Origin of the sequence: Xanthomonas sp. LF07-6, assembly GCF_034105445.1 — a bacterium.
GTDB classification, from domain to species: domain Bacteria; phylum Pseudomonadota; class Gammaproteobacteria; order Xanthomonadales; family Xanthomonadaceae; genus Xanthomonas_A; species Xanthomonas_A sontii.
The window spans coordinates 56,029-111,860 of sequence record NZ_JAXGGI010000002.1; the positions used below are offsets into that span (position 1 = coordinate 56,029).

General features: G+C 69.9%; 48 protein-coding genes and 1 tRNA gene (2 of these 49 only partly in view). 26 read left to right on the plus strand and 23 right to left on the minus strand.

The genetic code is table 11. From position 1 onward, the window contains the following. Positions 1 to 223, minus strand: partial view of a GNAT family N-acetyltransferase gene (locus SLW56_RS04785; RefSeq protein WP_017915076.1) — the 5' portion only. 62 nt of this gene lie to the left of the window's left edge; the window shows 223 of its 285 coding nt (coding positions 1–223); it begins with the start codon at positions 221 to 223; the stop codon falls past the left edge of the window. 216 nt (positions 224 to 439) lie between these two features. Here SLW56_RS04785 and SLW56_RS04790 point away from each other — a divergent pair, with 216 nt between their 5' ends. Continuing rightward, a complete protein-coding gene (locus tag SLW56_RS04790) occupies positions 440 to 646 on the plus strand; it encodes a hypothetical protein (RefSeq protein ID WP_017909505.1) in 207 nt (68 codons plus the stop codon). A 153-nt stretch (positions 647 to 799) separates the two neighbouring features. On the opposite strand, the gene SLW56_RS04795 is transcribed toward SLW56_RS04790, so the two are convergent. Beyond that, on the minus strand, positions 800 to 1,435 hold the full coding sequence (locus SLW56_RS04795; protein WP_017912452.1) for a rhomboid family intramembrane serine protease: 636 nt from the start codon (positions 1,433 to 1,435) through the stop codon (positions 800 to 802). Between the two features lie 8 nt (positions 1,436 to 1,443). After that, positions 1,444 to 3,000, minus strand: a complete 1,557-nt coding sequence (locus tag SLW56_RS04800; RefSeq protein WP_320694419.1) for an oligopeptide:H+ symporter — start codon at positions 2,998 to 3,000, stop codon at positions 1,444 to 1,446. A 168-nt stretch (positions 3,001 to 3,168) separates the two neighbouring features. Between SLW56_RS04800 and SLW56_RS04805 the strand changes: the two genes are divergently transcribed. From SLW56_RS04805 to SLW56_RS04815, 3 genes are all read left to right on the plus strand, one after another. Then, positions 3,169 to 4,941: a M14 family metallopeptidase gene (locus SLW56_RS04805; protein ID WP_295926005.1), complete on the plus strand. Its 1,773-nt coding sequence runs from the start codon at positions 3,169 to 3,171 to the stop codon at positions 4,939 to 4,941. A 75-nt stretch (positions 4,942 to 5,016) separates the two neighbouring features. Next, positions 5,017 to 7,266 carry a glycoside hydrolase family 3 C-terminal domain-containing protein gene (locus SLW56_RS04810; protein WP_320694420.1) on the plus strand — a complete coding sequence of 750 codons (2,250 nt, stop codon included), beginning with the start codon at positions 5,017 to 5,019 and terminating at the stop codon, positions 7,264 to 7,266. A gap of 182 nt (positions 7,267 to 7,448) precedes the next feature. Next, the gene (locus SLW56_RS04815; protein ID WP_320694421.1) at positions 7,449 to 8,336 is read left to right on the plus strand and encodes an endonuclease/exonuclease/phosphatase family protein; all 888 of its coding nucleotides are present in this window, start codon (positions 7,449 to 7,451) and stop codon (positions 8,334 to 8,336) included. Positions 8,337 to 8,775: 439 nt separating this feature from the next. Here SLW56_RS04815 and SLW56_RS04820 read toward each other — a convergent pair whose 3' ends face one another. Further along, positions 8,776 to 9,387 (minus strand): superoxide dismutase, encoded by a 612-nt coding sequence (locus SLW56_RS04820; RefSeq protein ID WP_010340242.1) that lies wholly within the window; start codon positions 9,385 to 9,387, stop codon positions 8,776 to 8,778. A gap of 295 nt (positions 9,388 to 9,682) precedes the next feature. Here SLW56_RS04820 and SLW56_RS04825 point away from each other — a divergent pair, with 295 nt between their 5' ends. Continuing rightward, positions 9,683 to 10,153, plus strand: coding sequence for a ribonuclease domain-containing protein (locus tag SLW56_RS04825; RefSeq protein WP_320694422.1), 471 nt, complete (start codon positions 9,683 to 9,685; stop codon positions 10,151 to 10,153). Continuing rightward, positions 10,150 to 10,593 carry a barstar family protein gene (locus SLW56_RS04830; RefSeq protein WP_267101443.1) on the plus strand — a complete coding sequence of 148 codons (444 nt, stop codon included), beginning with the start codon at positions 10,150 to 10,152 and terminating at the stop codon, positions 10,591 to 10,593. The genes SLW56_RS04825 and SLW56_RS04830 overlap by 4 nt, the downstream gene beginning before the upstream one ends. Before the next feature lie 185 nt (positions 10,594 to 10,778). Here SLW56_RS04830 and SLW56_RS04835 read toward each other — a convergent pair whose 3' ends face one another. Further along, a complete protein-coding gene (locus tag SLW56_RS04835; RefSeq protein WP_320694423.1) occupies positions 10,779 to 12,683 on the minus strand; it encodes an ATP-binding cassette domain-containing protein in 1,905 nt (634 codons plus the stop codon). A 135-nt stretch (positions 12,684 to 12,818) separates the two neighbouring features. Here SLW56_RS04835 and dbpA point away from each other — a divergent pair, with 135 nt between their 5' ends. Further along, complete coding sequence (gene dbpA / locus SLW56_RS04840) at positions 12,819 to 14,195, plus strand: ATP-dependent RNA helicase DbpA (protein WP_152237134.1); 1,377 nt, start codon at positions 12,819 to 12,821, stop codon at positions 14,193 to 14,195. Then, positions 14,192 to 14,710: a hypothetical protein gene (locus tag SLW56_RS04845; protein ID WP_320694424.1), complete on the plus strand. Its 519-nt coding sequence runs from the start codon at positions 14,192 to 14,194 to the stop codon at positions 14,708 to 14,710. The genes dbpA and SLW56_RS04845 overlap by 4 nt, the downstream gene beginning before the upstream one ends. A gap of 134 nt (positions 14,711 to 14,844) precedes the next feature. Here SLW56_RS04845 and SLW56_RS04850 read toward each other — a convergent pair whose 3' ends face one another. The 3 genes from SLW56_RS04850 to SLW56_RS04860 all read right to left on the minus strand — a co-directional run bounded on the left by SLW56_RS04850 (position 14,845) and on the right by SLW56_RS04860 (position 19,778). Next, positions 14,845 to 15,402: an adenine phosphoribosyltransferase gene (locus SLW56_RS04850; RefSeq protein WP_320694425.1), complete on the minus strand. Its 558-nt coding sequence runs from the start codon at positions 15,400 to 15,402 to the stop codon at positions 14,845 to 14,847. Positions 15,403 to 15,485: 83 nt separating this feature from the next. Then, positions 15,486 to 18,608 (minus strand): efflux RND transporter permease subunit, encoded by a 3,123-nt coding sequence (locus SLW56_RS04855; RefSeq protein WP_295915822.1) that lies wholly within the window; start codon positions 18,606 to 18,608, stop codon positions 15,486 to 15,488. A 6-nt stretch (positions 18,609 to 18,614) separates the two neighbouring features. After that, complete coding sequence (locus SLW56_RS04860) at positions 18,615 to 19,778, minus strand: efflux RND transporter periplasmic adaptor subunit (protein ID WP_320694426.1); 1,164 nt, start codon at positions 19,776 to 19,778, stop codon at positions 18,615 to 18,617. Between the two features lie 62 nt (positions 19,779 to 19,840). On the opposite strand from SLW56_RS04860, the gene SLW56_RS04865 reads away from it, so the two are divergent. Continuing rightward, positions 19,841 to 20,545 (plus strand): TetR/AcrR family transcriptional regulator, encoded by a 705-nt coding sequence (locus SLW56_RS04865; protein WP_320694427.1) that lies wholly within the window; start codon positions 19,841 to 19,843, stop codon positions 20,543 to 20,545. Between the two features lie 19 nt (positions 20,546 to 20,564). On the opposite strand, the gene SLW56_RS04870 is transcribed toward SLW56_RS04865, so the two are convergent. Then, positions 20,565 to 22,136 (minus strand): protein adenylyltransferase SelO family protein, encoded by a 1,572-nt coding sequence (locus SLW56_RS04870; protein ID WP_320694428.1) that lies wholly within the window; start codon positions 22,134 to 22,136, stop codon positions 20,565 to 20,567. A gap of 403 nt (positions 22,137 to 22,539) precedes the next feature. Here SLW56_RS04870 and SLW56_RS04875 point away from each other — a divergent pair, with 403 nt between their 5' ends. Beyond that, the gene (locus SLW56_RS04875) at positions 22,540 to 23,433 is read left to right on the plus strand and encodes an alpha/beta hydrolase (RefSeq protein ID WP_267111479.1); all 894 of its coding nucleotides are present in this window, start codon (positions 22,540 to 22,542) and stop codon (positions 23,431 to 23,433) included. A 21-nt stretch (positions 23,434 to 23,454) separates the two neighbouring features. Here SLW56_RS04875 and SLW56_RS04880 read toward each other — a convergent pair whose 3' ends face one another. Continuing rightward, positions 23,455 to 24,147, minus strand: coding sequence for a glutathione S-transferase (locus SLW56_RS04880; protein ID WP_017909326.1), 693 nt, complete (start codon positions 24,145 to 24,147; stop codon positions 23,455 to 23,457). 204 nt (positions 24,148 to 24,351) lie between these two features. Continuing rightward, positions 24,352 to 24,561: a cold-shock protein gene (locus tag SLW56_RS04885; protein WP_017909327.1), complete on the minus strand. Its 210-nt coding sequence runs from the start codon at positions 24,559 to 24,561 to the stop codon at positions 24,352 to 24,354. Positions 24,562 to 25,052: 491 nt separating this feature from the next. Here SLW56_RS04885 and SLW56_RS04890 point away from each other — a divergent pair, with 491 nt between their 5' ends. The 3 genes from SLW56_RS04890 to SLW56_RS04900 all read left to right on the plus strand — a co-directional run bounded on the left by SLW56_RS04890 (position 25,053) and on the right by SLW56_RS04900 (position 29,052). Continuing rightward, the gene (locus SLW56_RS04890; protein WP_017909328.1) at positions 25,053 to 25,598 is read left to right on the plus strand and encodes a YaeQ family protein; all 546 of its coding nucleotides are present in this window, start codon (positions 25,053 to 25,055) and stop codon (positions 25,596 to 25,598) included. Then, the gene (locus tag SLW56_RS04895; RefSeq protein ID WP_017909329.1) at positions 25,595 to 26,791 is read left to right on the plus strand and encodes an NAD(P)/FAD-dependent oxidoreductase; all 1,197 of its coding nucleotides are present in this window, start codon (positions 25,595 to 25,597) and stop codon (positions 26,789 to 26,791) included. The genes SLW56_RS04890 and SLW56_RS04895 overlap by 4 nt, the downstream gene beginning before the upstream one ends. Positions 26,792 to 26,979: 188 nt before the next feature. Further along, positions 26,980 to 29,052, plus strand: coding sequence for an EAL domain-containing protein (locus SLW56_RS04900; protein ID WP_267099230.1), 2,073 nt, complete (start codon positions 26,980 to 26,982; stop codon positions 29,050 to 29,052). Positions 29,053 to 29,130: 78 nt separating this feature from the next. Here the strand turns inward: SLW56_RS04900 and htpX are convergent, their stop codons facing one another. Further along, the gene (gene htpX, locus SLW56_RS04905) at positions 29,131 to 30,015 is read right to left on the minus strand and encodes a protease HtpX (RefSeq protein ID WP_017909331.1); all 885 of its coding nucleotides are present in this window, start codon (positions 30,013 to 30,015) and stop codon (positions 29,131 to 29,133) included. 103 nt (positions 30,016 to 30,118) lie between these two features. Between htpX and gluQRS the strand changes: the two genes are divergently transcribed. The 3 genes from gluQRS to phaR all read left to right on the plus strand — a co-directional run bounded on the left by gluQRS (position 30,119) and on the right by phaR (position 32,574). Beyond that, the gene (gluQRS, locus tag SLW56_RS04910; RefSeq protein WP_320694429.1) at positions 30,119 to 31,045 is read left to right on the plus strand and encodes a tRNA glutamyl-Q(34) synthetase GluQRS; all 927 of its coding nucleotides are present in this window, start codon (positions 30,119 to 30,121) and stop codon (positions 31,043 to 31,045) included. A 62-nt stretch (positions 31,046 to 31,107) separates the two neighbouring features. After that, positions 31,108 to 31,848 (plus strand): beta-ketoacyl-ACP reductase, encoded by a 741-nt coding sequence (locus tag SLW56_RS04915; protein ID WP_017909333.1) that lies wholly within the window; start codon positions 31,108 to 31,110, stop codon positions 31,846 to 31,848. 207 nt (positions 31,849 to 32,055) lie between these two features. Next, entirely contained in the window at positions 32,056 to 32,574 is a 519-nt protein-coding gene (gene phaR, locus SLW56_RS04920; protein ID WP_017909334.1) for a polyhydroxyalkanoate synthesis repressor PhaR, read from the plus strand. 181 nt (positions 32,575 to 32,755) lie between these two features. Here phaR and SLW56_RS04925 read toward each other — a convergent pair whose 3' ends face one another. The 6 genes from SLW56_RS04925 to SLW56_RS04950 form a co-directional block, all read right to left on the minus strand. After that, positions 32,756 to 33,736 carry a TraB/GumN family protein gene (locus SLW56_RS04925; protein ID WP_320694430.1) on the minus strand — a complete coding sequence of 327 codons (981 nt, stop codon included), beginning with the start codon at positions 33,734 to 33,736 and terminating at the stop codon, positions 32,756 to 32,758. Positions 33,737 to 33,749: 13 nt separating this feature from the next. After that, a complete protein-coding gene (locus SLW56_RS04930; protein ID WP_320694431.1) occupies positions 33,750 to 34,679 on the minus strand; it encodes a DUF1684 domain-containing protein in 930 nt (309 codons plus the stop codon). Next, positions 34,679 to 36,559, minus strand: a complete 1,881-nt coding sequence (gene mutL / locus SLW56_RS04935; RefSeq protein WP_295932481.1) for a DNA mismatch repair endonuclease MutL — start codon at positions 36,557 to 36,559, stop codon at positions 34,679 to 34,681. Before mutL ends, SLW56_RS04930 begins: the two co-directional genes overlap by 1 nt. Positions 36,560 to 36,693: 134 nt before the next feature. Next, positions 36,694 to 38,274, minus strand: coding sequence for an N-acetylmuramoyl-L-alanine amidase (locus SLW56_RS04940; protein ID WP_320694432.1), 1,581 nt, complete (start codon positions 38,272 to 38,274; stop codon positions 36,694 to 36,696). Positions 38,275 to 38,354: 80 nt separating this feature from the next. Next, positions 38,355 to 38,840, minus strand: a complete 486-nt coding sequence (gene tsaE, locus SLW56_RS04945; RefSeq protein ID WP_320694578.1) for a tRNA (adenosine(37)-N6)-threonylcarbamoyltransferase complex ATPase subunit type 1 TsaE — start codon at positions 38,838 to 38,840, stop codon at positions 38,355 to 38,357. Continuing rightward, the gene (locus tag SLW56_RS04950; protein WP_320694433.1) at positions 38,834 to 40,321 is read right to left on the minus strand and encodes an NAD(P)H-hydrate dehydratase; all 1,488 of its coding nucleotides are present in this window, start codon (positions 40,319 to 40,321) and stop codon (positions 38,834 to 38,836) included. Before SLW56_RS04950 ends, tsaE begins: the two co-directional genes overlap by 7 nt. A 23-nt stretch (positions 40,322 to 40,344) precedes the next feature. Here SLW56_RS04950 and queG point away from each other — a divergent pair, with 23 nt between their 5' ends. The 3 genes from queG to SLW56_RS04965 are packed head-to-tail and all read left to right on the plus strand — an operon-like array spanning position 40,345 to position 43,233. Next, positions 40,345 to 41,451, plus strand: coding sequence for a tRNA epoxyqueuosine(34) reductase QueG (queG, locus tag SLW56_RS04955; RefSeq protein WP_320694434.1), 1,107 nt, complete (start codon positions 40,345 to 40,347; stop codon positions 41,449 to 41,451). A 26-nt stretch (positions 41,452 to 41,477) separates the two neighbouring features. Beyond that, complete coding sequence (xseA, locus tag SLW56_RS04960; protein WP_320694435.1) at positions 41,478 to 42,818, plus strand: exodeoxyribonuclease VII large subunit; 1,341 nt, start codon at positions 41,478 to 41,480, stop codon at positions 42,816 to 42,818. Positions 42,819 to 42,846: 28 nt separating this feature from the next. After that, entirely contained in the window at positions 42,847 to 43,233 is a 387-nt protein-coding gene (locus SLW56_RS04965; protein ID WP_320694436.1) for a hypothetical protein, read from the plus strand. Between the two features lie 265 nt (positions 43,234 to 43,498). Here SLW56_RS04965 and SLW56_RS04970 read toward each other — a convergent pair whose 3' ends face one another. Together SLW56_RS04970 and SLW56_RS04975 are read right to left on the minus strand one after the other, a co-directional pair. Next, the gene (locus SLW56_RS04970) at positions 43,499 to 44,044 is read right to left on the minus strand and encodes a lipocalin family protein (protein WP_320694437.1); all 546 of its coding nucleotides are present in this window, start codon (positions 44,042 to 44,044) and stop codon (positions 43,499 to 43,501) included. 95 nt (positions 44,045 to 44,139) lie between these two features. Next, positions 44,140 to 44,385: a hypothetical protein gene (locus SLW56_RS04975; protein ID WP_152235989.1), complete on the minus strand. Its 246-nt coding sequence runs from the start codon at positions 44,383 to 44,385 to the stop codon at positions 44,140 to 44,142. 240 nt (positions 44,386 to 44,625) lie between these two features. Between SLW56_RS04975 and SLW56_RS04980 the strand changes: the two genes are divergently transcribed. Beyond that, entirely contained in the window at positions 44,626 to 44,748 is a 123-nt protein-coding gene (locus SLW56_RS04980) for a hypothetical protein (RefSeq protein WP_265531488.1), read from the plus strand. Positions 44,749 to 44,753: 5 nt separating this feature from the next. Here the strand turns inward: SLW56_RS04980 and SLW56_RS04985 are convergent. Next, positions 44,754 to 44,829, minus strand: a tRNA-Phe gene (locus tag SLW56_RS04985). Between the two features lie 695 nt (positions 44,830 to 45,524). Between SLW56_RS04985 and SLW56_RS04990 the strand changes: the two genes are divergently transcribed. The 5 genes from SLW56_RS04990 to SLW56_RS05010 all read left to right on the plus strand — a co-directional run bounded on the left by SLW56_RS04990 (position 45,525) and on the right by SLW56_RS05010 (position 50,156). Then, the gene (locus tag SLW56_RS04990; RefSeq protein WP_320694438.1) at positions 45,525 to 46,001 is read left to right on the plus strand and encodes an LEA type 2 family protein; all 477 of its coding nucleotides are present in this window, start codon (positions 45,525 to 45,527) and stop codon (positions 45,999 to 46,001) included. 292 nt (positions 46,002 to 46,293) lie between these two features. Beyond that, positions 46,294 to 46,791 (plus strand): MarR family transcriptional regulator, encoded by a 498-nt coding sequence (locus SLW56_RS04995; protein ID WP_152235988.1) that lies wholly within the window; start codon positions 46,294 to 46,296, stop codon positions 46,789 to 46,791. Continuing rightward, complete coding sequence (locus SLW56_RS05000; protein ID WP_320694439.1) at positions 46,788 to 48,959, plus strand: FUSC family protein; 2,172 nt, start codon at positions 46,788 to 46,790, stop codon at positions 48,957 to 48,959. The genes SLW56_RS04995 and SLW56_RS05000 overlap by 4 nt, the downstream gene beginning before the upstream one ends. After that, the gene (locus SLW56_RS05005; RefSeq protein ID WP_017909051.1) at positions 48,943 to 49,149 is read left to right on the plus strand and encodes a DUF1656 domain-containing protein; all 207 of its coding nucleotides are present in this window, start codon (positions 48,943 to 48,945) and stop codon (positions 49,147 to 49,149) included. Before SLW56_RS05000 ends, SLW56_RS05005 begins: the two co-directional genes overlap by 17 nt. 8 nt (positions 49,150 to 49,157) lie before the next feature. Next, positions 49,158 to 50,156, plus strand: coding sequence for an HlyD family secretion protein (locus tag SLW56_RS05010; protein WP_043092294.1), 999 nt, complete (start codon positions 49,158 to 49,160; stop codon positions 50,154 to 50,156). A 302-nt stretch (positions 50,157 to 50,458) separates the two neighbouring features. Here the strand turns inward: SLW56_RS05010 and SLW56_RS05015 are convergent, their stop codons facing one another. Together SLW56_RS05015 and SLW56_RS05020 are read right to left on the minus strand one after the other, a co-directional pair. After that, a complete protein-coding gene (locus SLW56_RS05015) occupies positions 50,459 to 52,939 on the minus strand; it encodes a S8 family serine peptidase (RefSeq protein ID WP_295915891.1) in 2,481 nt (826 codons plus the stop codon). Between the two features lie 631 nt (positions 52,940 to 53,570). Then, entirely contained in the window at positions 53,571 to 54,974 is a 1,404-nt protein-coding gene (locus tag SLW56_RS05020) for a S8 family serine peptidase (RefSeq protein ID WP_320694440.1), read from the minus strand. A gap of 234 nt (positions 54,975 to 55,208) precedes the next feature. On the opposite strand from SLW56_RS05020, the gene SLW56_RS05025 reads away from it, so the two are divergent. Further along, a protein-coding gene (locus tag SLW56_RS05025; protein ID WP_320694441.1) for a DUF6689 family protein crosses the window boundary here: on the plus strand, positions 55,209 to 55,832 show its 5' portion. 213 nt of this gene lie beyond the right edge of the window; 624 of the gene's 837 nt are visible here — the first part of the coding sequence; it begins with the start codon at positions 55,209 to 55,211; its stop codon lies off the right edge, out of view.

Sequence of the window (55,832 nt, forward strand, 5' to 3'; positions counted from 1 at the left end):
CCGGCACCACCTTCCAGCCTTGTGCCTGCGCATGGTCCAGCGCGGCGGCGACCAGTTGCGCCGCCAGCCCGCGCCCGCCGATCGGGCCAGGCACCCCGGTGTGGGTGATGACCATGCGCCCCTGCTCCAGCACGTAGTCGAGTTCGGCGCGGTGGCCGTCGACCTGCAGGCTGAAGCGGTGCTGCTGCGGATCGTGCGCGATCGGGACGTTCGGTACGGACATGGGAAGTGGAATGTGTCGCGGAGCAGGCAGTGTCCGCTGCGGCTTGCCGCGGCGATGTGAAACACCTGCCCCAGGGCGTCACGCCGCCGACGCGGCGCGTCAGCCGTACGCCGCTCAAGTCGTGCCGCGCGCGGCCGATACCGCCAGGACAGGCCGAAAACCTGGCATGGGAGTTGCACCTCCCATCACGCAGCGATCCAACAGGGAACCACGCGCATGAGCGAGACCGAGAGCAAATACGACCAGGGCGACCACAACGCCTCCTTGCTGGAAGGGCTATTCCAACTGTCGGTCAGCGGCGACCACCAGGGCGGCGAGTTCCAGCAGCTCGACGACGAGGTCTACCAGCGCCTCAAGCGCACCTACGAGAACGCCGCCATCGGCAGCGCCAAGGTGCAGTTGCGCGGGCAGCAGACCCGCTGAACACAGAGGGCGGCCTGACGGACCGCCACCTGCCCCATGCGCGATGCGTGCCCACGACCGCATCGGCGCCACGGCGCATACCCAGCGCAGCGAATGAGAGATGTGCCGATCGCGCGGCGCCGCACGCCCGTGCGGACGCCACCGCGTCGCGGATCAGCCGCGCCCGAAGCGCGGGTTCGCCAGCTCGCCCAAAAAGTGCTGCAGCACCGACGGCTCCATGATCAGCAGGAACATGACGCCGAACGCCGCACCGGCCAGGTGCGCGCTGTGGTTGACGTTGTCGCCGCCGCGGCGGTCCATCCAGATGCTGTAGCCAACATAGAACACGGCATACAGGATCGCCGGGATCGGAATCGGGATGAAGAAGAAGAAGATCCCGGTCCACGGCGCCATCAGGATGAAGGCGAACAGCACCGCCGACACCGCGCCGGAGGCGCCCAGGCTCATGTAGTTGGGGTTCTTCTGGTTCTTCAGGTAGCTGGGCAGGATCGAGACCACCAACGCCGACAGGTAGAACAGCGGATACACCAGCATGTTGCCGGTCAGCCGCTCCATCAGCACCTCGATCGGGCCGCCGAAGAAGTACAGCGTGACCATGTTGAACAGCAGGTGCGGGAAATCGGCATGAATGAAGCCGTAGGTCACCAGCCGGTCGTACTGCTTGTGGCGGTCGATCGCCGGCGGCCACAGGATCAGCCGGTCGAGCAGCCGGCGGTTGTTGAACGCCGCCCACGACACCAGCACGGTGAGGACGATCAGGATCAGATTGACGGGGGTGACGGAGGGCATGCGGGGTCTCAGGCGGGGCGGTAGTGGTCGACCATGCGGTAGCGGCGCGCGTACAGCCCGAACAGCAGTGCGGCGACGAACGCGAAGGCAGCGAAGAAGAACATCAGGAACGCGGTCTCGCTGAGCCCGGTGCTGCCGATGTGCGCGGTGACGCGGTCGTTGCGCACCGCCGCGTTGGACAGCAGCACCCACAGGTTGCCGACCGTGGTGGTGAGGTTCCAGAAACTCATCACCACGCCCTTCATCGACTGCGGCGCCTGGCTGTAGGCGAATTCCAGGCCGGTCGCCGAGACCAGCACTTCGCCGAAGGTCAGCAGCGCGTACGGCAGGATCTGCCAGGCGATGGACAGGGCGTCGCCGCCGTCCATCATCACCTGCAGCGTGCCGACCACGATCCAGGCCAGGCCGCTGAAGGCGATGCCGGCGGTCATCCGCCGCAGCGCGGTCGGCTCGTAGCCGCGGAGGCGCAGCAGCGGATACAGCACCAGGTTGTTGAACGGGATCAGCAGCATCACCAGCGCCGGATTCAGCGCCTGCATCTGCGAGGCGCTGAACCACGCCGGCATCTGCATCTGCTGGCCCTGCAGCACCCAGGTCGAGGCCTTCTGGTCGAACAGCGAGAAGAACGGGGTGACCAGCGCGAACACCACCAGCACCCGTAGCACCGCGCGCACGCCGTCCACCGCCGCATCCGGATGCAGCGCGCGGGCGCGCTCCAGTTGCCACCAGGTGCCGCCGCCGATGCCGGCCAGCAGCAACACCAGCGCCAGGCACAGGCAGATCACCAGGCCCAGGGTCGGCACGAGGGCGAACGTCGCCAGCGCCAGCAGCACCGCCACGCCGGCCAGGGCCAGGCCGGGACGCCCCTGCCCCGGCGCCTGCCGCAGCAGCGCGGTGCGCACCACCTGAGCGAAACCGTGCGGATCCTTGGGCGGCAGCGGCACGCGCACGTAGCGGTGACGCCCGGCCCAGAACACCAGGGTCGCCACCAGCATCAGGATGCCGGGGATGCCGAACGCCCACGCCGGCCCCAGGTTCTTCAGCGCCAGCGGGATCAACAGCGAGGCGAACAGCGAGCCGAAGTTGATGATCCAGTAGAAGGCGTCGAACACAACCTTCGCCAGGTGCTTGTTGCCCTGGTCGAACTGATCGCCCATGAACGAGGCCACTAGCGGCTTGATCCCGCCCGCGCCCAGCGCGATCAGGCCCAGGCCGAGGAAGAAGCCGTTGCGATGGCCCTCGAACAGCGCCAGGCACAGGTGGCCCACACAGTAGATCAGGCTGAACCAGAGGATGGTGCTGTACTTGCCGAAGAAGCGGTCGGCCAGCCAGCCGCCGAGCAGCGGGAAGAAGTACACGCCGATCATGAAGCTGTGCATGATGTGCTTGGCTTCGGCCTCGCGGCCGGGCGCCGTCACTTCCTGCAGCAGTAGCGAGGTGATCAGGAACTGCACCAGGATGTTGCGCATCCCGTAGAAGCTGAAGCGCTCGCAGGCCTCGTTGCCGATGATGTACGGAATCTGCCGCGGCATGCGCGCGGCGGTGCGCTCCTGCGCCGCGCTCATGCGGCGTGTCTCGTGGTGGCTTGGCTGCTCACGGGCCCTCGTCCAGGCAAAATTTTCAGAAGGTTACCCGATCGTTCCGGCGAATCGAACCGCTAGGACACGCCCTAGGTGCTTTCGCAATCGGCGCGCTGCCCGCATCATGGGGGCCTGTCCCGAGACGGTGCCGAGATGATCCGACCCTGGCTGGCCACCCTGTTGCTGCCGATGCTGCTGTGCAGCATGCCGTCGCTGGCCAGTGAGGCGGGCCTGTCCACCGAAGCCGAGCGCAGCGGATTCGCGCGCACCGGCCGCTACGCCGAAACCATCGCGCTGTGCGATGCCTTCGCGCAGCGCTATCCGCAGGCGGTGCGCTGTTTCGACTTCGGCACCACCCCGGAAGGCCGGCCGATGAAGGCGCTGGCGGTGTCCACCTCAGGCGCGCTGGATCCAGCGGCCGCACAGGCGCGCAAGCTGCCGGTGGTGCTGATCCAGGGCGGCATCCACGCCGGCGAGATCGACGGCAAGGACGCCGGCTTCCTGGCGCTGCGCCAACTGCTCGACGGCCAGGCCGCGCGCGGCGCGCTGGACAGGCAGGTGTGGCTGTTCGTGCCGGTGTTCAACGTCGACGGGCACGAGCGCTTCGGCGCCTGGAACCGGCCAAACCAGCGTGGTCCGGAACAGATGGGCTGGCGCACCACCGCGCAGAACCTCAACCTCAACCGCGATTACGTCAAGGCCGACGCGCCGGAGATGCAGGCGATGCTGCGCCTGGTCGAGCAATGGGATCCGCTGCTGTACGTGGACCTGCATGTCACCGACGGCGCGCAGTTCGAGCACGACGTGTCGATCCAGGTGGAACCGCTGCACGCCGGCGATACCGCGCTGCGCGGCGACGGCCTGCGCCTGCGCGACAGCGTGCTGGCCGATCTGAAGCGGCAGGGCTCGCTGCCGCTGCCCTACTACCCCTCCTTCGTGGTCAACGACGACCCCGCCTCCGGCTTCGAGGACGGGGTGCCGACGCCGCGCTTCTCGCATGGCTATTTCCAGCTGCGCAACCGCTTCGGCATGCTGGTGGAAACGCATTCCTGGAAGCACTACCCCGAGCGCGTGCGCATCACCCGCAACACCATCGTCTCGGTGCTGCAGCAGGTGGCGCGGCACGGTGCGCAGTGGCGCGCCGACGCGCTGGCGGCCGACACTCGTGCGCAGGCCCTGGGCGGGAAGACCGTGGCGCTGGACTACCGCACCACCGACGCCTCGCACCTGGTGGATTTCCGCGGCTACGCCTACACGCGCACGCCCTCGCCGGTGTCCGGCGCGCTGATGACCCGCTACGACGAGCGCACCCCACAGATCTGGCGCGTGCCGCTGCGCGACCAGGTCGTGCCCAGCGTGGAAGTCGCCGCGCCGCGCGCCGGCTACCTGGTGCCGGCGGCGCAGGCCGCCCTGGTCGGCGCCAAGCTGCGCCAGCACGGCATCGCCTTCCGCACGCTGGAGCACGACGCCACCCTGCCGGTGCAGACCTTCCGCGCCGACACCGCCAGCTTCGCCGCCCGCTCGTCCGAAGGCCACCAGCGGCTCAGCGTCGCCGGCGCCTGGAAGCCGGAGACCCGCGCCGTCGGCGCCGGCGCGCTGTTCGTGCCGATCGCCCAGCCCAAGGCGCGGCTGTTGATGGCGCTGCTGGAACCGCAGGCGCCGGACTCGCTGCTGCAATGGGGCGAATTCAACAGCGCGTTCGAGCGCGCCGAGTACATGGAAGACTACGTCGCCGAGGACGTGGCGCGGCAGATGCTGGCCAGCGATCCGGCGCTCAAGGCCGAGTTCGAGGACAAGCTCGAACACGACGCGGCCTTCGCCAAGGATCCGCAGGCGCGGCTGGAGTTCTTCTACCGCCGCCACAGTTCCTGGGACGAGCGCTACCGCCTGTACCCGGTCATGCGCAGCGACGAAGCACCGTCCTGACGCGCGGTTCCACCCTCCCCCCGACTCCCCCGATGCGCCTTCCCGTCATCTGCTGAAGAGGCTGTTCGCCCCGATATGAAAACGTTTACAGGATCCCTTTGCCTGACCCTCGCGCTGGCCTCGCCTTCCGTCGCCGCGCCGCCGGCGGCGGCCGTGGGCACGGCGTCCACGCCGAACGCCGCCGCTGCGCAGCGCCCGTGGAACGACCGCAACCTGTCGCCGGACCGGCGCGCCGCGCTGCTGGTGCAGGCGATGACCCCGGACGAGAAGTTCCAGATGCTGCACAGCTACTTCGGCCTGGGCAAGGACGGCGGCCCGAAGCCGGCCGGTGCGCTCGGCTCGGCCGGCTACGTGCCGGCGATCGAACGCCTGGGCATCCCGTCGCAGCAACTGGCCGATGCCGGCCTCGGCGTGACCAATCCCGGCAACATCCGCCCCGGCGACCACGCCACCGCGCTGCCCTCCGGCCCGGCCACCGCCGCCACATGGAACCGCGCACTGGCTTTCGCCGGCGGCGCCACCATGGGCCGCGAGGCCTGGCAGCAGGGTTTCAACGTGCTGCTGGCCGGCAGCGTCAACCTGCAGCGCGACCCGCGCAACGGCCGCAACTTCGAGTACGCCGGCGAGGATCCGCTGCTGGCCGGCACGATGGTCGGCGAATCGATCCGCGGCGTGCAGAGCCAGCACGTGGTCTCGACCATGAAGCACTTCGCGATGAACGACCTGGAGACCGGGCGCAACACCCACAGCGCCGACATCGGCGAGCAGGCCATGCACGAGTCGGACCTGCTGGCCTTCGAGCTGGCGCTGAAGATCGGCCAGCCCGGCTCGGTGATGTGCTCCTACAACCGCATCAACGGCGTGTACGGCTGCGAGCACGACTACCTGCTCAACCAGGTGCTGAAGCAGGAATGGAAGTTCCCCGGCTACGTGATGTCCGACTGGGGCGGCGTGCACAGCGGCTCCAAGGCGGCGCTGGCCGGCCTGGACCAGCAGTCGGCCGGCGAAGTGTTCGACAAGGCGGTGTATTTCGACCAGCCGCTGCGCATGGCGGTGGCCGCCGGCACCGTGCCGCAGGCGCGCCTGGACGACATGGTCAAGCGCATCCTGCGCGCCTTCATCGCCACCGGCAGCTTCGACAACCCGCCGCAGCACCAGCCGATCGACGACGCCGCCGGCGGCCTGGCCGTGCAGCGCGTGGTCGAGGAAGGCACGGTGCTGTTGCGCAACGAGGGCAAGCTGCTGCCGCTGTCGCGCACCGTGCGCCGCATCGCGGTGATCGGCGGCCATGCCGACAAGGGCGTGATCGGCGGCGGCGGCTCTTCGATGGTCGGCATCACCGTCAACGGCGGCAACGCGGTGCCGGGGATCGCCCCGACCACCTGGCCGGGCCCGGTGATGTTCCATCCGTCCTCGCCGCTGCAGGCGCTGCGCAAGGCCCTGCCCGACGCGCAGATCGACTACGCCAGCGGCGACGACCCGGCGGCGGCGGCCAAGCTCGCGCGCGAAGCCGAGGTGGCCATCGTGTTCGCCACGCAGTGGTCGGCCGAGTCGGTGGACCTGCCGGACATCGCCCTGCCCGACAAGCAGGACGCGCTGATCGCCGGCGTGGCCAAGGCCAACCCGAAGACCGTGGTGGTCCTGGAGACCAACGGCCCGGTCGCCCTGCCGTGGCTGCAGCAGGTGCCGGCGGTGCTGGAAGCCTGGTACCCGGGCATCCGCGGTGGCGAAGGCCTGGCGCGGCTGCTGCTGGGCGAGGTCAACCCGTCCGGCCGCCTGCCGGTGACCTGGCTGCGCGACGTGTCGCAACTGCCGCGGCCGTCGATTCCCGGCCTGGGCTTCAAGCCGGCGCAACCGGCCGGCAGCAACGTCGACTACAACATCGAAGGCGCCAACGTCGGCTATCGCTGGTTCGCCGCACGCGGTCTGGAGCCGGTGTATCCGTTCGGCTACGGCCTGTCCTACACCACGTTCGCCTACAGCAACTTCAAGGTGCAGGCGGACGGTCACCGTGTCGTCGCCAGCTTCGACGTGCGCAACACCGGCGATCGTGACGGGGCCGACGTGCCGCAGCTGTACCTGCGCCTGCCGCAGGGCCATCACACCCCGATCCGCCTGGTCGGCTGGGACAAGGTGCTGCTCAAGCCGGGCGAGAGCCGCCACGTCAGCATCGTCGCCGAGCCCAAGACCCTGGCCGACTACGACCCGAAGCAGCGCCACTGGCACATCGTCGCCGGCGACTACGAGGTGCTGCTGGGCCGTTCGGCGACGCAGGTGGAGGCGCGCGCGCCGCTGCACCTGAAGGACGGCGTGCTGCAGCATTGACCGAGGCGCGCGGCGCACGCGCGCCGTGTGTACCGGTCCCCGCCCCGCCTCCGCGCCTGTGCGCGCCGGAGGTGGGGCGATGTTCGTCATTGCCACCTGCGCGGCACCGATTGTGTGGCGGACGCCGCAGCACCATCGGCTGTATACGCAACCCTGAGACGCTGCGCCGTAGCATCGCCCGCATGACTCCCCGCGTCTTCCGATGGCATCGCACCGGCTGGCTGTTGCTGGCCGTGGCGGCATTGGCGCAGGCGCACGTGGCGGCGGACGCGGTGCCGACGGCCTCGGCCACGGCAGACGCCGCCCTCACCGTGGTCACGCTCACGCTCGCCCCGGATCCGCGCGCCACGCAGGACGGCGACGACTGGATCGCACGTCGCGAGCGCATTGCCGTGGCCCTGCAGCGCCTGCGTCCCGACGCCATCGCCCTGCAGGAGGTGCTGCAGACGCCGGAGATGCCGAACCAGGCGCAATGGCTGGCCGCGCGCCTGGGCTACCACTGCCACTTCATCACCCCCGATCCGCCCAGCCGGCCGCAACGCCGCGGCAATGCGCTGCTGACCCGCCTGCCGGTGCTGGAAGAGGCCGAGACCTTGCTGCATCCGCTGGAGGACTACAGTGTCGCCGGCCTGGTACGGGTGGACCTGCACGGGCAGCCGGTGAACCTGTACTTCACCCGCCTGCACGCGACGCGCGACGGCGGCGCCAGCCGCCGCGAACAGGCCGAGGACCTGATGGCCTGGATCGATGCCACCGCCGAGGGCGTGCCGTCGCTGCTGGCGGGTGGCTTCTTCGCCGCGGCGCGTGCGCCCGAGTTGGCGCCGTTGGCAACGCGCTTCGAGGACGCCAGCGTACGCGGCGAATCGGCGCGCAACCGGATCGACGTGCGTGCGCCCGGGACCGCGGCCGCGGCCGACCACGTGTTCTTCGAACGCGGCCACTTCCGCCCGCTGCACGGCGCACGCTTGCTCGCGCCGGCGCCCGACCTGCCCGTGGCCGGCACGCGCGGCCTGCTGATGGCACTTCAGCCGCTGGACCCGATACCGACATCGCTGCAACCGGCGCCATAGCGGACGGCAGGCTGGGCACGTTCGCGCGCCGTGCGATCACCGCCTTGCGATGCGGCGCATGGGGGTGGATCGGCATAGGCATGCCATCGGACCGAAACGATCGGGCATCGCCGATTCCCTGCTTTTGTCACGCACAGCGTCATCTGCAGGAGCGTCTTCGGCCGCGACAAAGCATTCCCGGTAACGCCCATCGCGGCTGAAGCCGCTCCTGCGCCTGCACGCCAAAGGTTTAGCGCGCCCTGGCGACGCAGCGGCGCAAGCGGCGGCCAATGCGGCATAGGCCGCCATCGCTGCCGAAGCACGCTGGTCACGCGCGCGAGGGCCGCATACCAACCTGGCAGCCACGCCCCACCCGCACTTCCAGCGCTTATGCCGGGCATCCACACAAAAAAAGGCCGGGCGAACCCGGCCTTCTTCATGGTGCAGCGCTGGCGCGCGATCAGCCGATCGCGGCGTGGTAGCGGCGCTCCACTTCCTTCCAGTCGACCACGTTGAAGAACGCGCCGATGTAGTCCGGACGGCGGTTCTGGTACTTCAGGTAGTAGGCGTGCTCCCACACGTCCAGGCCCAGGATCGGGGTGTTGCCCTCGAACAGCGGGCTGTCCTGGTTGGCGGTGCTCTCGACCACCAGCTTCTTGTCGGGGGTGACGCTCAGCCAGGCCCAGCCGCTGCCGAAGCGGGTCAGCGCGGCCTTGGTGAAGGCGTCCTTGAACTTGTCGAAGCCGCCCAGTTCGGCGTCGATCGCCTTGCCGACGTCGCCGCTCGGCGTGCCGCCGGCATTCGGCGCCATCACCGTCCAGAACAGCGAGTGGTTGGCATGGCCGCCGCCGTTGTTGCGCACCGGACCCTGCAGGTTCTCCGGCAGCGACTTCAGCTTGGACACCAGCGCCTCGATCGGAAGGTCGGCGTACTCGGTGCCTTCCAACGCGGCGTTGACGTTGTTGATGTAGGTCTGGTGATGCTTGGTGTGATGGATCTCCATCGTCTGCGCATCGATGTGCGGTTCCAGCGCGTCGTAGGCGTAGGGCAACTTGGGGAGGGTGTAGGCCATGCGGTTCTCCTGGACTTTCGCCGTCGAAAGGACGAGCGTTGCGTGAGCAATGGTAGGGACGGTCGGCGACCTTACCAAGGGCGCGGCTGGGGAAACATCGTCCCATCCCGCGGCGGCGGTGCCGGCCGGCCTTGCGAATCGGCGCCTACCATGCCCCACGCCCCGGTTAGTCGGATGTGAATCGCACGAGTCACCACCGTGACCGGCGGCGTTTAGAGCGCGAACAGGCAGGCCGGCCCATACTGTGTGCGATGGCGCCACCCTACGCGCCGCCGCCGTTCCTGCAGGAGAGTCCATGCGCAAGCCCGTGCTGTTGATCGCCGCCATCGTGTTGCTGGTGGGCGGGCTGTGGGGCATCCGCGGGCTGCAGCATCCGCCGCACCAGCAGTTCGCCCCCTCGCTCGACGCAGCCGCGCAGGCGCCGTACACCGCGCCCGGCAAGGCAGCCGCGGCATCGGATGCCGCGACGCCGGAGCTGCCCGCATTCCTGCCGCCCGAAGCCCGCGCCACGGTGGCATTGATCCAGCGCGGCGGCCCGTTCCCGCATCGCCAGGACGGCAGCGTGTTCGGCAACCGCGAGAACCGCCTGCCGGAGCAACCGCGCGGCTACTACCGCGAGTACACCGTCGAGACGCCCGGACTGTCGCATCGCGGCACGCGCCGCATCGTCACCGGCGGCACGCCGCCGCAAGTCTGGTATTACAGCGACGACCACTACGACAGTTTCCGCAGCTTCCAGGTCGGTGGCGCGGGGCCGGCGCGATGAGCGGCTTCCCGTTCGCGCTGAACCTGGCCGAGCCGGCCGCCTCCGGCGTCTACCGCGTCGCCAACCGCGACCTGGACAGTGTCGCCGCCCTGGCCCGCGACGCCGGCCTGCGGCTGTGCCGGATCGACCTGCATGGCTGCACCGGCAAGGCCATGCTGCTGATGCGGCTGACCGCGCAACTGGACTTCCCGCCCGGCTTCGGCCGCAACTGGGACGCGCTGACCGACGGCCTGCGCGACCTGTCCTGGCTGCCCTCGCCGCGCGGCTACGCGCTGCTGCTGGAGGATGCCGGGCAGTTGCAGGCGGTGGCGCAGCCGGCCTTCGACGTGCTGCTGGACATCCTCGACGACGTCGCCCGCGAGTGGGCGCAGGACGGCGTCAGCTTCGTCGCGTTCGTGGGCGGCAGCGAGGAAGCGGAAGCACCCGCCGAGTCGGATTGACCTGACCGCGCTGCGTCGAACCGCTCGCACAAACAGGGCCGCCGCACGTACCCCCTTGTGGGAGGGGCTTCAGCCCCGACGCGACACACCCCAACGCCCACGCATCCGGTCTTTGATCTCGGCAAAGCGGCCGCAGCGTTCGTTGCCGCCGCAGGGCCAGGGTGTTTGTCCCGAGCCGCAGCTCTTCAACCGTCCAGCTCGCTCCAGCGCGCATACGCCATATCCAGGTCCGCCTGTGCCTGGCTCAAGGCCTGCGTGTGCGTGGTCACCGCCGCCGCGTCGCGCTGGTAGAACGCCGGGTCGGCCATCGCCTCGGTCAGCGCCGCGACCTGCTGTTCAAGCGCTTCGATCCGCGCCGGCAACTGCTCCAGTTCCCGCGCGTCCTTGTAGCTGAGCTTGCGCTTGGCCGGCGCCGGCGCCGGCGCCGGCGCGGCTGCAGCGGCCGCGACCGGCGTGGTCGCCGCCGCGGTGGCCGAGGCCTTGGCCACCGCCATCGCGCTGGCCGGCGCCGCCGGGCGCTGGCGCACCCAGTCGCTGTAGCCGCCGACGTACTCGCCGATGCGGCCGTCGCCTTCCATGACCATGGTCGAGGTCACCACGTTGTCGATGAAGTCGCGATCGTGGCTGACCAGCAACAAGGTGCCGCTGTAGTCGCCCAGCAGCTCTTCCAGCAGCTCCAGGGTTTCCACGTCCAGGTCGTTGGTCGGTTCGTCCATCACCAGCAGGTTGGACGGCTGCGCGAACAGCCGCGCCAGCAGCAGGCGGTTGCGCTCGCCGCCGGACAGGCGGGTGATCGGCGCGCGCGCACGCTCCGGGGTGAACAGGAAGTCCTGCAGGTAGGCGTGCACGTGCTTGCGCTTGCCGTTGACCTCGATGAAGTCGCGGCCCTCGGCCACGTTCTCGATCGCGCTCCAGTCCTCGCGCAGGGTGGCGCGGTACTGGTCGAAATACGCCACCTGCAGATTGGTGCCGGCGCGCACTTCGCCCTGGTCCGGGGTCAGTTCGCCCAGCAGCAGCTTCAGCAGCGTGGTCTTGCCGCTGCCGTTGGGGCCGATCAGGCCGATACGGTCGCCGCGCAGGATGGTGGTGGAGAAGTCGCGCACCATGCTGCGCGCGCCGAAGGCGAAGCTCAGGTCCTTGGCCTCGATCACCTTCTTGCCGGAGGACTCGCCCTGCGCGGCCTCCATGCGCACGTTGCCGCCGAGTTCGCGGCGCTGGGTGCGCTCGCGGCGCATCGCTTCCAGCCGCCGCACACGCCCCTCGTCGCGGGTGCGCCGGGCCTTGATGCCCTGGCGGATCCACACTTCTTCCTGTGCCAACAGCTTGTCGAAGCGCGCGTTCTCCTGCGCCTGCGCATTGAGCCGCTCCTCGCGGCGGCGCTCGTAGTTGGCCCAGTCGCCCGGCCAGCTGCTGACCTGGCCGCGGTCGATCTCGACGATGCGCGTGGCCAGGGCACGCAGGAAACGCCGGTCGTGGGTCACGAACACCACGCTGCCGTTCCAGCCCTTGAGGAAGCCTTCCAGCCAGTCGATGGCCTCGATGTCGAGGTGGTTGGTGGGCTCGTCCAGCAACAACAGGTCCGGCGCCGAGACCAGCGCGCGCGCCAGCAATACGCGGCGCTTCATGCCGCCGGACAGCCGCGCGAATTCGGCGTCGCCGTCCAGTTCCAGCCGCGTCAGGGTCTCGTTGACCCGCTGGTCCAGGGCCCAGCCATTGGCGGCATCGATCTTGGACTGCACCGCGCCCAGCGCATCGCCGTCGAATTCGGCGGCATGGCTGAGCCGATGGAACTCGGCCAGCCAATGGCCGAGTTCGCCCAGGCCGTCGGCGACCACGTCGAACACGCTGCCGGCGGCGCCATGCGGCACCTCCTGTTCCAGCCGGGCGATGCGCACGCCCTGCTGCACGCGGACCTCGCCGTCGTCGGGCTTGAGCTCGCCGGCGATCAGTTTCATCAGGGTGGATTTGCCGGCGCCGTTGCGGCCGATCAGGGCGATGCGTTCGCCCGGCTCGATCGACAGGTCGGTCTTTTCCAGCAGCAAGGGGCCGCCGACGCTGTAGTCGAGGTTCTGCAGAGTGATAAGAGGCATGCCGTATTGTACGGGACCCGGGACCCGGGACCCGGAAAGCAAAAAGCGGCGCGTCGTGCGAGTCGAAATGCCCTTTTGCTGTTGACGTTCCGGGTCCCGGGTCCCGAGTCCCGGCCCCACCAGCTAAAATGCCGCATGAACGATTTCGCCACCCTCTCCCTTTCCCCGGCGCTCGGGCCCGGCATCGACGCGCTCGGCTACACCCGCATGACCCCGGTGCAGGCGCAGAGCCTGCCGCCGATCCTGGCCGGCCAGGACGTCATCGTGCAGGCGCCTACCGGCAGCGGCAAGACCGCGGCGTTCGGCCTGGGCCTGCTGCACAAGCTGGATCCGGCGCTGAGCCGCGCGCAGGCGCTGGTGCTGTGCCCGACCCGCGAACTGGCCGACCAGGTCGGCAAACAGTTGCGCAAGCTGGCCACCGGCATTCCCAACATGAAACTGGTGGTGCTGACCGGCGGCATGCCGCTGGCGCCGCAACTGGCCTCGCTGGAGGCGCACGACCCGCAGGTGGTGGTCGGCACGCCCGGCCGCATCCAGGAGCTGGCGCGCAAGCGCGCGCTGCACCTGGGCGGGGTGCGCACGCTGGTGCTGGACGAGGCCGACCGCATGCTCGACATGGGCTTCGAGGAGCCGATCCGCGAGATCGCCAGCCGCTGCGACAAGCACCGGCAGAGCCTGCTGTTCTCGGCCACCTTTCCCGAGGAAATCCGCGCCTTGGCGCGGGACCTGCTGAAGGAACCGGCGGAAATCACCGTCGAAGGCGCCGACAGCGCGCCGGAGATCGACCAGCAGTTCTTCGAGGTCGACCCGACTTACCGGCAGAAGGCGGTGGCCGGCCTGCTGCTGCGCTTCACCCCCGAGTCCAGCGTGGTGTTCTGCAACACCCGCAAGGAGGTCGACGAGGTCGCCGGCTCGCTGCAGCAGTTCGGCTTCTCCGCGCTGGCGCTGCATGGCGACATGGAACAGCGCGACCGCGACGAGGTGCTGGTGCGCTTCGTCAACCGCAGCTGCAACGTGCTGGTCGCCAGCGACGTGGCCGCGCGCGGGCTGGACGTGGAAGACCTGGCGGCGGTGATCAACTACGAACTGCCGACCGACACCGAGACCTACCGCCACCGCATCGGCCGCACCGCGCGCGCCGGCAAGCACGGCCTGGCCCTGAGCCTGGTGGCGCCGCGCGAGACCGCGCGCGCGCAGGCGCTGGAAACCGAGCAGGGCCAGCCGCTGCGCTGGTCGCGCGCGCCGCTGGCTACCGCACGGCCGGCGCAGCTACCGCAGGCGGCGATGGTCACCCTGCGCATCGACGGCGGCAAGACCGACAAGCTGCGTCCCGGCGACATCCTCGGCGCGCTGACCGGCGATGCCGGGCTGTCCGGCGCGGCGATCGGCAAGATCGCCATCTACCCCACCCGCTCCTACGTCGCCATCGCCCGCGCCCATGCCGGCAAGGCGCTGGCGCAGCTGCAGGCCGGCAAGATCAAGGGCCGTCGGTTCCGGGTCGCCAAGCTGTGAGCGCGACGCAGCAGGTCCTGGCGTCGCTGCAACCGGACGAGGACGGCAACCTGTGGAGCGAGGCGGTGCCGGTCCCGTGGATGCGCGACAGTTGCTGCTTCGTGCTGGTGGGCTGCGAGCCTGGCGACGTTCCGGTCGACGCGGCGCCCGCCATCGAGACCTTCCTGCAACTCGATGCCGCGGTCTTCGACGCGGCGGCGCCGCACGTGTTCGCCTACTACCGGCACACGCAGGCGCTGTGCGCCAAATACGGATGGCCTTCGCCGGACATCGCCGACCCCGCCGAGGTGTGGGCGCACGTGCAGTTCGGCAGCGAGGCGTATCTACGCCGCTACCGCGATGGTCGCCTGCGCATCAGCCTGGAGTGCAACTGCGACTGGGAAGCCGAACACGGACTGCAGCTGGTGTTCGCCGACGACGGCCGGATCTGCAAGGTCGGTCCGTTCGATGGCCACCTAAGCCATGCCGCCGCGCATGCGGACCCCAGCCTGGAAACGGTGATCTACCCGACCTGACACGGTGCCTGCGGTTGCAGCGTCAGGCATCGCCCGCGCCATGCGCGATCGCCACGACGCATGTGCGCCGCGGCCGCGCCCAATGCGTCGATCCCCGGCCGCGCCACCTGCGCAGCCAGGAGCAGTGGCCGTGCTCAGTACGTCAGCGTCGCCAGCAGCGGCAAGGTCTCGCTCCAGCGATCGCGTCCACGCAGCGCCTGCAGTTCCACCAGTACCGCGGCGCCGACCACTTCCATTTCCAGTTGCTGCGCCAACGCCAGGGCCGCGCGCAAGGTACCGCCGGTGGCGAGCACGTCATCGACCAGCAGCACGCGCGAACCGGCCGGCAGCGCATCGGCGTGCATTTCGATGCGGTCGCTGCCGTACTCCAGCGCGTACTCCTGGGTCACCGTCCTGCCCGGCAGCTTGCCTGGCTTGCGCACCGGCACGAAGCCCGTACGCAGTTCGTGCGCCAGCGCCGCGCCCAGGATGAAGCCGCGCGACTCGATGCCCAGCACCGCCTGCAGCGGCGTGGTGCGCCACGGACGCGCCATCTCGTCCAGCGCCGAGGCGAAATCCGGGCCGTCGGCCAGCAGCGGGGTGATGTCCTTGAACACGATGCCCGGCTTCGGGAAATCGGCGATATCGCGAATGCGGCCGGACCAGTGGGCCGGTGCGTCGCTGGGCGCGCCGCAGCAGGAGGAATCGTTCATCGCACAGTCGTATGGCGTGGGGGAACGCAAAGTCTAGTCGCAAGGCAGCACCGCGTCGCGGAGCCGCCTCGTCGGTCTACGATTTACGTCGCCGCTGCGCTCGCGTCCTGCCGCGCGGACCCGCGAAACAAGCCGCGCACCAGCACGAAGAACAACGGCACCAGCAACACTGCCAGCACGGTGCCGGTGACCATACCGCCGATCACGCACACGCCGATCTCGCGGCGGCTGGAGGCGCCGGCGCCGGTGGACAGCGCCAGCGGCAGCACACCGGCGACGAACGCCAGCGAGGTCATCACGATCGGTCGCAGGCGCAGCCGCGCGCCTTCCAGTGTCGCCTCCAGCAACGGTCGCCCGGCACGCTGCCGCGCCTCGGCGAATTCGACGATCAGGATCGCGTTCTTCGCCGACAGGCCGATCGTGGTCAGCAGGCCGACCTGGAAGTAGATGTCGTTGACGAAGCCGGCCAGGGTGGTCGCCAGCACGGTGCCGACCACACCCAGCGGAATCACCAGCAGCACCGCCACCGGGATCGACCAGCTTTCGTACAGCGCCGCCAGGCACAGGAAAATGAACAAGATCGAGGCGGTGTACAGCCACAGCGTCTGGTTGCTGGACAACTGCTCCTGGTAGGACAGCCCGCTCCATTGCAGATCGAAGCCCTCCTGCTTGGCCACCAGGGCCTGCATCCGCTGCATCGCCTCGCCGGAACTGCTGCCGGCCGCCGCGCCGCCCTGGATCTGCGATGCCGGCAGGCCGTTGAAGCGCTGCTGCAACTGGGGGCCGCGGGTCCAGTGGGTGCTGGCGAAACTGGCGAACGGCGCCATCTGCCCGCCGCTGCCGCGCACGTACCACTGCGCGATGTCCTCCGGCAGCGCGCGGTACGGCGCATCGCCCTGCACGTACACGCGCTTGACCCGGCCGCGGTCGATGAAGTCGTTGACGTAGCTGCCGCCCCAGGCGGTGGCCAGGGTCGCGTTGATGTCGCTCTGCGCCAGGCCCAGCGCGCTGGCCTGGGCGTGGTCGATGTCCACCTGCAGTTGCGCCTTGTCGCCCAGGCCGTTGAGCCGCACCGCGGTCAGCTGCGGATCGTCGCCGGCCTCCTTGAGCACCTGCTGCTGCGCCTTCAGCAGCGCCGCGCGGCCGGCGCCGTCGCTGTCGCGGATCCACAGTTCGAAGCCGCTGGACTGGCCAAGGCCGCGCACCGCCGGCGGCGACAGCACGCTGATCTTGGCGTCGCTGACCCCGCGGAAATGCGCGTTGGCGCGGTCGATGATGGCCTGCGCGGTGTTGTCGCGGTTGCGCTCGCCCCACGGCGTGAGCGCCACGAAGGCCTGGCCGGCGTTCTGCCCGGTGCCGGCGTTGTTGCGGCCGACCACCATGAAGATCGCGGTGAGATTGGCCTTCTCGTGGGTCATGAAGTAATCGCTGATGCGCTTGCCAAGCGCCTGGGTCTTGGCCAGCGGCGTGCCTTCCGGGGTGGTGAACTGGATCTGCACCTGGCCCTGGTCCTCCACCGGCAGGAAGCCGGTCGGCATGCGCATGTACAGCACCACCATCGCCAGCGCTACCAGCGCATACAGCGCCAGCCAGCGCCGCGGCCGCTGCAGCACGCCGCCGAGGCGACGCTGGTAGCCCTGCTGGCCGCGCTCGACGCTGCGGTTGAACCACTGAAAGAAACGGCCGAGCTTGCGCTCCTGCTCCACCGGCTTGAGCAGGGTCGCGCACAGCGCCGGGGTCAGGGTCAGCGCGACCAGCGCCGACAGCGCCATCGCCGAGGCGATGGTGATGGAGAACTGCCGATAGATGATGCCGGTGGAGCCGCCGAAGAACGCCATCGGCAGGAACACCGCGCCCAGCACCACGGTGATGCCGATCAGCGCGCCGGTGATCTCGCCCATCGAGCGCTCGGTGGCCTCGCGCGGCGGCAGGTGTTCCTCATGCATGATCCGCTCGACGTTCTCCACCACCACGATGGCGTCGTCGACCAGCAGGCCGATCGCCAGCACCATCGCGAACAGGGTCAGCGTGTTGATGGTGAAGCCGGCCGCGGCGAGGATGCCGAAGGTGCCCAGCAGCACCACCGGCACGGTGATCGCGGGGATCAGCGTGGCGCGCGCGTTCTGCAGGAACAGGAACATCACCACCACCACCAGCACGATGGCCTCGGCCAGGGTGTGCACCACGTTCTCGATCGAAATGCGCACGAACGGCGTGCTGTCGCGCGGATAGGCCACGTCCAGGCCCGGCGGGAAGGTCGGCTTGAGCCGTTCGACGGTGGCGTGGATCGCATCGGAGGTGGCGATCGCATTGGCGCCGGCGGACAGCGTCACCGAGAAGCCGGACGCCGGGTGGCCGTTGAGCGTGGCGTTGTTCTGGTAGTTCTCCGCGCCGATCTCCACCCGCGCCACATCGCCCAGGCGCACGCTGGAACCGTCCGCGCGCGTGGCCAGGATGATCTGCCGGAACTGCTCGGGCGTCTGCAGCCGCGATTGCGCGGTGACCGTGGCGTTGAGTTCCTGCTCGGCGCCGGTGGGCAGCGCGCCGAGTTCGCCGGCGGTGACCTGGGTGTTCTGTGCCAGGATCGCGCTGCGCACGTCGCCGGGCATCAGTTGGTAGGCGTTGAGCTTGTGCGGATCCAGCCACACCCGCATCGCGTACTGCGCGCCGAACACGTTGATCTCGCCGACGCCGTTGATGCGGCTGATCGGGTCCTGCAGGGTGCTGACCAAGTAGTCGGAGATGTCGACGTTGTCCATGCGGTCGGTGCGGTCGTAGATCGCCACCGCCATCAGACTGTCGCCCTGCGACTTGGCCACGGTCACGCCCTGCTGCTGCACTTCCTGCGGCAGGCGGTTGAGCGCCTGGTTGACCGCGTTCTGCACCTGCACCTGGGCGATGTCGGGATTGGCCGCCTGGTCGAAGGTGATGCTGATCCGCGCCTGCCCCGACGAGGAACTGGTCGAGGAGAAGTACAGCAGGTGGTCGATGCCCTTGATCTGCTGTTCGATCACCTGGGTGACGCTGTCCTCCACGGTCTGCGCCGAGGCGCCGTTGTAGGTGGCGGTGACGTTGACCGACGGCGGCGCGATGTCCGGATACTGCTCGATCGGCAGGGTGAACACGGCGATGGCGCCGGCGGCCATGATGCAGATGGCCAGGACCCAGGCGAAGATCGGGCGGTGGATGAAGAAACGCGGCAGCATGCCGGCTCAGCCCTGGCCGGCGGCAGGTGCGGCGGCGGTGGCGGCGGTCTTCACCGTCACCTTGGCGCCGTCGCTGAGGCCTTGCCGGCCCGCCACCACCACCCGCTCGCCAGGCTTGAGGCCATCGCCGACCAGCCAGCGGTCGCCGACCGCGCGCAGCGTGGTGAACTCGCGCTGGCGCACCACGTTGTCGGCGCCCACCACCCAGGCCACCGCCTCGCCGCGCGGGGTGCGGTCCACCGCCGATTGCGGCACCAGCAGGGCCTGCTGGCGCACGCCCTGCCCGACCAACGCGCGCACGTACATGCCGGGCAGCAGTTGCGCATCGGGATTGGGGAAGCGCGCGCGCAGGGTCACCGCACCGGTGGTCTCCTCCACGTCGATGTCGGCGAACTCCAGCGTGCCCGGCAGCGGATAGGCGGTGCCGTCGGACAGGGTCAGCCGCACCTGCGTGCTGGCCGGCTGTACGCCACCGGTGGCGATCGCCCGGCGCAGCGCCAGGAACTGATTGCCCGACTGGGTGATGTCCACGTTCATCGGATCCAGTTGCTGGATCTTGGCGATGGCGTCGGTCTGGTTGGCGGTGACCAGCGCACCCGGGGTCACCCGCGCGCGGCCGATGCGGCCGCCGATCGGCGCCAGCACCGTGGCGAAGCGCAGTTGCGTGCGCGCGGTATCCAGCGCCGCGCGCTGCGCGTCGCGGCTGGCCAGTGCCTGCTTGTAGGCGGCCTGCGCATCGTCCACGTCCTGCTGCGCGGCCAGCTGGGTCTTGCCCAGGGTGCGGTAGCGCTCGGCGCGCAGCGTGGCGGCGGCGAGCGTGGCCTCGGCGGTGGCCAGGTTGGCCTGCGCCTGGTTGGCCGCGGCCTGGTACAGGGTCGGCTCGATCTGGAACAACGGCTGCCCGGCCCGCACCACGGCACCCTCCTCGAACAGCCGCTGGCGCAGGATGCCGCTGACCTGCGGCCGCACCTCCGATTCCTCCGACGCGACGGTGCGCCCGGCCAGCTCCACGCTCAACGGCACGCTCTGCGGCTGCAGGGTCACCACCTCCACCGTCTTTGCTGCCGGCGCCGGCGCCTTGCCTCCGCCCTTGCAGCCGGCGAACGCGAGCACGACGACGGACAGCAGCAACGGCAGCGCGCGGCGGCGCTGGACGAGAGGCGCGGGCATGCGCTTGATCCTGGGGACGACGAGGAGGATCATTTAATTTACTCAAAGACAAAAAAACATTCATGAAGGGAAGCACAACCCTTCGCCAGCCGGGTGCGCAAGCAACGACTGCGACACCCGAGGTGGCGGCTGCGGCCGCGCCCGCTCGGCCGCGCGGCCGGCCGGCGCTGGCGCGCCCGCGCCTGCTGGCGGCAGCGCGCACGCTGCTGCTGGAGCATGGGCTGGACGTGTCGCTGGAACAGATCGCCAGCCAGGCCGGGCTGACCCGGCAGAGCCTGTACAACCACTTTTCCAGCAAGGCCGAACTGCTGATGCAGGTATTCGAGGCCCTGGGCGAGGAATTGCAGACCCGCCTGGAGAACATCGGCAGCGCTGCAGCGCAGGACCTGCCGGCGACCCTGCGGCAGATCGCGGTGACCGTGCCGGCGCACCTGTACGCGCCCGACGCCCTGCGCCTGCATCGCCTGCTGGTGCAGGCCAGCGCGCAGATGCCGGACCTGCTGCAATCGCTGCACCAGCGCCGCGCCGGCCGCCTGCGCGAGCGCCTGAGCGCGCTGCTGCAGACCCTGCACGCGCGTGGCGACGTCCAGGTCGATGCGCCCTTCCTCGCCGCCACCGCCTTCATCGGCGCCACCTTCGGCTACGCCTATCCCAGCGCCATGCTCAACGGACAGGCGCCGGACGCGGCCGCTCAGCAGGCGCTGGCGGAGGAAGTGGTGGCGACCTTCCTGGCCGCCTGGCGCTACCGCGGCGCGACCGCGTCCTGAGCGCACGCGCCGGCCCCGCTCAGGAACTGCACGACAGCATCGAACAGCCGGCCCGGGCCCGCGCCCAGTCCGGACGCTTCGCCGCGAAGGCCTCGCGTCCCGGCTGCTCGTCGTAGGGACGCCGCATCACCTCCAGCAGTTCGTCGATGCCGCCGGTATCGCCCTGCTCGGCACGGTCGATCGCCTGCTGCGCCAGGTAGTTGCGCAGCACGTAGCGCGGGTTGGCCGCGCGCATCTGCTCCGCGCGTGCGGCGGCGGGCAGCGGATCCTGCTGCAGGCGCTGCGCATAGCGGGCCAGCCAGGCCTCGAACGCCGGCGCCTGCGCCGCCAGCTTGGCAGGGTCGTAGAACGCGTCGGCCAGTGCCGCCAGGGCCTGCGCCGGCGTCCACGGCTGCAGCGGCAATGCGCTCAAGCCGCGGAACCACAGGGTCATGTCGACCTCGCCCTGCTGCAGCAGATCCAGCACGTCGCGCATCAGCGCCACATCGGCGTCGCCGCAGGCCGCCAGGCCGAGCTTGGCCGCGATGTTGTCGCGCTCGGCCTGCGCATACTCCGCACGGAACCGCTCCAGGCCGTCGTGCAGTGGCGCGACGTCGTCGAACAGCGGCGCCAGCGCCTGCGCGAGCCGGCCGAGGTTCCAGTACGCAACCTGCGGCTGTGTACCGAAGCGGTAGCGGCGGCCCTGCGCATCAGTGGTGTTGGGCGTCCAGTCCGGGTCGTAGTCGTCGACCCAGCCGTAGGGGCCGTAGTCGATGGTCAGGCCCAGGATCGACATGTTGTCGGTGTTCATCACCCCGTGCACGAAGCCGACCCGCATCCAGTGCGCCACCATGCGTGCGGTGCGCGCACAGATCTCGGCGAACCAGGCCGCATCGCGTGCGCCACCGGTGCCGGACAGCTCCGGGAAATCGCGCGCGATCACCAGATCGGCCAGGCGCCGCAGCAACGCGATGTCGCCGCGCGCGGCCGGCAGCTCGAAACTGCCGAAGCGCACGAACGAGGGCGCCACCCGGCACACCACCGCGCCCGGTTCGGCGCGCGGGTGACCGTCGTAGAACATGTCGCGCACCACCGTTTCGCCGGTGCCGACCAGACTCAGCGCACGTGTGGTCGGCACGCCCAGGTGATGCATGGCCTCGCTGCACAGGAACTCACGGATCGACGAGCGCAGCACGGCGCGGCCATCGGCACCGCGCGAATACGGCGTGGGCCCGGCGCCCTTGAGCTGAAGCTCCCAGCGCCGCCCGTCCACGCCCAGCGCCTCGCCCAGCGAAATCGCGCGGCCGTCGCCGAGTTGTCCGGCCCAATGCCCGAACTGATGCCCCCCATAGTTCGCGGCATAGGGCTGCATGCCCGGATAGCGCGCATTGCCGGCGAACACCGCGGCGAACTCCGGCGCCCGCACCTCCTGCTCGGACAGCCCGAGCAAGGCGGCCACCTCCGGCGAATACGCCAGCAGCCGCGGCGCCGCGACCGGCGTCGGCTCGACCGGCGACCACAGCGCGCCCAGCACCTCGCGGCGCCGCGGACCGGTTTCCGGGTCGCCAGGCAGCTCGGCGACGAAGCGATTGTCGAAACGCAAGGAAGGCATGGGCAAGAGCGTAGAAGTCGCAGGCTTCATTGGAAAGTCCGCGAGGTGAGCATAGGGTGCACACCCAGTGCCACGCGTGCCCGCAGACTTCCTCTCCCCCGGGAGAGGGGTTGAGTGAGGGGCGGGGCGCGAAGCGCATGCAGTGCTTCAACTGCACCAGGCGCTGCTCCTACCCTCATCCGCCCCTTCGGGGCACCTTCTCCCGGAGTGAGAAGGGGGGCAAGCCCCTCTCCCCACGGGAGAGGGGTTGGGGTGAGGGTCGGTCGGCCGCCAAGGCACAGCGCACGCGCAGGAAGCCACGCTTCCACCAATCCCCACTGCCTAATCCTCACTCCCCGCCCCACCTCCACTCGCCGCCGACATGGGCATCCGGCATGCTCCGCGCTCCTCTCAGGGATCGCCCATGTCCGACCGACCGTCTTCGCCCCGCTGGCCCCGCAACGCCCTGATCGCCCTGTCCTCGCTGCTGGTCTCGGCCTGCAGCAGCCTGTTCTTCGGCGGCCTCAACGCCAGTTCCTCGCGGCATGGCCTCCACGAGCAACGCGGGATCGTCTACGACGCGGCGCATGGCCTGGCACTGGACGTGTACCGCCCCGCCGGGGTGGAGCACGCGCCGGTGGTGGTGTTCTTCCACGGCGGTACCTGGAAGACCGGCGACCGCCAGAACTACCGCTGGGCCGGCGAAGCGCTGGCGCGGCACGGCGTGGTCGCGATCGTGCCGGACTACCGCAAGTATCCGCAGGTGACCCTGGACGGCTTCATGCGCGATGCCGCCACGGCGGTGGCCTGGAGCCAGCGCCATGCCGCCGACTACGGCGGCGATCCGCAACGGCTGCTGCTGATGGGCCACTCCGCCGGCGCGCACATCGCCGCGCTGCTGGCGACCGACGCTCATTGGCTGCAGGCGCAGGGCCTGTCGCCGCGGCAACTGTGCGGCCTGGTCGGGCTGGCCGGCCCCTACGACTTCCTGCCACTGACCGATCCGGACCTGATCGGCATGTTCGGCCAGGACCCGGCGCAACAGCGGCGCTCGCAGCCGGTGAACTTCGTCGACGGCGACGAGCCGCCGGCGCTGCTGCTGCACGGCGACGCCGACACCGTGGTGGAGCCGCACAACAGCCAGTCGCTGCAGGCCGCGCTGGAGCGCGCCGGGGTACCGGCCGAACTGAAGACCTATCCCGGCGTCGGCCACATGCGCCTGGTGCTGGCGCTGCGCAAGGACGACCCGGCGCTGCCGGTCATGGCCGACAGCATCGCCTTCGTGCGTGCCTGCCCGGCACGTCCCGCCGCCCGCTGACCCGGACGACGCGGACGGAACTCAACCGTCCGCGCTGCCGAGCAGTTCGAATGGACCACCCTGCTGCAGCGCGCGCTGATAGGCGGGGCGCTGCTCGATCCGCTGCACGAACCCGGCCAGGTTCGGATGCGTCTGCAGGCCGATGCGCGCCGCGGCGGCCTGCACCGGGAAGCTCATCTGCACGTCCGCGGCGGTGAAGCGGTCGCCGGCGAACCAGCCGGTCTCGGCCAGTTCGCGCTCCATCCAGTCCAGGTGCAGGCGCACCTGCGGACCGACGAAACCATGCATCGCCTTGTCGACGATGGCCTTGGCGATCGGCCGCGCGAAGAACGGCATCTTCGCCGAGCGGATCCGCCCGAACACCAGGCTCATCAGCAGCGGCGGCATCGCCGACCCCTCGGCGTAGTGCATCCAGTAGCGGTAGCGCAGGCGCTCGGGCGAATCCAGCGGCTGCGGCGCCGGCGACAGGGTGCTGCCGGTGTCGTAGCGGTCCACCAGATAGTCGAGGATGGCCCCGGACTCGGCGAGGACGTGGCCGTCGTCCACCAGCACCGGCGACTTGCCCAGCGGATGGATCGCGCGCAGCTCCGGCGGCGCCAGCATGGTCTTGGGATCGCGCTGGTACTTGATCACCTGGTACGGCAGCGCCAGTTCCTCCAGCAACCACAGCACGCGCTGCGACCGGGACTGGTTGAGGTGATGCACGGTGATCATGGCGACGGCTCCGGAGCTCGGGGGCCGCCATGGTAGCCGGATGCAGGTGTGAACCCGCGCATGCAGGGCATGGTCGCTGCGTCTGCCGCTATGGCAATGGCGCGGCGATCAGCGGAAGTTCGCTGCCCGAAAAAAGAAACACCCAAACAAAAACGCCGGAAGCTTGCGCTCCCGGCGTTCGGCACCTTGCGGTGGCAGACGTCCTTAGACGGCCTGCACCTGGTCAGCCTGCATACCCTTCTGGCCCTGCACAGCGACGAAGGTCACCTTCTGGCCTTCCTGCAGCGACTTGAAGCCGGTGCCCTGGATCGCGCGGAAATGCACGAACAGGTCCGGGCCGCTTTCCGGGGTGATGAAGCCGAAGCCCTTGGCATCGTTGAACCACTTCACGGTACCGTTCTGACGCTCAGACATTTGCTAACTCCTGAAACATTGAATTGAAGAAATCGCAGCCATCGGAAATCGAGGCCGAGACTGAGTTGCAGGCGTTAGTAAAGCGAGCGGAACGATGAAGTGGATCGTGAGATCTACTGCACCAAGCCACGATTCACGGTGACTCTAGCAAACACAGTGGGGCCACCATACGCGGGTCGTGATCAAAAAGCGACATGTTTGTGTAGACAAACCGGGATCCACCACAAGGAAGCTGAACCCCACCCTAAAGTTAACGCCGGCGCTGCCGATCCGCCTGCCGATCCGCGGAAACTGCGCAAATCCGCCCTGGATCCGGACAACGGCGACTGAGCCTGCGACCACGCCGGAGGTGGCCGTAGTTCCCCCTCCCCCCGCCCTGGCCCCCGGGTCGGACACACGCCCCCGGTCTCGATTCTCCCGCTTCCCCACAAGTCCCCGGCCAGCGGCGGCCCCACACCGTATCCTAGTGCGCCCTCGATCCCGGTAGCCGCATGGCCCTCACCGCCACCCTCCGCAAGGCGGAGCTGCAGATTTCCGACATGGACCGCGGCTACTACGCCGCCCATTCCCTGACCCTGGCGCAACACCCGTCCGAAACCGATCAGCGGCTGATGGCGCGCCTGCTGACCTTCGCCCTGTACGCCGAGGAGCGCCTGCTATTCGGCAAGGGCCTGAGCAGCGACGACGAACCCGACCTGTGGCGGATGGACTACACCGGCGCGATCGAGCAATGGATCGAGGTCGGCCAGCCCGACGAGTCGCGGGTACGCAAGGCCTGCGGCCGGGCGCGCTCGGTGGTGGTGGCCAACTATGGCGGCCGCGCCGCGGACATCTGGTGGGACAAGAACGCGTCCGCGCTGATCAAGCTCAAGCCGGTACAGGTGATCGACCTGCCGGCCGACGCCGTCGCTGCGGCGGCCGAGCTGATCCAGCGCAGCATGCGCTTCGACGTGGTGATCCAGGACGGCGAGGTGCAGTGGCTGGGCGACAGCGGCAGCTTCGCCTTCACCCCCACGGTGCGCAAAGCCGCGGCATGAGCGTCGGGACCGCCCCCCTCCGCACCGATGTCGTGGTACTCGGCGCCGGCGCCGCCGGGCTGATGTGCGCGATCGCCGCCGGCCAGCGCGGGCGCCGGGTGCGGGTGATCGACCATGCCAACAAGGTCGGCAAGAAGATCCTGATGTCCGGCGGCGGCCGCTGCAACTTCACCAATACCGGTACCGGGCCGGGCAACTTCCTGTCCGCCAATCCGCACTTCTGCAAATCGGCGCTGGCCCGATACCGCCCGGCCGATTTCATCGATCTGGTCGAACGCCACCACATCGCCTACCACGAGAAGGAACTGGGGCAGTTGTTCTGCGACGTGTCCTCCAAGCAGATCGTGCGCATGCTGGTGGACGAGTGCGCCGCGGCGGGGGTGACGGTGCGCACCGACTGCAGCGTGCGCGCGGTGGAACGCGGCAGCGAAGGGTTCCGCCTGGACACCGACGATGGCCCGGTGCATGCGGCCTCGCTGGTGGTGGCGACCGGCGGCCTGTCCATCCCCAGCCTCGGCGCCAGCGGCTTCGGCTACGAGTTGGCGCGGCAGTTCGGCCACGCGGTGCTGCCGACCCGCGCCGGGCTGGTGCCGCTGACCCTGAGCGGCAAGCACCAGGAACGCCTGCACGACCTGTCCGGCCTGGCGCTGCCGGTGGAGGCCAGTTGCAACGGCGCGCGCTTCCGCAACTTCATGCTGATCACCCACCGCGGCGTCAGCGGCCCGGCGATCCTGCAGATCTCCTCGTACTGGCAACCGGGCGACGACCTGCGCCTGGACCTGCTGCCGGGGCAGGACGCGGCGACCTGGCTGCGCGAACAGAAACGCCTGCGCGGCGCCGCCGAGTTGCGCACGGTACTCGGCGAGGCACTGCCGCGCCGCTTCGCACAACGCCTGTGCGAGGTGTGGCTGCCGGACAAGCCGGTGCGCCAGCTGGACGAGCCACAGCTGCGCGCCGCCGCCGAGCTGCTCGGCGCCTGGCCGCTGGTGGCCAGCGGCACCGAGGGCTACCGCACCGCCGAAGTCACCCTGGGCGGCGTGGACACCGACCAGGTGTCGTCCTCGACCATGGAATCGCGGCGCGTGCCCGGCCTGTACTTCGTCGGCGAAGTGCTCGACGTCACCGGCTGGCTGGGGGGCTACAACTTCCAGTGGGCCTGGGCCTCGGGCCATGCCGCTGGTTTGGCGGCCTAGCGGGCGGGAATGGGGAATCGGGAATGGGGACTCGAAACACCGCTCGTTGCGCGCGCGTCTCGGTCCACCCGCGAACGTGCAGACACGGCAGTCCGCTCTTGCGACTCCCCGTTCCCGATTCCCCATTCCCGAACAACATGGACGCGACCGCGGGCATCGTGTATTAAACCCCGTCCCCGGGAGGCTTCATGCACACAGGCAAAGACATCACCCTCCGCCTGATGATCGTCGACGACAGCGGCGAAGACGCCGAGGCGATCGTCAGCAGCCTGCGCAACAGCGGCATCGCGGTGCGCCCGTCGCGGCCGCAGCACGCCGAGGAGTTGTCGGCGATGCTGACCGCACAGCCGATCGACCTGGTGCTCAGCGCGCAGGCGCAGTCGATCCCGCTGCCGCAGGTGCTGCAACGGGTCGCCGCCAGCGGCAAGGACATCCCGGTCATCGTGCTGGCCGAGCGCATCGACGAACAGGAATGGCTGGAGGCCGTGGCCGGCGGCGCGCGCGCGATCGCGTTGCGGCAGCGGCCCGAGCACTTGCTGGCCGTGGTCCGCACCACCTGGGCCGACCTGCAGGCGCGGCGCGGCCTGCGCCGGATCGAGGCGCAGATGCGCGAGACCGAGCGCCGCTGCGACGCGCTGATCGCCTCCTCGCGCGATCCGATCGCCTACATCCACGAGGGCATGCACATCCGCGCCAACGACGCCTACCTGGAGATGTTCGGGTTCGAGTCGTTCGACGACGTCGAAGGCGTGTCGCTGCTGGACATGGTCGCCCCGCAACACGTGGAAGGTTTCAAGCAGTTGCTGAAGTCGCTGAGCAAGGGCGAGCCGCCGCCGGCGCAGTACCAGGTGGACGCGCGCACCCTGGAAGGCGACAGCTTTCCGGCGACGATGGAATTCGCCACCGCCAGCTACGAGGGCGAGGCCTGCGTGCAGGTGGTGTTCCGCCGCCGCGAGGAGTTCGACCCGGAACTGGCGCGCGAGGTCGAGGACCTGCGCCAGCGCGACCAGGTCACCGGCCTGCTCAACCGCCCGACCTTCATGCTGGCGCTGGAAACCGCGGTGGCCCAGGTCGGCCGCGGCGAGGGCCAGTACGGCTTCCTGCTGGTCGAGCCGGATCATTACGCACGCCTGTTGGCCGACATCGGCCTGGATTCGGCCGATGCGCTGGTCGCCGCATTGGCCCAGCACCTGGCCGCGGCCATCGACGGCGACGTGCAGGCGGCGCGCTTCGGCGAGCACAACTTCGCGCTGCTGCTGGAAGGCGACTACGCGCGCACCGCGGCGCTGGCCGAGCGCCTGCTGCAGGCCTACGCCAGCCAGGTATTCAGCGTCGGCGAGCGCTCGGCCACGGTCACCGTCAGCATCGGCGGCGTGCAGATCGGCGAGAAGATCGCCAGCGTCGGCCAGGTCCTGGCCCGCGCCAGCGAGAACGTGCAGGCGACCGTCGAGCTGGGCGGCAACGCCTGCAAGATCTTCGACCCGGGCGCGGCCGATCGCCTCGAAGAGGAGCGCGTGCAGCGCTGGGTCCAGCACCTGCGCGAGGCCCTGGCCGGCGACGGCTTCCTGCTGCACTACCAGCCGGTGCTGAACCTGCAGGGCGACCAGCACGAGCTGTACGAGGCCTACCTGCGCCTGGAGCGCAACGACGAGCTGATCGGCCCGTCGACCTTCCTCGGCATCGCCGCCGAGCATGGCCTGACCGCCGAGATCGACCGTTGGGTGGTCGCGCGTGCGATCGCCGTCATCGGCGAACGCCAGCGCGCCGGCCACGCCACCAGCCTGCTGGTCAAGGTCAGCCCGGAGGCCTTCGCCGACACCCAGATGGTCGACCTGATCCGGCGCGAACTGGCGACGCACGGCGTGCCCGGCGACCGCCTGTGGCTGCAGACGCCGGAGGCCAAGGTGTTCACCCACCTGCGCAACGCGCAGCAGTTCCTGGCCGACGCCACCGCCCTGGGCTGCAAGGTCGGGCTGGAACAGTTCGGCTCCGGCCTGGACTCGTTCCAGTTGCTGGCGCACTTCCAGCCCTCGTTCCTGAAGCTGGACCGCGGCTTCACCCAGGACCTGACCCAGACCCGCGAACACCAGGACAAGATCCGCGAGATCACTGGGCGCGCGCAGTCGGCGAGCATCCGCACCATCGCCGAGTTCGTGTCCGACGCGACCTCGATGAGCCTGCTGTTCAGCGCCGGCGTCGACTACGTGCAGGGCGAATTCGTCGGCCTGGCGGCGCCGGGGATGACGTTCGATTTTGCCTGAGGGGCCGGGATTGGGGATTGGGGATTGGCAAAAGCCGCTACAGGCGCAGGCATTTGCCTGCGCCTGTAGCGGTCGACCTCAGCTCACGGTCGCGTTGACGTGCGAGGCGCGCAGAGTGGCGATGCGCTCGGACAGCGGCGGGTGGCTCATGAACAGCTTGCGCAGGCCCTGGCCCAGACCACCGGCGATGCCGAACGCCTGCACCTGCGACGGCAAGGTGCTCTGGCCATGGTTGAGTTCCAGCCGCTGCAGCGCCGCGATCATCTTGGCGCGGCCGGCCAGGCTGGCGCCACCGGCGTCGGCGCGGAACTCGCGGTAGCGCGAGAACCACATCGCGATCATCGTCGCGAACAGGCCGAACACCAGCTCCAGCACCATCACGATCGCGTAGTAGGCCAGGCCGCGGCGGCCGTCGCGGTTGCCCGACAGGTAGCTGTCCACCACGCCACCGACCACGCGCGCCAGTACGATCACAAAGGTGTTGAGCACGCCCTGCAGCAATGCCATGGTCACCATGTCGCCGTTGGCGATGTGGCTGATTTCATGGCCCAGCACCGCCTCGGCCTCGTCCTCGGTCATGTTCTGCAGCAGGCCGGTGGAAACGGCGACCAGCGCATTGTTGCGGTTGGCGCCGGTGGCGAAGGCGTTGATCTCCGGGCCGTCGTACACGGCGACCTCGGGCATGCCGATGCCGGCGGCCTGCGCCTGGCGCTGCACGGTCTGCAGCAACCAGCGCTCGGTGTGGTTGCGCGGCTCGGTGATCACCTGCGCACCGGTGGCGCGCTTGGCCATGAACTTGGACAGCAGCAGCGACACCAGCGAGCCGCCGAAGCCGAAGATCGCGGCCATCACCAGCAGGCCGCCCATCTGGTTGGGATTGACCCCGAACACGGACATGACAATGCCGGCCAGCACCAGCACCGCCAGGTTGGTGATGAGGAACAGGACGATACGATTGAACATGTGAGCGTGGGCTCCGCACAGATTAAGTGGAAGGATTGGCTCGAATCTGCGGTGTCGGCCGCTTGAATTCAAGCGCGCACCTGACCGAGGATTCAGCTTGTCCATGTCCCCGCCTCCCTACCGCGGCCGCTTCGCGCCCTCGCCCACCGGCCCGCTGCACCTGGGTTCGCTGCTCGCCGCCTTCGGCAGTTGGTTGCTCGCCCGCCACGCCGGCGGCCAGTGGCTGCTGCGCATCGAGGACGTGGACCGCCCGCGCAGCGTGCACGGCGCCGCCGAGCGGCAACTGGCGAGCCTGCGCGCCTGCGGCCTGGAGGCCGACGGACCGGTGCTGCGGCAGAGCGAGCGCGACCCGGTCTACCGCGACGCCCTGCAGCGGCTGCTGCAGGCCGGCCTCGCCTTCCCGTGCAGTTGCAGCCGCAGCGCCCTGGCGGCGCAGGGCGGCGTGCACCACGCTTGCGTCACCGACGTGCCACGCGCACAGCCGGCGATCCGTCTGCGTGTGCCGCCCGGTGCGGCCAGCGTGGTGGCCTTCGACGACGCGGTGCGCGGCCGGCTGGCCCAGGACGTCCATGCCGAGGTCGGCGATGTGGTGCTGCTGCGCGCCGACGGCTGCTGGGCGTACCAACTGGCCGTGGTGGTCGACGATGCCGCGCAAGGCATCACCGACGTGGTGCGCGGCGCCGACCTGCTGGACTCCACGCCGCGGCAGATCCTGCTGCAGCGTGCGCTGGGCCTACCCACACCGCGCTACCTGCACCTGCCGCTGCTGCTCGACGCCGATGGCCGCAAGCTGTCCAAGTCGCACGCGGCGCTGCCGCTGGACGATGCCGACCCGCTGCCGGCGCTGCGCCTGGCCTGGGCCACGCTGGGCCAGCCGCCGGCGGCGTTGGCCGGCGCCGGGTCGGTGCCGGCGCTGCTCACCGCCGCGCTGCGCGCCTTCGACCCGACGCGGTTGCCGGCGCAGGACCGACGCGTGGACGATGCGGCGTCAGTCGCGCCGGCTATCCCCAGCGACATCAAGGCTGACTAGAATCGGACCCTGGGCCGCGCCGCGGCCGTCCTTTCCCACCATTTCTATCCGGAGCGACATCCATGACATCACGCGTTGCGCTGGTCACCGGCGGCACCGGCGGCATCGGCACCGCAATCTGCGAGCGGCTGGCCGCGCAGGGCCACCGTGTGGCCAGCAACTACCGCGACCAGGCCAAGGCCCTGGCCTGGCAGCAGCGCATGCGCGAACGTGGCCACGACGTCGCCATCGTCCCCGGCGACGTCGCCTCGCCCGAACACGCGCAGACCCTGGTGCGTGAGGTCGAACGCCAACTCGGCCCGGTCGAGATCCTGGTCAACAACGCCGGCATCACCCGCGACACCACCTTCCACAAGATGACCGCCGAGCAATGGCATGAAGTCATCAACACCAACCTCAACTCGGTGTTCAACGTCACCCGCCCGGTGATCGAGGGCATGCGCCAGAAGCGTTGGGGGCGGGTCATCCAGATCAGTTCGATCAACGGCCTCAAGGGCCAGTACGGCCAGGCCAACTACGCTGCGGCCAAGGCCGGCATGCACGGCTTCACCATTTCCCTGGCACGCGAGAACGCCAGCTACGGCATCACCGTCAACACGGTCTCGCCGGGCTATGTCGCCACCGACATGGTGATGGCGGTGCCGGAGGAAGTGCGCGCCAAGATCGCCGCCGACATCCCCACCGGGCGCCTCGGCAAGCCGGAGGAGATCGCCTACGCCGTGGCGTTCCTGGTCGCCGAAGAGGCCGCGTGGATCACCGGCTCGAACCTGGACATCAACGGCGGCCACCACATGGGGTGGTGAGCGGCTGAATCGCTCAGCCGGCGGCATTCGCGCGAGGTAACGCTATCCCGCATTGGCCGCCACGGCGGCCTGTGGACTTTTGCTGCGCTGCGAATGCTGCGCAGCATGATTTTTTTGCTGCACCCGCGTGTTCAGGTACTTTCGGCGGTTGCAAGCCCTGCTGCGCTGCGCCATGCTGCGCGCCTACCGTCACAGAGCGATCGCTTCATGGCTGAGATTCGCATCATCAAGAAGTATCCCAATCGCCGCCTCTACGACACCGAGATCTCCAGTTACATCACCATCGAAGACGTCCGCCAGCTGATCATCGACGGCGAGGAATTCGAAGTCCGCGACGCCAAGACCGGCGAAGACCTCAGCCGCGCAGTGCTGCTGCAGATCATCGCCGACCAGGAACAGGACGGCGAACCGATGCTGTCCACGCAGTTGCTCAGCCAGATCATCCGCTTCTACGGCGACTCGCTGCAGGGCTTCATGGGCAACTACCTGGAGCGCAGCATGCAGGTGTTCCTCGACCAGCAGCAGCAGTTCCGCCAGCAGATGGGCAATCTGCTGGGGCAGACCCCGTGGACCATGATGAACCAGCTCACCGAGCGCAACCTGGAGCTGTGGCAGGAATTCCAGCGCAACCTCGGCGCCGGCTTCGGCCGCCCGGCCGCTGGCGCGGGCACCGGCAAGCCTGGCGAACCGCCGGCGGGCGCCGCACCGAAGTCGCGTCCGCGCTGAGGATTGCGGCCGGGTGAGGTTCGGCGGAGCGCTTCGCGCCCCTACCCTCACCCCAACCCCTCTCCCGGCGGGAGAGGGGCTCCAGCTTCTCCCTTCTCCCATCGGGACCACGGCCCCCTTTTGGGGGGAAGGTGCCCCGAAGGGGCGGATGAGGGTACGGGCGAAGCCTCGCAGGCGTGTGTCAGCGCGACTTCGCCGGCTTGCAGTTCCCGCAGATCCGCTCGACCTTGTAGCCGCGCGCGCGCAGGCCGTCGACCACGCCGTCCGGCCCGAGCAGGTGCAGCGCACCCACCACCACCAGAGTGTCGCCGCCGCCGTCCTTCAGGCGCTGCTCCAGGCGCGGCAGCCAGGCCTGGTTGCGCTCCACGTCGATGCGCTGGTACAGCCGCGGGTAGTCGCGCTTCATCTGCGCGCCGATCTCCTGCCACAGCTGGCGCTCGTCGCCGCGGCGCCAGGCGTCGTGCAGGCGCAGGGTCTGCGCGGCGCCCTGCTCGGCGTCGTCCAGCGCCTCGGTCAGCATCTGCTTCTGCTCCACCGGGTCCATGCCGTCGAGCAGGTCGATCTGCGCCTGCGCGGTCTCCAGGCCCTCGGCACTCTTGCCGTCCTGCAAGGCCAGTGTCATGAAATGACGATCCAGCCCGGCATCGGCCTCCAGGCCCTGCGCCTTCATGTCGGCGATGCTGATGCTGAGGCCGACGAACCACGGCTCGAAGCCGCTCATCTGCGCCAGCGGCAGGCCGTGGCCGGCGGCATAGCGGCGCAGCCGCTCCCAGGTCGCCGGGTCCAGATCGTCCTGCAGCCGCTTGCCGTCGTGGCGTTGCGCCGCCTGCAGCATCTGCGCACCCAGCTGCGGCGCGTCCACGTCCTTCGGCGCCAGTTCGAACAGCAGCCGCGGCGACGCCGCGTAGGCCGCATCGACTTCGCGCGCCAGCGGATAGTCGTCGGCCTTGAGCATGTGGAACGAGCCCAGCAGGTACAGCGTGCCGCGCGGGCCGCTGACCTTCCACAACAGCGGCGTGGGCGGCACCACCGTGGGCGCTGCGGCGACGGGCGCGACAGGCGCCGCGGCCACCGGCGGCGGCGTGCGGGCCAGTGCCGGCAGCACCAGGCACAGCGACAGGCCCAGCAGCAGGCGGCGCAACAGGCGCGGGAACGGGGTCATCGGCATCCTCGGTTCAATGGGCGGCAGCATAGGCCTTCTCGCCGGCATCCACCGCCAGGTCGAGGCGGTTCTCCGGCGGCGGCAACGGACAGGTGGCGAACGGGGTGAACGCGCACGGCGGGTCGTAGGCGCGGTTGAAATCCAGCACCACGCTGCCGTCGGCCGCGGGCGGGTCCACGTCCAGGAAGCGCCCGGCGGGGTAGCTGCCGTGACCGCTGGTGCGGTCGGCGAACACCACGAACAGCGGCTGGCCAGGTTCGCCGATCGCCTGCAGGCGGTAGCGCTTGCCGCCGCGCTCGAACTCCAGCTCGCCGGGATTGGGCGATGGCGTGGTGACGCCGATGATGTCGACGATGGGCAGGGTCGTGCCCGGCGGGTTGGGCGCGAAACGCCCGCGTACGCGCCAGGATTCGGCCAGCGGCCAGTACGGCACGCTGGTGAAGCTGCGCCGAGTCGGCGCATCGGCGTGCTTGACCCGCAGCACATAACGGCCGCCACGTTCGATCAGGCTGAGCTTGCCCTTGCCGTCGTCGAAGTCGATCACCGTCGGCTGCGGATCGTGGTCGCTGTACACGCGGATCCGCCCCTGCACCGGCGCGCCGGCGACGCTGAGGGCGGCGCCGCGCTCGGGGGTCAGGTACACCTCGCGCTGCGCCTGCGACACCAGCGCCATCCGCGCCGGCCCCACCGCCAGGCGGATGCCGCTGTCCGGGCCGCTGCCGATGTAGTGCTCCTTCAATTCCAGCCAGTGCAGGCCGACCAGGCTGGTCCAGCCGTCCGGCGCCTGCAGTTCGCGCTGGCGCTGCGCGCGCCAGGCTTGTTCGTCCGCCACGAACCGTGCGTCCATCGCCTTCGGCGCGGCCGGTGCCGGCGCCTGCTTGCCGCAGCCACTCAAGGCGACGAGCGCCGCCAGCAGCGCTGCCGTCCACATCCGCTTGTCCATCACCGCCCCCGTAGGAACCAACGATCGATCTCGCCCAGGGTGAACCGCGCCCAGGTCGGACGCCCATGATTGCATTGTCCGGAGCGCTCGGTGGCTTCCATGTCGCGCAGCAGTGCGTTCATTTCCGGAATGGTGAGGCGGCGGTTGGCGCGCACCGCGCCGTGGCAGGCCATGGTCGACAGCAGCGCATCGCGCGCGCCGGCGACACGACCGCTGTGGCCGTGTTCGCGCAGGTCGGTGAGCACGTCGCGCAGCAAGGCCTCCGGCTCAGCCTGCGCCAGCAGTGCGGGAATGCTGCGCACGTGCAGCGATTGCGGTCCGCTGCGGGTGATCTCGAACCCGAGCGCGGCCAGCGTCTCCGCCTCGCGCTCGGCGGTGTCGGCATCGCGTTCGCCGACTGCCAGGGTGATCGGCACCAGCAGCGGCTGCGCGTGCAGGCCGATACCGTCGTGCGCGGTCTTCAGGCGCTCGTAGCCGATGCGCTCGTGCGCGGCGTGCATGTCGACCACGATCAGGCCGTCGGCGTTCTCGGCCAGGATGTAGATGCCGTGCAATTGCGCGATGGCGTAGCCGAGCGGCGGCACACCGCTGTCGGCGGCAGTCGGCGGCAGGCCGCCCGCCGGGTCCTGGGTCTGCCGCGGCAGGCTGGCGGCGCTTCCCGCGTCGGCGGTGGGCGCGTACAGCGCCGCGTACGCTGCAGGCGCCTCTTCCACGCGCAAACCCAACGGCGATTGCGCCGGGCGCCAGTGCGCGCCGTAACCATAGCCCTGTCCGCCACCACCACCGGCGCCGCCACTGTTCGGCGCGCCTGTGCCCGCCCAGGCCGCAGTACCCGCGGCTGGCGGCGGCAGCGCGGCGTCGGCGCCGATCGCGCTAGGCAGGCTGCCGGCACGGGTCTGCGCCAGCGCATCCTGCAGCGTGCGGTAGACGAAATCATGGATCAGCCGCGCATCGCGGAAACGCACCTCGTGCTTGGCCGGATGCACGTTGACGTCGACCCGCGCCGGTTCCAGTTCCAGGAACAGCACATAAGCCGGCTGGCGGCCATGGAACAGCACATCGCCGTAGGCCATCTTCACCGCATGAGCGACACTGCGATCGCGCACAGAACGGCCGTTGACGTAGAGGTATTGCTGGTCGGCGCTGGCGCGCGAGTAATGCGGCTGCGCGATCCAGCCATGCAGGCGCAGGCCGGCACCGCTGTGGTCCACGCGCAGCGCCTGCTTTGCGAAGTCTTCGCCCAGGGTCTCGCCCAGGCGCGCGTCCGAGTACAGATCGCCCGGCTTGTAGCGCCGCGACGGCTTGCCGTTGTGCGAGACGCGCAGCTCCACGTCGGGGCGCGCCAGCGCCAGCGAACGCAGCCACTCCTCGATGTGGCCCAGTTCGGTGCGTTCGGCGCGCAGGAACTTGCGCCGCGCCGGCACGTTGTAGAACAGCTCGCGGACCTCGACCAGGGTGCCCGGCGGCAATGCGCGCGGCTGCACCTCGCCGACCTTGCCGCCTTCGACCTGCAGCGCTGCGCCGTGTTCGTCTCCGGATCGGCGCGAGGCCAGGGTGAAGCGGCTGACCGAGGCGATCGACGGCAACGCTTCGCCGCGAAACCCGAGCGTGCCCACCGATTCCAGGTCGTCCAGCGAGGCGATCTTGCTGGTCGCGTGCCGCGAGATTGCCAGCGGCAGTTCCTCGGGCGCGATGCCGCCACCGTCGTCGCGGATGCGGATCAGGCGCACGCCGCCTTCTTCCAGATCGATGTCGACGCGGTGCGCACCGGCGTCCAGCGCGTTCTCCACCAGTTCCTTGACGACAGAGGCCGGACGCTCGACCACTTCGCCGGCGGCGATCTGGTTGATCAGGATCTCGGGCAGCTGACGGATGCTCATGCCGTGCTCGCTCCATGCGCGCACAGACGCGCGCCGGTCGTGGCGACAGGACGAAAACGACAGCAGAAGAAGAACATCGGCACGGCTCGCGGCGCGGACGCCGTCATCGAGGATCAGCCGTTAATGATAGCGCCTCAACGGCTGCCGCCGGCCACCGTGCTGGCCGCTTCCGCCTCGGCCTGCGCGCGCGCGGCGAACAGCGTGCCCGGCGGCGGCTGCCGGGTGAAGAAGGTGCTGACGCCGTCGAGCACGGCACCGGCGATGCGGCGCTGGTAGGCCGGATCGGTCAGCCGGCGTTCTTCGTCCGGGTTGGAGATGAAGGCGGTCTCGACCAGCATCGCCGGCATGTCCGAGGTGCGCAGCACCGCGAAGTTCGCGCGCTCGATCTCGGGCTTGTGGTTGTTGCCGATCCGCTTGAGTCCGCCCAGCACTTGCTCGGCCGCATCTTCGGAGGACTTCATGTGGCCGCTCTGGGCCAGGTCCAGCAAGACGTTGGCAAGCGTACTGTCGGTTTTCTGCAGGCGCACGCCGCCGATCAGGTCGGCGGCGTTTTCCTTGTCCGCCAGCCAGCGCGCGCGCTGCGAGGACGCGCCCTTGGTCGACAGCACGTACACCGAGGAGCCGGTCGCGCTGCGGTTCTCGGCTGCGTCGGCGTGGATCGAAATGAAGATGTCGGCCTTGGCCGCACGCGCCTTCTGCGCGCGCATCGGCAGAGGAATGAACACGTCGGTGGTGCGGGTCATGTAGGCCTTCATGCCCGGCGTGGCGTTGATCTGGCGCGCCAGTTCGCGGCCGATCGCCAGGGTCACGTCCTTCTCATGCTTGCCGGTCGGACCACTGGCGCCGGGATCCTGGCCGCCATGGCCGGGATCGATGGCCACGATCAGCGGACGCATGCCGGGCGCCATCTTCACCCGCGAGGCCGCGCTCGGCATCACCGGCCGTGCTTCGGCGGCAGCAGCCACCGCCGCATCGTCGTCGGCGTCGTCACGCTCGGACGGCGCGTTCGCCGGCGGCGCGACTGTCGCAGGCGCCGGCATCGGCACAACGCCGGGCATAGGACGGCCGGCCACCGCGGCAGCAACGCTCGGCGCAGAGGCAACGACGGTCGGGGCTGGCGTGGGCGCGGCAGGCGGCGGCACCGGGGTCGGCGCTGGCTGGCTGGCACGCTGCACCACCGACGAGGTCAGCGCCGCGGTCGCGCGTGCGGCTTCGGCGCGCGCATCCACTACCGGCTTGGGCGCTGCGACAGGCGTGGCCTGCGGCATCGGGGCCACGGCTGCCGGCGCGTCGGCGGCGGCCGCCTTGCCCGCCGGGGCCTCGCCCGGCCACTCGATCACCAGCACCGAACTGCCGCCGATGGTCTGCATCTGCGGCTTGAACGCCACCACCGAACTGCTCAGGTCGAACACGATGCGCAAGGTGCCCGGCACCGGATGGCCGGTGCGCACTGCGCTGACCACGCCGCCGCCGGCCGGCAACTTCAGGCCCTTGGCGGCGGAGGAATCGGGAAGATCGACGACCAGGCGATTGGGATTGGCCAGCGACAGCGTGCTGAAGCCACCGCTGCCCTGCAGGTGGATCTCGGCACGGGTGCCGGTGGCGCCGTTGTCGAGCGAGACCGACTGCACCTGTCCGGCAAACGCCGTCTGCGCCGCCAGGCACCAGCCTGCGGCAGCGGCGAAACTGGCGAAAAAACGGGTCCCCGGGCGCATAACGCGATTCAAACATCGCCGGGAGTCAAAGGCAAGCGGTTTTCCCTTAATAATCCATAACCTGCCTTCACTTTCTAGCGTCAGCCGGCAAAAAGTCCCTGCAAGTCGGCCTGCTGGGCCAGCTGCGCCAGCCAGGCGATCCCCACATCGGTACGTGCCTGCAGGGCGACACGACGCCCGTCGCCGTGCACCGCCAGGCGCACGTCCAGATCGGCGGGCGCCAGCACGTCGCCGCCGCGCTCGGGCCATTCCACCAGCCACAGCGTGGCCCCGCCCTCGTCCAGCCCGAGGAAATCCAGCTCGCCCGCCGCGCCGATGCGGTACAGATCCAGGTGCCAGGCCTCGCCATCGGCCAGCGGGTAGCGCTCCACCAGGGTGTAGGTGGGGCTGCGGATCGCGCCCTGCACCCCGAGCGCGCGCAGCAGCGCCCGTGCCAGGGTCGATTTGCCGGCACCCAGATCCCCGTGCAGATGCACCGAGGCCTGCGTCGGGCGGGTCGCGGCCAGCGCGCGACCGAGCCGTTCGGTGGCCTCGCTGTCGGGCAGGAACAAGCTGAGGCTCATGATTCGGATTCCGGATTGGACAGGCGCCGCAGCGCCGGCAACAGATCGGTCGGCAGCAACCCGCGCTGGCCCGCGGCAGCCGCGCGATCGCCGGCGCCGGCATGCAGCAGTGCGCCGACGCTGGCCGCCTCGAACGCCGACAGGCCCTGCGCGCGCAGCGCCGCGACCACCCCGGTCAACAGATCGCCCATGCCGCCGACCGCCATGCCCGGATTGCCGGCGGCGATCACCCGCGGCGTCTGCCCGGGCGCGGCGACCAGGCTGCCGGCCCCCTTCAGCACAATCGTCGCCTGGTAGCGTTCAGCCAAGGCCGCGGCGGCCGCGAAGCGATCGCGTTGCACCTCGGCCGTTGAAATGCCGAGCAGGCGCCCGGCCTCGCCCGGATGCGGCGTCAGTACCGCCTGCGGGACGGGCCGCGGCGCCTGCGCAAGCAGATTCAATGCATCGGCGTCCAGGATCAGCGCGCGGTCCGAATCGGCCAGGACCGTCTGCCACAGCGCCTGCGCCCAATCGTCCTGGCCAAGCCCGGGCCCGAGCGCGACCACACTGGCCTTGCGCAGCAACGGCGCCAGTGCCGACGCCTCGTCGACCGCATGCGCCATCGCTTCCGGGCAGCGCGCCAGCAGCGGCGCCACGTGCGCGCTGCGGGTCGCCACGCTGACCAGGCCGGCCCCGCTGCGCAGGGCCGATTCGGCACTGAGCATCACCGCTCCGCCGCTGCCGAGATTGCCGCCGACGCACAGCACATGCCCGGAGTCGCCCTTGTGGCTGTCCTGCCGGCGCGGCGCCAGATGGCGGCGCAAGGCGCCGACGGTCCAGGCCTGTGCGCGCGGCGCGCAGTCGGCGAATGCGGCGGGCGGCACCTCCAGCGTCGCCAGCGCGCGCTCGCCGACATGGTTCAAGGCCGCACCGGTATGCAAGCCGGCGTGCGCGACGATGAACTGCAAGGTCAGCGTCGCCGGCAGGACTGCGCCGGGCACGCTGCCGGTTTCGGCGTCCACGCCGCTGGGCACATCCAGCGCCAGTACCGGCGCGCCAAGTCCGCCCAGCGCGCCGAGCAGCGCCGCCAGTTCGGCGTCCGGCGCGCGATTGAGGCCGATGCCGAGCAACGCATCGACCACCACGTCGGCCGGCGCCAGCGCCGCGTCGAACTCCTCGATGCGACCGCCGACGCCGATGTAGTCGGTGCAGGCGCGCTGCGCCAGCGGCGATTGCGGACCGCGCCCGGGCAACTGCAGCACGCGCACCTGGCGTCCGGCGCGATGCGCCAGCCGCGCCAGCACGTAGCCATCGCCACCGTTGTTGCCGCTGCCACAGGCCACCAGGATGCGCTGCGCCTGCGGCCAGCGCTGCAGCAGCGTCTGCCACGCGGCCTGACCGGCGCGCTGCATCAGCGTGTAGCCGTCGCCGCCCAGCAGCGCGGTGGCCTGCGCATCGATGCGGCGCGCGTCCGCGGTGGCATAGAGATCGAAGCAGTCGTACATGCCCGGGATTCTATACTTGCGCGATGTCCGCCCGTCTCGACATCGCCGATCCCCACGCCGCCGCCGCGCGCATCCGCGCGCTGGCGCGCACGTTCGGCTTCCAGCGCTGCGGTATCGCCGGGATCGAACTGCAGCAGGACGAGGCGCATCTGCGCGATTGGCTGGAACAGGGCCTGTACGGGACGATGCACTGGATGGCCCAGCATGGCGACAAGCGTTCCCGCCCGGCCGAACTCATTCCCGGCACATTGCGGGTGATCTCGGTGGGCCTGGACTACGGCCGCAACGACGACGATTCGGCCTGGGACACGCTGCGCGACGGCGAGCGCGCCTACGTCGCGCGCTATGCGCTGGGCCGCGACTACCACAAGCTGATGCGCAACCGCCTGCAGAAGCTGGCCGAGCGCATCCAGGACGAGATCGGCCCGTTCGGCCACCGCGTGTTCGTCGATTCGGCGCCGGTGCTCGAACGCGCGCTGGCGCGCGACGCCGGCCTGGGCTGGATCGGCAAGCACACCTGCCTGATCGACCGCAACGGCGGCTCCTGGTTCTTCCTCGGCGAGATCTACGTCGATCTGCCGCTGCCGATCGACCCGCCGGCCAGCGCCCACTGCGGCACCTGCACGCGCTGCATCGACGTCTGCCCCACCCAGGCGATCGTCGCGCCGTACCGACTCGATGCGCGCCGCTGCATCGCCTACCTGACCATCGAGCACGACGGCGCGATTCCCGAGGAACTGCGCCCGGCGATCGGCAACCGCATCTTCGGCTGCGACGACTGCCAGTTGATCTGCCCCTGGAACAAGTTCGCCAAGCGCAGCGACGAGCCGGACTTCCGCGCGCGCAACGACCTGGACAAGGCCACGCTGGCGCAGTTGTTCGCCTGGGAGGAAGACGAGTTCCTGCGCCGTACCGAAGGCAGCGCGATCCGCCGCAGCGGCCACGAACGCTGGCTGCGCAATATCGCCGTAGCGCTGGGCAACGCCCCGACCACGCCGCAGGTGCTGGCCGCGCTAGGCGCGCGCGCGCAGCATCCCTCGCCGCTGGTGCGCGAGCACGTGCAATGGGCGCTGGCCCGGCATGCAGCCAAGTCGACGCAGCCGGCCACAGCTGCCGACGTGCGAGGATAGGCGCCCGTACGCCCTGCACTGCCCGCATGTCCGATCGCGCCGACCAGATCCTCAGCCCCAGCCAGCTCAACACGCTGGCCCGCGACCTGCTGGAGAGCACCTTTCCGCTGGCCTGGGTGGAAGGCGAACTGGGCAACGTCACCCGCCCCTCGTCCGGCCACCTCTATTTCACCCTGAAGGATGCGCGCGCGCAGGTGCGCTGCGCGATGTTCAAGCCCAAGAGCCAATGGCTGCGGTTCGTGCCGCGCGAAGGCCTGCGGGTGCTGGCGCGCGGGCGCCTGACCCTGTACGAAGCGCGCGGCGACTACCAGTTGGTGCTGGACCATCTGGAGGAAGCCGGCGAAGGCGCTTTGCGCCGGGCGTTCGAGGAGCTCAAGGCCCGGCTCGCCGCCGAAGGCCTGTTCGCCAGCGAGCGCAAGCGCGCCCTGCCCGGCTTCTTGCGGCGCCTGGCGGTCATCACCTCGCCCAGCGGCGCCGCGGTGCGCGACGTGTTGAGCGTGCTCGGCCGGCGCATGCCGCTGCTGCAGGTGGACATCCTGCCGAGCCTGGTCCAGGGCGACAGCGCCGCGGCGCAGATCGCCACGTTGCTGCGCCAGGCAGACGCCAGCGGCCGCTACGACGCGATCCTGCTGACCCGCGGCGGCGGTTCGCTCGAGGACCTGTGGGCGTTCAACGACGAACACCTGGCACGCACCATCGCCGCGGCAGTCACCCCGGTGGTGTCGGCCGTCGGCCACGAGACCGACGTGACCCTGGCGGATTTCGCCGCCGACCTGCGCGCGCCCACCCCGTCGGTCGCCGCCGAATTGCTGGTCCCCGACCAGCGCGATCTCGGCGCGCGCCTGCGCTCCCAGCATGCCGCGTTGCTGCGCTGGCAGCAGCACCGGCTGCGGCAAGCGCAGCAACGCGCCGACCGCGCCCTGCTGCGCCTGCAGGCACAGAGCCCGCAGGTGCGCCTGCAGTTGCTGCAGCGCCGCCAGCACGAGATCGGACGGCGGCTGGCGGCGGTGTGGCGGCAACAGCAGGAACGCCGGCATGCCCAATTGCGCCATGCCGCCGCGGTGCTGCGCGCCGCGCAGCCGCAACGGCGGCTGGCGATGCTGCGGGTGCGCCTGCTGGCGCTGGGCCGACGTCCGCAGGCGGCGATGGCGCGGCAACTGCAGACCGATGCGCAGCGCCTGCGCGCACTGGCGCGCGCCCTGGAGACGGTCAGCCCGCTGGCGACCGTGGCGCGCGGCTACAGCATCCTGACCCGCGTCGACGACGGCAGCGTGGTGCGCTCGGCCGCCCAGGTGGCGCCCGGCGATCGGCTGCGCGCACGCCTGGCCGACGGCGAACTGCAACTGCGTGCCGAGCGCGCAGAGTGACCCGTCCACCCGCATCGCCTCGCCGCTCATGACCGACAGCATTCACGAAGAAAGGATCAAGGCGATCCTGCAGGGCATGCGTCGCGCCGAACGGCGCCGGGCCGGGCGGCGCGCCGACAGCAGCGACCTGCTGTCGCTGATCGACGGCGCCGCCTATGGCGCACCGGAGGATGCGCAACGCGCACTCGCCTGGCTGGCGTATGACGGCACCCTGGAGCATCTGAACCACGCCGACCTGCACAATGTCGGCGACACCATCTGCGTGGACTGGAACGGCTGCGGCAGCGATCTGGCGACGCTGTCGCAATGGCTGCGGGAGGTGCGCCTGGCCGATGGCCGCAACGCCCTGCAGGCGCTGCGCGACGGCGACAGCGCAGACCTGCTGGCCGCGGCACTGACGGCATTTCCCGGCTGACGCCGAGCGGTTGCAGCATCCGTCCCACAGGGTGGCCTGCGACGCGTCACCCGGCATGCACGATGCACTGCCAGACAGCAGGCGCCAAGGCACATCTTCCAGGGCGCCAGCCACCGCCGGCGGAAGCAGCCGGCCACAGCGAACTGCAAGTCGCTGCCCCAAGCGTCGTACAGCGCGCGGCAAAGTCCCAGCGATGGCCCAATCCTCAGCGCCTGTCGCCCATGTGACACCGATCCGCCCGCAACGACGCGCCGGCAGCGCCCACTCAGTCCAGCGGCGCGACCACCAGCAGCGGGTCGAGGTCGTACCCCATCGCCACCGCCTTGGCCTTGATGCCCTCGAACACGCTGCGCTGCATGCGCGGCGAGCGCGACAGCACCCACAGGTACTTGCGTCCGGGTTCGCCGATCAGCGCCCATTGATAATCCGGGTCGAGCGCGATCACCCAGTAGTCGGCCCACACCATCGGCAGCCAGGCCAGCCAATCCGCCGCGAAGCGCACCTGCAGCCGCCCGGGATGGCCCTCGACCCGCCGGGCCACACCGTCGGCCGCCAGCGTGTCGCCGCTGGCGGTGCGGCAGGCGTTGCGCACGCCGACCTGACCGTCGTCGCGCAGCACATAGGCGGCGGTGACGTCGCCGACGCATTTCTTCTGGAAAGAAACCGGCAGATGCGCGATCTCGTGCCATTGCCCGGCATAACGGCCGAGATCGAACGCGGCGACCGAGCTCACCGGCTGCGCGGCGCGCAGCGGCGGTGCGAGGCACAACAGGCACGCCAGCAACAGCAGCGCGATCGGCGAAAGGCGCATGCGCAGGTTCCGATGGACGGGAAGCAGCAGCTTATGCAGGAGCGGCGCAGCGATGTAAAGCGCTGCGCGGGACGCCGGCCGTCATGGCGCGGCGGTCAGTTGCTCAGATCGGCCATGGAGCGCTGGTCCGGCCGGCTGGCGCACTGCACCGGCTCGCGCAGCACCACGCGCTCGACCACCCCGTCGCGCCGCTGCAGGTAGGTATTGACCATCACGCACTCGGAACCGACCTGCTCGATGTAGGGCGCATCCGCACCGGGACCGCCCTGCTCGCCTGCATGCTCGGTCCGGTCGGAAGGGGCTGCCACGGCGTTGCCGGCCATGGCCAACAGCAGGGCCACGCCGCCACATCTCCGTCCGAATCCGCTGGTCATTGGCAGGTTCCCCCGATTGCCCGTGCCTATGATTACGACAGCCAGCGCCGTTGATTGAGCGGAAGATCCCGAAAAACCGTGAACTGGGTGCAGTTGTCTACGAACGTTGACACGCCTTCTTCACACCCGATCAGGTCAGAGGACAGTCGCAACAGGCCTCGCGCATGCGGAAATCTGCACAGCGCGGGAGATCGGCCCGGACGCCGAATGACGACGCCGTACGCCACCTTCGACGACGGCGAGCAAGGCAGCACAACACACCGCCAAGGCATGCAGATGCCGCAAACCCTCGCGGCAAAAGAAAAGGGCCTGCATTGCTGCAAGCCCTGAAAGAATGGTGGCCGAGGACGGAATCGAACCGCCGACACGGGGATTTTCAATCCCCTGCTCTACCAACTGAGCTACTCGGCCACTGCGCAACGCGGCAGGACCGGTGCGAGGACGCGCATCATAGCGAGGTGATCGGGATTGGGCAAGCGCAATGTTGCAGAATTTTCCTACCGATCGCCGCGGCCTGCGCCGACTGCGTCCGATCCGAGGGCACGCGATGCTGGACACGTCCTCGGCATCCGGCCGGCGCACGGCAGGGACGCCTTGGTGATGGCCGCCGGCCGGATCGTCGAGGACACCGACCGGACGCCCGACCAGCCGCGGTCATTCCGCCATACCTGAACGTCCGCAGGCACGTGCGGGTCAGCCTGGATGATCTGGTGGGTTGCTGCGCCAAGGGCGATCAGAGGAGCAGCAACGGAGGTGGATGGCATGACGGAACGGGGTGATGGCCGGCCCACAGGCCGGCCGCATGCCGGATTGCGGGCTGACGGCAGATGGCACGACGCGGACGACGCCATCGCGCAGCTAGGTTGGGCGAGCCTGCCATTCCAGTGGCGGAAGCGCACGACACCAAGCGAAGGCGCCAGTAGAGCGTGTCCGCTGTCCGCCTTGCGTCACGTCACGTCACGTCACGTCGCGCGCGCGACCGCCAGCATGCCGCCAGCTTTCCGCAGCCCGCGCAGTCCGGGGGAGGCTCCGCCATCGCTGCGCCACCACGGCAGACAGGGGTGTGGTGTAGTCTTCGCCGGTCTTCCTTTCCGTGGATTCCGCCCATGCGTCACCCGCTCCGCCTCGGCTTGCTCATGTTGTGCACCGCGTTGCTCGGCGCCTGCAGCGACGGCATCGTGCGGCGCGTGTCGGACCCGGCCGCCAGCGTGCAGCAACTGACGGTCAACATGGACGGCAGTTGGAAGGTGGAACTGCGCCTGCAGAACTACAGCAGCATTCCGATGCGCTACGACACCCTGCGTCTGGACCTCGGTGTGGGCGGCGAAGCGGCCGGCAGCCTGCAGGCCGCGCCCGGGATCTCGATCGGCCCGGAGACGGCGGACGTGGTGAGTGTCGCGCTGAAGCCCAGCTCAAGCGCGCGCATGGCCGTCGCCGACGCCCTGGCCGGCCGCCGCAGCCTGGAGTACACCCTGAAGGGCAGCATCGCCGCGACGCCGGAAGACAAGAAGCCGCGCAGCTTCGAGATCGACACCCGCAACATGCTCTCGCCCGCGCCCGGCCTGGACGGCGTGCTGCGTTGACCCGGCGGTGGCGCTGAGGCGCCACCTGCCCCGCTCTCTCTCTCTCTCTCTCTCGAACGCGACATCCCGGTTTCCGGGGCGCGGAACGCGCCTGCGCGTCGACCTGCGCTTCACCGGACACAGGCGCTGCCTCGACCTGCCACGCGCCACGCTAATGCGTTGCGTCCTCGGCGCAGGCCTGTCCGCGCGTTTTTCCTGGACTCCCCCTTCAGCGGGCCGCGTTCAGCCGGCGTTACCGCAAAATTAATACATAAATGTATTATTTACACATGTACAAATCATCGAGCCGCATATGAGTCGCTTCGCCGCCACCGAGCAGCGCCTGGACGTGACCGCCCGCAAGCATCCGCACTTCCCGCGGCAAGCCGCGCTGGTCCTGCGGCTGATCAAGCTGCTGCACAAGCTCAGCCTCGACCAGAGCAACGAGGTGTTGCGGCCCTATGGCCTGAGCTACGCCGAATACAACGTGCTGATGATGATCGACGCCAGCCCCGACGGAATCTTGAACCCGTCCCAGCTGAGCGACGCGGCGGGCGAGAAGTCGGCCAACATCACCCGTCTGACCAGTCAGCTGGTCGACAAGGGCCTGATCCAGCGCATGCCCAGTGCCGAGGACCGGCGCATGCTGCTGCTGCGCCTGACCGAGGCCGGCGAGCGCCTGATCGAGGCGCTGATCCCCGACCTCTCCGTCCAGCTCGACACGTATGTGCGGCACCTGGATCCGGCGGCGCTGGCGCAGTTGCAGGCGCTGCTGAAGACCCTGCTGCGCGGGGTCGAGGACGCCGCATGAGCGCGCAGCACCCCAACGCCGCCGCCGCTGCCGAGGCAGCGCCAGGCCTGCGCACCCTGCTGGCCGACGCCCTGCGCGGCGAAGGCGAGGCCTGGCTGTTCGTGCTGCGCACGCTGCTGTCGATCTATCTGGCCGGCTGGATCGCGCTGCGTCTGGACCTGGCCTCGCCGATGACCGCGATGATCACCGTGGTGGTGGTGATGCACCGGCAGACCGGCATGGTCTTCGCCAAGGGCTTCTACCGGGTGCTGGGCACGCTGATCGGCAGCGTCGCCGCGCTGACGATGGTGGCGCTGTTCCCGCAGGAGCCGGTGCTGTTCGTGCTGGCGCTGTCGCTGTGGATCGGCGCCTGCACCGGCGGCGCGCTGCTGTACCGCAACTTCAAGGCGTATGCCTTCGTGCTGTCCGGCTACACGGTGGCGCTGATCGCGCTGCCGGCGGTGAACCAGCCGCAGAACGTGTTCAACCTGGTGGTGGCGCGGGTGACCGAGGTGGTGCTGGGCCTGCTGGTGACCGGCATCGTCAGCGACGTGGTGTTTCCCAGCCGGCTGCGCCAGACCCTGCGCGATACCGTGCGCCGTGCGTCCGACGGCTTCCTGGACTTCGTCCGCGACGCCACCGGCGGGGAGCTGCCGCGCGAGGCGATGGAGCAGGCGCACCTGCGCTTCGTGCGCGACGCGGTGACCATCGAGGACCTGCGCAGTTCGGTGGTGTTCGAGGATCCGGAGGCACGGGTGCGCAGCGGCCGCCTGCGCCTGCTCAACCAGCGCTTCATGGCGGTGTCGACCAGCTTCCAGGCGCTGCACCACTACATCAACCGGCTGCTGCGCAGCGGCGATGCGGAGGTGGCCGAGGCGCTGATCGGCCTGTATCGGCCGCTGAAGGCCGCGCTCAGCGACCGCGGCGGACGCGAGGGCGCAGCCGCGACCGCGCGCAAGCTGGCGGCGTGCCGCGATGCGCTGGCGACGCGTGCGGCCGAAGCGCGTGCGACCCTGCCGGCGGCACGGCACGAGGGATTCGACACCGGCGTGTCGCTGCTGCAGCGGTTCTTCGCCGACCTGCACGACTATGTGGCCACCGAGGCGACCCTGGTCGCGCCGCAGCAGTGGCGCACGCCGCAGGACCGCGGCGACACCGCGGTGTTCGTGCGCGGCAACGACTACGCCGCGGCCGCACTGACCGCGCTGCGCAGCGCGTTGCTGGTGGCGACGATGTGCTGGCTGTGGATCCAGGCCGGCTGGATCAGCGGTGCCACGGCGGTGTTCCAAGCGGTGGCGCTGAGCGCGATCCTGTCGTCCAGCGCCAACGCGCCCGCTGCCGCGCGCTCGCTGTTCAAGGGGTTCGTGTTCGGCATCGTGCTCGGCGTGGTGTGCCAGTTGCTGGTGCTGCCGCAGATGGACGGCTATGTGCTGTTCGTCGCCGGCACCCTGCCGTTCCTGCTGGTGACCCTGTACCTGGCCTCGAAACCGGCGCTGTACGGCTTCGCCACCGGCGCCAACCTGGCCTTCGTTTCGATCCTGGCGGTCCAGCCGACGCCAAGCTTCAACGCCGCGGCCACCTTCAACAGCGTGGTGCCGCTGCTGCTGGGGACGCTGGCGGTGAGCGCGACGTTCGTATTCGTGCCGCCGGTGATCGGCACCCGCTGGCAGCGCCGGCGCCTGCTGGAGCGGCTGCGGCGGCAGACCACGCTGGCCGCGCGTGCGCCGCTGCCGGGGCTGGCGCTGCAACTGGAGAGCGTCAACCGCGACCTGTTCCAGCAGATCGTCGCGCACACCCCGCCGGGCAGCGACGAACTGCGCGACCTGCTCGGCTGGGCGCTGTCGGTGCACGAAACCGGGCGCACCCTGGTCGAACTGCGCCGCGATGCGGCCGCAGGCACGCTGCCGCCGGCCCTGGCCACCGCGGTGGAGGCCGCCGTGCAGGCGCTGGCCGACCTGTATCTCGATCCCAGCCCGCAACGGCACCGACACGCGTTGCAGTGGGTGGAGGCGGCGCTGGCCGCCAGCCAGGTGGAAGGCGCGGTACCGCTGCGCTGGAAGCCCACCCGCGAGCACTTGTTGCTGCTGCGCGGCGCGCTGCTCGACGCCGATTCCGTTCTCGCCGCGCTGGCCGATACGCCTGCGCCGACCACCGCCACCCCAGGAGCCGACGATGCTGCTGCCCGCTGAACTCTCGATCGCCGGCGTGTACGTGCCCGGCCTGCTGGTGCTGGGCCTGGCCCTGCTGCTGGTGGCCTGGGCGCTGGACGCGGTCGCCGGCCGCGCCGGCCTGTATCGCTACGCCTGGCATCCCTCCCTGTTCCGTCTGGCCGTCTACGTCGGCGCCTTCGCCGCGCTCGGCCTGCTCCTTCTTCCGTGAGTCCCGCCATGAAGACCCCTGCCCTGATCCGTTTCGCCCTGACCGCCATCGTGGTGCTGGTCGCCGCCCTGCTGGCGCATGCGCTGTGGCGCCATTACATGCTCTCGCCCTGGACCCGCGACGGCCGCGTGCGCGCGGAAGTGGTGCGTATCGCGCCGGACGTGTCCGGCCTGGTCGATGCGGTCGCCGTGCGCGACAACCAGCACGTCAAGCGCGGCGACCTGCTGTTCAGCGTGGACCGCAAGCGCTACGAGCTGGCCCTGGAAAAGGCCCGCGCCAACCTTGCGGTCGCGCAGGCGCAGGCGCGTGCGGCCGGCGCCAGCCTGTCCGCGGCGGCCGCCACCCAGGCAGCCAGCGAAGCGGAATTCCAGATGCGCCGCGCCCAGGCCGAACGGCGCGCGCGTGCCGCCGCGGTGATCTCCGCCGAAGCGCGCTCGGACGCCGAAGCCACTGCGCGTTCGGCGCAGGCCGACGTGCACCGCAGCGCGGCGCTGCGCGGCCAGGCCACCGCGGCGCAGGCGCAGGCGGTGGCATCGGTGGAACAGGCGCAGGCCGCGCTCGACCTGGCCGAGCTGGATCTGCAGCGCACCCAGGTCCGCGCCACCGCCGACGGCTACATCACCAATCTGGAAGTGCGCGTCGGCGACTACGCCCAGGCCGGCAGTGCGCGCCTGGCGCTGGTCCGCGACGATGCGATGTGGGTCTACGGCTATTTCGAGGAAACCAAGCTCCCGCGGGTCCACGTCGGCGACCGCGCCGACATCCGCCTGATGAGCGGCGGCCTGATGCTGCACGGCCAGGTCGAGGGCATCGCCCGCGGCATTTCCGACAGCGACAATCCGACCGGCACCTCGCTGCTGGCCAACGTCAGCCCCACCTTCAACTGGATCCGCCTGGCGCAGCGCGTGCCGGTGCGCATCCGCATCGATCCGGCCAGCGTGCCGCAGGGCACCCTGCTCGCTGCGGGCATGACCGCCACGGTCAGCGTGCATCCGCGGGAAAACTGATGCCGCGCCTATGGGGCTCCTAGCGATCAGGGAGGCTCACGTGTAGGAGCGGTTTTCGGGGCAGCTCCAACAACGACGAAACGTCATTTGCAGGAGCGGCTTCAGCCGCGACGCGCATTCCTGCTACACCGCGTCGCGGCTGAAGCCGCTCCCACACGTTGCAAGGACAGATCCCGCCGAGCCGCGGCAACAACGGGTTGCCAGTGGCGCGCTCGCAGCGGCAGCAGACGCCTACCGCAGCAAACCAGCACGGCGCAGGCCTTGCATCTGCGCGCATGCTGTCGCCGCGGTCACCGCAGTCCTCAGTCCTTGGCCTGCCGATTGACGCCGAGGAAGCGCCCGGCGATCACCGCATAGCCGCTGCGCGACACCGTGCTGCCTGGGTCGAAGTAGGCATGCAGGGTCGGCTGCAGGTCCTGCGGCCCCTGGGTCACCGCGAAGCGCGCGTTGAGGATGCCGGCATCCAGCGCCAGCTGCACATAGCCGCGCAGGTTGCTCGGGATCGCCGCCACGTCCTCGATCGGCAGCCGCTGGTTGTTGTAGCTCACCGACAGCGTGCCGTCGAAGGCCAGCGCCTGCGTCTGCAGGCCCAGCGCCTGCACCAGCGAATACGCCAACTGCAGTTTGCTGACGGCGTCGTTGGGACGGAAATCGCCGGCGACCAGCCCCATCACCGCGGCCTGGTTCTGCTGCAGGTCGCGCAGCACTCCGCCCTTGCCCACCGCGGCCTCGGCGAACGGATAGGCCGGGTCGTTGCGGCCGAGCCCGCTGAAGCTGGGCGCGGCCGGCAGCGCCTGGCGCACGCCGGCGCCCATCACCAGGTAACGCGCCAACTCCGCGCGCTTGAGCGGATTCTGCGGGCGGAACAAGCCATCGGCGTAACCGTCGATCAGGCGGTTGGCGACCGCGTACTCCACCGCGCCGCGATCGCGATCGCCGCTGGCGACGTCGTTGAGGCCGGTGTAGCCGCCGCTGCGCAGGAAATCCAGGGTGCCGCGCACCGTGCCCGGCGCCGCGATGCCGTTGCTGCCCTTGGGCGCCACCGGCACGCCACTGATCGAACCGATGCCGCGCACGCTGATGGTCCAGGTGCCCGGCTTGCCCGGCGCACCGACACTGACCGTGCTGCCCAGCAACGGCAGCGCCACCGGCGAGCCGTGGCTGACGCCGTCCGGATCGGTCAGCACTAGCGCCTGGGTGTTGGCGTCGATGGTGGCCTTGGCGCTGACCCAGGCGACGTCCTTGCCGACGGTGAACGCCTGCGTTTGCGGCGTACCCACTGGCGAGAACGCCACCTCGAACGGCTGGCTGCCGCCGGGTAGCACCAGCGCATTGCTGTAGAACGGATGCAGGGAATTGACCGTCTTGCCGAAGCCGCTGCGCTGCTTGCTCGCGTCCAACAGCGCGGCATAGGCATTCACGTAGCCCGCGCCAGCCTCCCAGTACGTGCGCCCGGGGATGTTGGTGGCGGTGCGTTCGAGCAGGTCCTTGACCTGGTCCGGAGTCAGGTCCGGGTTGGCCTCCAGCAGCAGCGCGACGATGCCGGCCACGTGCGGGGTGGCCATCGAGGTACCGCTCATGGTGGTGTAGAACGGCAGTTGCGCCGGCGCGATCAGCTTGCTGTCCTTGTCCGCGGCCAGCGGCGGCAACGCGCCGGTGGAATCGCGGGTGGAGACGATGTCCACGCCGGGCGCGGTGATCGTCGGCTCGTTGAGATAGGTCCAGGTCTTGCCGTCGGCCATGGTGAAGCTGCCGCTCTCGCCGCGCTTGCCGCGCGAGGAAAAGTCGGCCAGCGTGCCGTCCTTCTCGCCCGCCGCCACCGAGATCACCCACGGTGCCTGCGCGTACGGATTGTGGGTGTCCTCGTTGGGGCCATCGTTGCCGGCGGCGAACACGCTGACGATGCCGCGCTTGTACAGCTCGTAGGTGGCGACGTTGACCGGATTCTGCGGATCGAACTTGCCGGAGGAGCCCCAGGAATTGCTGGTGACGCGGATCGGATCCTTGAAGCTGAACTGATGCGTGGCCGCATAATCCAGACCGCCGACCGCGTCCAGGATCAGCAGCACCGCACCGGATCCGTAGCCGACCAGACTGGCGCCGGTCGCCACGCCGCGATAGGCGCCGTTGGACTGCGCGCCGGTGCCGCCGACCGTGCCGGCGCAGTGCGTGCCATGGCCGGAGCCGAGGTCGGTATTGGGCACGCCCTCCGCATAGGTGATCGGCAGCATCGCATCGACGTTGGCCAGGTTGGTGGTGCCCAGCACGTTCTGCACGACGCGGGTGCCGTAGGCGAGATCGCGATGGGTGGCATCGATGCCGGAGTCGTTGATCATCACCCCGACGCCGCGGCCACTGTAGGGCAGCGCGCGGCCGAAATCGCCGGGATTGCCCTGCGCGCGGTCCACGCCGGTCAGCTCGCGGGCTTCCTTGTTGAAATAGCGCAGCGGTGCGTTGTAGTAGATCGAGGCGACGTCGTCGCGCTGCGCCAGCGCGCGGATCTCGGCCGGGGTGGCCAGCGCGCCAGCGATCGGCAGCGTGCGCATGGTGATCCCACGGGTGATGCCCAGCGCATGCAGCGCGGTGAGTTGCGAGGCCGAGACCGGCCCGGACTGATCGTAGGTGATCACGATCTGCAGTGCGTCGCCGGCCGGCGCAGCAGCGAGCTTGGCTTCCAGTACTTGGTCGAGATGGGCGGCGGCCAGGGCGTCGCCGCCGGCGAACACACCGCCGGCGAGGACGGCGCAGATACCCACGGCAAGAACGGGACGGCGAATGGACATTGCGGAATCTCCGGATCGTCGAAGCCCGTAGCGGGCGGCCACCGCAGCGTGCCGGGCGCGCCGATGCGCGGCCAATCCGGTATCGCACCCAGGCCGGCCGGGTGGAAACACTCAGCCGCGGCGCATGCAACTACCACGGGATTGGAGGGTGCGCTCCCCTGTCGCCGCTCGCGGCAGTCGGCACTGCACGGCGAGCCACACGCCGGGGCATGCCACCCGACCCAGCGAACACCGCGGCTGGAACGGCAACAGAGTGCATTGCAGGCAGAGGGCGCCGACATGCGGCAAAAACAGGGGGCGGGAGCGGCGTGCCCGATCCGGCGCATCGGCGCGCGGTGCGGCCGAAAGGAATGCGGGACGTGCGGGGCCCATTCCGATTCCCGGACGCCATTCCGGGGAGCGGTGGAACCCCGCACGTCCAGCACGGGGGATCGCGGTGGCTGCCGACCACGCCGCCGAACGGCGACAGCGTGATCGAAGGCAACCGCGAAAACGTCAACGACATCAGTCGATCGGACGGCGCTTCATTTGGTCGAAGAACGGCGGCCTCCGGACTGCATCGCAAGCACCGACACGGCGGTCGACTGCGCTTGCAGCGGATCGGGCGGACGCTGGCGTCCGCCCGATCCGGTCACTTCTTGCTGGCTTCGCGCAGCGCCGAGTAGGCGTTGAGATAGCCGGCGCCCACTTCCCAGGACGCACGTCCCGCCATCGGTGTGGCGGTGCGCTCGATCAGGTCCTTGACCTGGTCCGGGGTCAGGTTCGGATTGGCCTCCAGCACCAGCGCCACCACACCCGCCACATGCGGCGTGGCCATCGAGGTGCCGCTCATGGTGGTGTAGAACGGCAGCTGCGCCGGCGCGATCAGCTTTTCGTCCTTCTGCGCGGCCAGCGGCGGCAACAGGCCGGTGGAGGCGCGGGTGGAGATGATGTCCACGCCCGGCGCGGTGATGCTGGGCTGGTTGATGTGGGTCCAGCTCTTGCCGTCGGCGGTGGTGAAGGTATCGCGCTCGCCGGCCTTGCCGCGCGAGGAGAAGTCGGCCAGCGTGCCGTCGACATGGCCGGCGGCGACCGAGATCACCCACGGCGCCTGCGCATACGGGTTGTGGGTGTCTTCCTTGGGACCGTCGTTGCCGGCGGCGAACACGCTGACGATGCCGCGCTTGTACAGCTCGTAGGTGGCGACGTTGACCGGGTCGGCCGGGTCGAACTTGCCGGAGGTACCCCAGGAGTTGCTGACGACGCGGATCGGATCCTTGAAGCTGTTCTGGTGCGAGGCCGCGTAGTCCAGGCCGCCCACCGCATCCAGCACAAGCAGCACACCGCTGGAGCCGTAGCCGACCAGGCTGGCGCCGGTCGCCACGCCGCGGTACTTGCCGCCGGACTGCGCGCCGCTGCCGCCGACCGTGCCGGCGCAGTGGGTGCCATGGCCGGAACCGGCATCGGTGTTCGGCACGCCCTCCAGGTAGGTGACCGGCAGCATCGAGTTCAGATTGTGCAGGTTGGTGTTGGCCAGCACGTTCTGCACCACGCGGTCGCCATAGGCCAGGTCGCGGTGGGTGGCGTCGATGCCCGAGTCGTTGATCAGCACGCCGACGCCGCGGCCGGTGTACGGCACGGTGCGGCCGAAGTCGCCCGGATTGCTCTGCGCGCGGTCGACCCCGGTGGCCTGGCGCGCGTCCTGGTTGAAGTAGCGCAGCGGGGCGTTGTAGTAGATCGAAGCGACGTCGTCGCGCTCGGCCAGCGCCAGGATCTCCTCCGGCGTGGCCAGCGCACCGGCGATCGGCAGGGTCTGCATGCTGACGCCGCGGGTGATGCCCAGGTCGTGCAACACGGTCAGCTGCGCCGCCGAGACAGGCTTGGACTGCTTGTAGGTGATGACGATCTGCAACTCGTCGGTCAGCGGGGTGCTGGCCAGCTTGGACTCCAGCAGGCTGTCCAGATGCGCGGCGGCTTCGGCCTTGCCGCCAGCGAAGACGCCGCTGGCGAGCACGGCGCAAATGCCGATGGCGAGTGCGGGACGACGGATGGGCATCTGGAATCTCCGGTTGGTGGGCCCGGGACGGGCGGGTGACTGCAGCCTGACGCGGCCGCGCGGTGGCGCCTATCCGGGATCGCCCCTACCCCGCATGGGTGGAAACACCCAGGGCCGCGTGCATCGCCCGTACGGATCGGTATGATCGGGACGAAGGCCGCTGCCGCGCGCCGCGGTGCCGGGCGGAACGCAGGCGCGGTGCGCAGTGCCGGCACATGCAACAGGGGGTTTCAGATGCACACGATGTTCGCAAGGGTTTGCCTGCTGTTCTGCGCCGTCGCGGCGTCCGGCGGGCTCGCCGCGCAACCGCTGCCGGTGCAGGTGGACGTGAGCGGCAATGTGGCGACGGCGGCCATCGGCGCCGGCCCGCACCCGCTCGCGGAACTGACGCTGGAGTTCGACAACGCCAGCGGTCTCAGCCCGGCCAACCTCGGTCTGAGCGCAGAACTGCTGACCCCGGCCCAGGTCACGGCCTTGCTGCCGCGGCTGCCCAGCACGCAAACCGGCCAGGTGCCGTCGCAGTTGCCGCTGCTGATCACGGTGACACCGCCACCGAGCGGCGGCCTGACGTTCCGGCGCGTCGTGCATGTGGAGCTGCACACCCATGCGCTGGCCTATACCGCCGACAGCACCCTGCGCCTGTTCAAGGCCCCGGAGGGCGGCGATTTCCGCGACATCACCGATGAGATCGCCCCGGGCAGCGTCCGCGCCCGCGGCACCACCGGCGGCTTCTCGCAGTTCATCGTGCTCCACGACCTGCGCCCGACCGCCAACGTGCAGGCCGCCAAGCTGAACCGGCTGCAGGCGCTGGTGGCGCAGTTGCCCGCCAACGAGGCGGCGCCGCTCGCCGCCATGCTG

What these genes read in the sequence shown, in the direction of transcription:
- SLW56_RS04990 (WP_320694438.1), top strand. Translation starts at nt 45,525, where the DNA reads ATGCGTCACCCGCTCCGCCTCGGCTTGCTCATGTTGTGCACCGCGTTG.
- SLW56_RS04880 (WP_017909326.1), bottom strand. Translation starts at nt 24,147, where the DNA reads ATGATCACCGTGCATCACCTCAACCAGTCCCGGTCGCAGCGCGTGCTG.
- SLW56_RS05015 (WP_295915891.1), bottom strand. Translation starts at nt 52,939, where the DNA reads ATGTCCATTCGCCGTCCCGTTCTTGCCGTGGGTATCTGCGCCGTCCTC.
- SLW56_RS04820 (WP_010340242.1), bottom strand. Translation starts at nt 9,387, where the DNA reads ATGGCCTACACCCTCCCCAAGTTGCCCTACGCCTACGACGCGCTGGAA.
- SLW56_RS05020 (WP_320694440.1), bottom strand. Translation starts at nt 54,974, where the DNA reads ATGCCCATCCGTCGTCCCGCACTCGCCATCGGCATTTGCGCCGTGCTC.
- SLW56_RS04890 (WP_017909328.1), top strand. Translation starts at nt 25,053, where the DNA reads ATGGCCCTCACCGCCACCCTCCGCAAGGCGGAGCTGCAGATTTCCGAC.
- SLW56_RS04965 (WP_320694436.1), top strand. Translation starts at nt 42,847, where the DNA reads ATGACCGACAGCATTCACGAAGAAAGGATCAAGGCGATCCTGCAGGGC.
- xseA (WP_320694435.1), top strand. Translation starts at nt 41,478, where the DNA reads ATGTCCGATCGCGCCGACCAGATCCTCAGCCCCAGCCAGCTCAACACG.
- SLW56_RS04970 (WP_320694437.1), bottom strand. Translation starts at nt 44,044, where the DNA reads ATGCGCCTTTCGCCGATCGCGCTGCTGTTGCTGGCGTGCCTGTTGTGC.
- queG (WP_320694434.1), top strand. Translation starts at nt 40,345, where the DNA reads ATGTCCGCCCGTCTCGACATCGCCGATCCCCACGCCGCCGCCGCGCGC.
- mutL (WP_295932481.1), bottom strand. Translation starts at nt 36,559, where the DNA reads ATGAGCATCCGTCAGCTGCCCGAGATCCTGATCAACCAGATCGCCGCC.
- SLW56_RS04855 (WP_295915822.1), bottom strand. Translation starts at nt 18,608, where the DNA reads ATGCTGCCGCGTTTCTTCATCCACCGCCCGATCTTCGCCTGGGTCCTG.
- SLW56_RS04940 (WP_320694432.1), bottom strand. Translation starts at nt 38,274, where the DNA reads ATGCGCCCGGGGACCCGTTTTTTCGCCAGTTTCGCCGCTGCCGCAGGC.
- phaR (WP_017909334.1), top strand. Translation starts at nt 32,056, where the DNA reads ATGGCTGAGATTCGCATCATCAAGAAGTATCCCAATCGCCGCCTCTAC.
- htpX (WP_017909331.1), bottom strand. Translation starts at nt 30,015, where the DNA reads ATGTTCAATCGTATCGTCCTGTTCCTCATCACCAACCTGGCGGTGCTG.
- SLW56_RS04930 (WP_320694431.1), bottom strand. Translation starts at nt 34,679, where the DNA reads ATGGACAAGCGGATGTGGACGGCAGCGCTGCTGGCGGCGCTCGTCGCC.
- SLW56_RS04830 (WP_267101443.1), top strand. Translation starts at nt 10,150, where the DNA reads ATGAGCGGCTTCCCGTTCGCGCTGAACCTGGCCGAGCCGGCCGCCTCC.
- SLW56_RS04895 (WP_017909329.1), top strand. Translation starts at nt 25,595, where the DNA reads ATGAGCGTCGGGACCGCCCCCCTCCGCACCGATGTCGTGGTACTCGGC.
- SLW56_RS04915 (WP_017909333.1), top strand. Translation starts at nt 31,108, where the DNA reads ATGACATCACGCGTTGCGCTGGTCACCGGCGGCACCGGCGGCATCGGC.
- gluQRS (WP_320694429.1), top strand. Translation starts at nt 30,119, where the DNA reads ATGTCCCCGCCTCCCTACCGCGGCCGCTTCGCGCCCTCGCCCACCGGC.
- dbpA (WP_152237134.1), top strand. Translation starts at nt 12,819, where the DNA reads ATGAACGATTTCGCCACCCTCTCCCTTTCCCCGGCGCTCGGGCCCGGC.
- SLW56_RS05000 (WP_320694439.1), top strand. Translation starts at nt 46,788, where the DNA reads ATGAGCGCGCAGCACCCCAACGCCGCCGCCGCTGCCGAGGCAGCGCCA.
- SLW56_RS04825 (WP_320694422.1), top strand. Translation starts at nt 9,683, where the DNA reads ATGCGCAAGCCCGTGCTGTTGATCGCCGCCATCGTGTTGCTGGTGGGC.
- SLW56_RS04860 (WP_320694426.1), bottom strand. Translation starts at nt 19,778, where the DNA reads ATGCCCGCGCCTCTCGTCCAGCGCCGCCGCGCGCTGCCGTTGCTGCTG.
- SLW56_RS04790 (WP_017909505.1), top strand. Translation starts at nt 440, where the DNA reads ATGAGCGAGACCGAGAGCAAATACGACCAGGGCGACCACAACGCCTCC.
- SLW56_RS04995 (WP_152235988.1), top strand. Translation starts at nt 46,294, where the DNA reads ATGAGTCGCTTCGCCGCCACCGAGCAGCGCCTGGACGTGACCGCCCGC.
- SLW56_RS04835 (WP_320694423.1), bottom strand. Translation starts at nt 12,683, where the DNA reads ATGCCTCTTATCACTCTGCAGAACCTCGACTACAGCGTCGGCGGCCCC.
- SLW56_RS04900 (WP_267099230.1), top strand. Translation starts at nt 26,980, where the DNA reads ATGCACACAGGCAAAGACATCACCCTCCGCCTGATGATCGTCGACGAC.
- SLW56_RS04925 (WP_320694430.1), bottom strand. Translation starts at nt 33,736, where the DNA reads ATGACCCCGTTCCCGCGCCTGTTGCGCCGCCTGCTGCTGGGCCTGTCG.
- SLW56_RS04865 (WP_320694427.1), top strand. Translation starts at nt 19,841, where the DNA reads ATGAAGGGAAGCACAACCCTTCGCCAGCCGGGTGCGCAAGCAACGACT.
- SLW56_RS05005 (WP_017909051.1), top strand. Translation starts at nt 48,943, where the DNA reads ATGCTGCTGCCCGCTGAACTCTCGATCGCCGGCGTGTACGTGCCCGGC.
- SLW56_RS04800 (WP_320694419.1), bottom strand. Translation starts at nt 3,000, where the DNA reads ATGAGCGCGGCGCAGGAGCGCACCGCCGCGCGCATGCCGCGGCAGATT.
- SLW56_RS04805 (WP_295926005.1), top strand. Translation starts at nt 3,169, where the DNA reads ATGATCCGACCCTGGCTGGCCACCCTGTTGCTGCCGATGCTGCTGTGC.
- SLW56_RS04885 (WP_017909327.1), bottom strand. Translation starts at nt 24,561, where the DNA reads ATGTCTGAGCGTCAGAACGGTACCGTGAAGTGGTTCAACGATGCCAAG.
- SLW56_RS04850 (WP_320694425.1), bottom strand. Translation starts at nt 15,402, where the DNA reads ATGAACGATTCCTCCTGCTGCGGCGCGCCCAGCGACGCACCGGCCCAC.
- SLW56_RS04980 (WP_265531488.1), top strand. Translation starts at nt 44,626, where the DNA reads ATGACGACGCCGTACGCCACCTTCGACGACGGCGAGCAAGGCAGCACA.
- SLW56_RS05010 (WP_043092294.1), top strand. Translation starts at nt 49,158, where the DNA reads ATGAAGACCCCTGCCCTGATCCGTTTCGCCCTGACCGCCATCGTGGTG.
- SLW56_RS04810 (WP_320694420.1), top strand. Translation starts at nt 5,017, where the DNA reads ATGAAAACGTTTACAGGATCCCTTTGCCTGACCCTCGCGCTGGCCTCG.
- SLW56_RS04870 (WP_320694428.1), bottom strand. Translation starts at nt 22,136, where the DNA reads ATGCCTTCCTTGCGTTTCGACAATCGCTTCGTCGCCGAGCTGCCTGGC.
- SLW56_RS04875 (WP_267111479.1), top strand. Translation starts at nt 22,540, where the DNA reads ATGTCCGACCGACCGTCTTCGCCCCGCTGGCCCCGCAACGCCCTGATC.
- SLW56_RS04815 (WP_320694421.1), top strand. Translation starts at nt 7,449, where the DNA reads ATGACTCCCCGCGTCTTCCGATGGCATCGCACCGGCTGGCTGTTGCTG.
- SLW56_RS04795 (WP_017912452.1), bottom strand. Translation starts at nt 1,435, where the DNA reads ATGCCCTCCGTCACCCCCGTCAATCTGATCCTGATCGTCCTCACCGTG.
- SLW56_RS04950 (WP_320694433.1), bottom strand. Translation starts at nt 40,321, where the DNA reads ATGTACGACTGCTTCGATCTCTATGCCACCGCGGACGCGCGCCGCATC.